Consider the following 56890-nt stretch of genomic DNA (forward strand, 5'->3'; position numbering starts at 1 on the left):
CGAAGACCGACACCAAGCAGACGATGAAGGACTTCAAGACCGACCAGGAGGTCCGCTGGTGCCCCGGCTGCGGGGACTACGCGATCCTGGCGGCCGTCCAGTCCTTCCTGCCCGAGCTCGGGCTGCGCAGGGAGAACATCACCTTCGTCTCCGGCATCGGCTGCTCGTCCCGGTTCCCGTACTACATGAACACCTACGGGTTCCACTCGATCCACGGGCGCGCCCCGGCGATCGCGACCGGGCTCGCGACGTCCCGTCCGGACCTGTCGGTGTGGGTCGTCACCGGTGACGGCGACGCGCTGTCGATCGGCGGCAACCACCTGATCCACGCGCTGCGCCGCAACGTCAACCTGAAGATCCTGCTGTTCAACAACCGGATCTACGGGCTGACCAAGGGCCAGTACTCGCCCACCTCCGAGACCGGGAAGATCACCAAGTCCACCCCGATGGGCTCGCTGGACGCCCCGTTCAACCCGCTCTCGCTGGCGATCGGCGCGGAGGGCACCTTCGTCGCCCGGACGATCGACTCCGACCGCAAGCACCTCCAGTCGGTGCTGCGCGCGGCGGCCCAGCACCGCGGCACGGCCCTGGTCGAGATCTACCAGAACTGCAACATCTTCAACGACGGCGCGTTCGACCCGCTCAAGGACCCGTCCGTGCGGGACGACATCACCATCCGCCTTGAGGACGGGCAGCCGATCGTGTTCGGCGCGGACGGCCAGAAGGCGCTGCGCCGCACGCCGGGCGGCTCGTTCGAGGTCGTGGACACGGCGGACGTCGCCGCGTCCGAGATCGCCGTGCACGACGCGTCCAACCCGGACCCGTCCCAGGCGTTCGCCCTGTCGCGGCTGGACTCGCCGGCGTTCGAGCACACCCCGATCGGTATCTTCCGCAACGTGGACCGCCCGTCCTACGACGAGCTGATGCGGGCCCAGCTGGACGAGGCCGCCGAGCCCCAGGGCAAGGGCGACCTCGCCGGGCTCCTGGCCAGCGGCGACACCTGGCGGGTCGACTAGGCGACACCGCCTCTGCGGGGATCGCGCGCCTCCGGGCGCGCGGTCCCCGCAGCATGTCGTGCGGGTTTCGGGTATTTGTTCGCCCAGGACGAGATCACCCGCATTTTTGTGCGCCCGCGCGTATTTCGGATGCGGTCCGGGACCGGTTTTACTCACATGTTCATGGCCGGTTTCGTGCCTGTCACGACCTTCGCGGCGCCAAGGGGTGCACCGGCGGGCCGCTTCCTGCAAGACTTGGAGATCAACTGCCGGGGAGGTGACGATGCGGGTGGTTCCGCGCCGCAGCAAGGATCGTCAGGACACGTCCGCCGATCCGGACCCCGAGCGCACGCGCAGAGGCCGGCACCGCACGGAGATCCTCGACGTCCCACCCCCGCCGGACGACCAGGACACCCCGCAAGGCCCGCCCGCCCGCGAAACCCCGCAGCCTGCGGCAGACCGCGCTGCCCCGCAGCCGCAGCCTGACCGCGGTGCCGCGCGGCCACCGGCAGGCCGCGATGCCTCGCAGCCGTCGGTTGACCGCACGGCTCCTTTGACGCCGCCCTCGCCGTCCTTGGCGTCCTCGGCGCCTGCCGCGTCCTCTGCGACGCCGCCGAAGTTGGGCCGCCGCGAACGCAAGCGCCTGGAACGCCTCGAAGCCGCGACCGGCACCGGGCCGCGGCCAGGAGTCACGTCCGAAACGGCGAAGCGCTCGGACACCCGGCCAGGATCGACGGAGGCGCCGACCACGAGCTCAACGCCGGCGTCGGAAGGGCCGTCCGGCGGAGGCGGCCGCAAGAAGTCGCGCCGAGCCAAGGCGTCCGGCAAGACCAAGGCGTCCGGCAAGGCCAAGGCGTCCGGCGCGAGCGGGCAGGCTTCGCCCACGGGCGGCCCCGATGGGCCGTCCGCCGCTGGAGGCGGCGGCAACGCCGGGCCGACCGCGCCCGGAGGCGGAGCCGGATCCGCCGTGGACGCGGGCGGGACGGTCGGCTCGACGATCACCGTGCCGGTGGAGGCCGGGGGCGAGCTGGATCCGGAGAGCCCCGAGGCGCGGCGGCGGGCGCGTTCCATGGCGCGGCAGCGTGAAGCCGCGGCCGTGAAGCGGAGCCGCGCGGAGCTGCGCGGCGGGCGCGCCCGGCAGGACGGCCGCGAGCAGGCCGCCCGGGAGCACCGCGCGGCGCTGCTCACGATGGTGCTGACGCTGGGCATCCTGATCGCCTCCGTGGCCGTGACGGGCGGGCTGATCGCGAACTCCATGCGCGACCGCCCGGTGGCCCTGGCCGCCCCGCTCCAGGTCTTCCCGGTCACGCAGACGAGCCCCGGCCAGTGCCCGGCGGGCACGCAGGGCGTCACCGGCCAGACCACGACGGGCCTGGTCTGCTACCAGCTGTCCCAGGGCATCGCGATCCACAAGGTGGCGGACCTGCGCGTGCAGCGCGGCCGCACCGGCAGCGCCTACGACGTGGCCGTCACCCTGCGCGCCTCGGACCGCAAGGCGTTCGCGCAGCTCACCCGCACCACCGTGGGCCGCGACGTCGCCTTCGTGGTCTCCGGCCGCCTGATCACCGCGCCCCGGGTCGAGATGGCCATCACCGACGGCAAGGTCGTCATCACCGGCACCCCCGACCACGCCGCCGCCAACCGCCTGGTCCACGACCTCAAGGGCCGCTGACCACCACCCAGCCTGGTCTCCGGCCGGGGACGCATTCAAGTCGGTCCACAGCCTGTGGATAACTTTCCGGTCTTCTAGCCGGGGAGCGTCTCGCCTTGGACGGCCTGGATTTCCAGCTCGACTTTCAGGCTGTCGCCTACCGCGGCGATGCCCGCCTCAAGAATCTGGTTGAAGCGGATGCCGAAGTCGACGCGCCGCAGTTGGGCGGTGGCGCGGAAGGCGGCACGGACGCCGCCCCAAGGGTCGGCACCGCTGCCCAGGTAGGTCAGGTCCAGGTCGACGGGCTGGGTGTGGCCGTTCAGCGTCAGCTCGCCGTGGACGGTCCAGCGGTCGGTGCCCCGGGCGGTGAGGCCGTGGCCCCGGTACTCGATGACGGCATGCTCGTCCACGTTCAGGAAGTCGGGCGAGCGCAGGTGGTCGTCGCGCAGCTTGGTGCCGGTGTCGATGGACGAGGCGTCGATCCGGGCCACGACCTGCGACTTCTCCACAGGCTCGGCGATCGCGACGCGTCCCTCGAAGGTCGCGAAGCGCCCCCGGATGCTGGACAGTCCGAGGTGCTGCGCGATCGCGGCGACCGACGAGTGCGCCGGGTCGATCGTCCACGGGCCGGGCGGTGGGAGCTCGACGCCGCCCGCGCGGGCGAGCACGATCGTGCCGAGGTCGGCGCGTCCGGACGCGGTCACGATCAGGGTGGACGCGGACGGCGCGAACCCGGCGGCCGTCACGATCGCCGTATAGGTGCCGGGCCGCGGCGCGGGAGCCGCGAGGTCGCCGCTCTCGCCCGCCTGCTCGCGCGCGACCTGCGCGCCCGCGAGATCGGTGATCGTCACGATCGCATGCGGGACCGCCCAGCCGTCCCTCGTGCGCACCGCCGCGCGCAGCTCCCCGCTCTCTTCCATCAAGTCACGCCCGCAATCCGAAGTCGTCGCTGCCCGGGTCGGTCCAGGCCCGGGTCCCGGCGGCGGCGGACGGGTGGGTCCGCCGGCGCCGGGGTCCTTGCAATGCCCCTTGTGGGAGCCGTCTCTGCGCCTGGCCGCCACCCCGGCGGGACGGACGGCCAGGACCCGGGGCCGCCCCGCACGACGGCCCCGGGCGGCCTCACTCGACGGGGTAGCCGAGACGGAGGTCGTGGCCGTCCAGGCTGCCGCCGCCCAGGTTGAGCCCGGTGGCGACCGGCGGGTACCCGGACGCGATCACCGTGTACCGGCCGCCGGTCAGGTCGGTGAAGGCGTACTCGCCGTCCGGACCGGTGGTGCTGACGGCGGCCACGTTGCCCGCCGCGTCCACCAGCGTGACCCGCGCCCTGCCGACCGGGAGGCCCGCCTCGTCGCGGACGACGCCGCGAACGTGCACGCCCGCCGGGAGCCGGACGTCCTGCCGGGTCTGCCCGGTGTCGGCGGCGACGACCTGGAGCGCGGCCGGGCGGTGCCCATCGGCGCTGACCGCGATCGTGTAGGTGCCCGCGACGACGTCCCTGAACTGGTACTCGCCGTTCGCTCCGGTGCGTCCGGTGCCGACGACCTCGCCGCGGACGTCGGTGACGACGACGGTCGCGCCGTCGATCGGGCCGCCGTCCGGGCCGGTCACGGTCCCGGCGAGGCCGCCGTTCCCGGCGAGGACGATGTCGAACTCGACCGGACGGTCCCCGACGGCGAGCGTCGCGGCCTGCGGCTCGTGCCCGCCGGTCGCGGCGATCAGCACGTACGTGCCGGGGCCGGGGGTGGCGAGCGCGTACCCGCCGTCCGGCTGGGTGAGAGCGCGTCCCAGCTGGCGTCCGCCGACGTCGATGAGGGTCAGCGCGGCGGACGCGACGGGCGAGCCGTCCCCGCCGCGCACCACACCACTGACGGTCGCACCCTGCGCCGCCGACACCGTCGCCGGGACAGCCTGCGTCGCGGGGACGGCCTGCGTCGCGGGGACGGCCTGCGCTGCGGGGACGGCCTGCGTCGCGGGGGCGGTCTGCGTCGCGCCCGCAGCGCGTCCGTTAGAAGCGGCTAGCCCGTTCGCATGCATTCCGTTGGAAGCGGCGAGCACTCCGTTGGCGGGAAGGCCGTTCGGAGCCGTTGCGGACGCGAGGCCGTTCGCGGACGTGCCGTTCGTCGCGCCAACGCCGACGAGCTGGCGGTCGTCGCGGGCGTGGCGTCCGGACGTTGGGACCGGGGCGTCTGCCGTAGCGGGGTCGGCAGACGCACCCGGGGTCTGGTCGGCGCGGCCGGCGGCGGTGCGCAGCGGCAGCTCCTTGAGGAACAGCACCACGACGAAGCCGACCGCCGCGACGGGGACGCCCACCAGGAACACCGTCTGCAGCGACTCGGTGAACGCCTCCAGGACGATCCCCTTGAACGGCTGCGGCAGGTGCTGGACGGCCTCGGGCGTGCCGAGCGAGGCGCCGCCGCCCGCGGGCGGGGTGACGTGCGCGGCGGCCAGGCCGTCCGCCAGGTGGTGGGTGAGGCGGTTGTTGAGGATCGCGCCGAACGCGGCGGTGCCGATCGCGCCGCCGAGGTTCCGGAAGAACGAGACGCCGGACGTGGTCGCGGCGAGGTCGGTCATCGCGGCGGCGTTCTGCGCGGCGAGGATCATGATCTGCAGGGTGAGGCCGAGGCCCGCGCCGAGCACCGCGATGTCCGCGCCGATGACCAGCTTGCTGGAGTCGACGTGCAGCCGCGACAGCAGGAACATCGAGCTCGCGACCAGCGCGAGACCGACGACCGGGAACCACTTGTAGCGGCCGAGGCGGGTGACGATCTGGCCGGACCCGGTGGAGGTGACGAACATCGCCGCCACCATCGGCAGCGTCATCAGGCCGGAGTGCGTGGGCGACATGCCCTTGACGATCTGCAGGTACTGCGGCAGGTAGATCATCGCGCCGAACATCGCGACGCCGACGGCGAGCGAGCCGATCGAGCAGAGCACGAAGGTCGGGTTGCGGAACAGCCGCGGCGGCAGGATCGGCTCGCGGGCCGCGCGCTCGGCGAACACCGCGCCGATCAGCAGGACGAACGCGACCGCGCCGAGGATGTAGGTCCACTTGGAGTTCCAGCCGAACTCCTTGCCGCCCATGGTCAGGATCAGCATCACGACGGTCGCGGTGCCGGTGATCGTGAACGCGCCGAAGATGTCGATCCGGGTGTCCCGCTTGATCTTCGGGAGGTTCAGCACCTTCTGCATGACCAGCAGCGAGATGATCGCGAGCGGCACGCAGACGTAGAAGCACCAGCGCCAGCCGAGCCCGTCCGCGTCCACGATGAAGCCGCCGAGCATCGGCCCGGCGACGGTCGCGACGCCGAACACCGCGCCCATGTAGCCGGAGTAGCGTCCGCGCTCGCGCGGCGTGACGACGTCGCCGAGGATGACCTGCGCCAGCGCCGAGACGCCGCCGACGCCGAGGCCCTGGAACGCGCGGGCGGCGATCAGCTGCCCGATGTTCTGCGACAGCCCCGCGCCGACCGACGCCAGGACGAAGATGACCAGCGCCGACTGGAACATCAGCTTGCGGCCGAGGATGTCCGACAGCTTGCCCCACAGCGGGGTCGAGGCCGTCATCGTCAGCAGCGACGCGCTCGCCACCCAGGACAGCTGGTCCTGGCCGCCGAGGTCGCCGACGATCGTCGGCAGCGCGGTGCCGACCACCGACGTCGAGATCATCGTCGTCAGCATGGCCATCATCAGCCCGGAGAGGATCTCCAGGATCTGCCGGTGCGAATAGCGCACCGGCGCCGGCACCTGCCCGGCCGCCGCAGCACCCGGACCCTGCGGTACCACGCCCGCCTGAGCCACTCTGCCCCCTCATCAATTACCTGTGTTTTGCATATATGCTATGTAGACGCTCGTTTACTTGCAACCTCCGGGATACTGGAAGCGACAAGGATCACGTTGGAGCCGGGAGCAATGACCCAACTCACCAGCGACACCTCCGGCGGGCTCCCCGACCGGGACGGCCCGGACCAGGTCGGCGACGACACAGAGCGGCCCGGCGAAGGCGCAGGACAGGTCGGCGAAGGCGCGGGACAGGTCGGCGACGACACAGAGCGGCCCGGCAAAGGCGCGGCGCAGGTCGGCGACAGTGCGGCGCAGGCGGCCGGTGAGGACTGCGCGGGGCAGGGCGTCCGGAAGCGGGACCGGGAGGCGACGCGGCGGCGGCTCCTGGACGCGGCGCGCGACCTGTTCGGGGAGCACGGCTACGACAACGTCACCGTGCGGATGATCGCCGCCGCGGCGGACGCGAACGTGGCGCTGGTCAACCGCTACTTCGGCTCGAAGGCCGCGCTGTTCGGGGAGGTCCTCGCCGGCGAGTCCGCGCTGCGCGAGGTGATCACCGCGACGCCGGACGCGGCGCTGCTGCCCCGGAGGCTGGCCGAGCACGTCGTCCGGCAGATCCACCGCGTCCCGCCGAGCCCGCTCGTCCGGATGCTGGACCGCTCAGTCGGCAACCCCGAGGTCCAGGGCATCCTGCGCGACCACATGGACGCGGTGCTGGTCGCCCCGCTGGTCGCCAAGCTGGACGGCCCCGACCGGCGGGTCCGCGCGGGTCTCGCCGCCATGGTGATCATGGGCGGCGGCCCGGTCCGGCGGATGCTCGACATCGCCGACCTCCGCTCGGCCGACCCCGAGATGCTCACCCACCGCCTGGCGAGCATGTTCGCCTCCGCCCTCGCCTGACCCCGGGCGGACGGAGCCGTCCTCCGACGCGAACGGCCCAGCGCGCGTTCTCCCCGGGAGGTCGCGAACGGGGCTCGGCGCGCCTTTCCCAGGTGGTGGCCAAGTGGCCGGGGCCGCGTCCTGCTTGAGGAGGACGGGGCGGGCGGCGCTACCGCACCGGGCGCACGGACGGTCTGGACCTCTGACGGACCGTCGGAGCTCGGCGGGCACGTAGTCTGCCGGATATGCGGACGGCAGGGGGCTTCGTGCGGCGCTGGACGGCCCTGCGCGGCCCGGGACGGCGCTGGGCGGCCGTCGGCGGGGTCGCGGCACTGGTGGCGGCGGGCGGCCTGGTCTACGGGGTCGCCTCGGACGGGCCGCCGGTCAGGTCGTCCGACCAGTGGATCTCCGTGGTGGACGGTCCGCGCGACGACCAGCACGTCCGGCTGGACACCGCGTTCTACCGTCCGGCCGGGAGCGGGCGCGCGCCCGCGATCCTGCTCGGGCACGGGTTCGGCGGGACCAAGGACGACGTGCGCGCCGAGGCGCGGCGGCTGGCGCGCGACGGCTACGCGGTGCTGACCTGGTCGGCGCGCGGTTTCGGCCGCTCGACCGGGCAGATCGCGCTGGACTCCCCCGACTACGAGGTCAAGGACGTCCGGCAGCTGATCGACTGGCTGGCGCGCCGTCCCGAAGTGCGGCTGGACGGCCCGAACGACCCGCGCGTCGGCATGACCGGCGAGTCCTACGGCGGCGCGATCGCGCTGATGACCGCCGCCTACGACCGGCGCGTGGACGTGATCGCGCCGCGCATCACGTGGAACAGCCTCCCGAACGTGTTCTTCCCCAACGCGAACGGCCAGGGCCCGGAGTCCGGCGTCTTCAAGAAGCTGTGGGCCGGGCTCTTCTTCACCAGCGGCTCCAATGGGACGGCCTGCGGGCGCTTCCTTCCGGCGCTGTGCTCGATGTACCAGCAGGTCGCGGAGTCCGGACGTCCTACGCAGGAGGCGGTGCGGATTCTGGCCGCGTCCAGCCCGGCGTCGGTGGCGGACCGAATCCGGGTGCCGTCACTTCTCATCCAGGGACAATCCGACTCCTTGTTCCCGCTGGATCAGGCGGATGCGAACGCGAGCGCGATCGCACGCAACCATTCGCCCGTCCGAAGCGTGTGGTATCAGGGGGGACATGACGGCGGCGACCCCGAAACCGACCGGCTGGAGGGCTATGTACGCGACTGGTTCAACGCCTATCTGAAAACCGGCAAGTCCGGCGGCGACGCAGGCCGCGCGAACGGCGACGGCTCGGCGGGCGATAGGTCGGCGGGCGACGGCTTCACCGTGACGCGCGCGGGCGGGATCGACTCGTCCAGCCAGAAGGTGGTCGTGCGCGCCGCGTCCACCGGGACGTATCCGGGGTTGTCGGCGAGCCCGCGCACGCTTCCGCTGCGCGGGGCCGCGCAGACGGTCAACAACCCGGCGGGCGGCACCCCGGCGTCGATCTCCGCGCTGCCCGGCCTCGGCGGCCTGGACGCGCTCGGCTCGATGGGCGGCCAGCTCATGGGCGGCGGCGGCCCCGGCGGTGGTGGCGGCGACGGGGGCAGCGGCGGCAGCGGCGGCGGCTTCGCCATGGACGTCCCGGGCCAGTCGGCCACGTTCGACACGCCCGCACTCACGTCGCCGGTCCAGCTGACCGGCGCGGCATCCGTGCGCCTCAAGGTCACGGGCATGCCGCCGGACGGCGCGTCCCTGTTCGCCAAGGTCTACGACGTCTCCCCGGGCGGCGGCGCGACACCGGCCCGCCGCCTCGCCGCGCCCTTCCACGTCCCCGCCCCGAACCACGCAACCGGGCCACAAAACACCGGCGCGCCCACCAACACGGCCGCCCCGAACAGCGCGAACGGACCGAACAGCACGGCCGGCCCGAACAGCGGGAGCGGGCCCAACGGCGCGAACGGGCCCCTCGGCGCGAACGGGCCCCTCGGCGCGAACGGGCCGAACAGCGCGGGGGCGCCGAACGGCGGGAGCGGGCTCAACGGCGGGAGCGGCGGGAGCGAGGCGTCCGCGGCGAACGACGTGACCGTGACGCTGCCCGCGATGGACTACCGGTTCGAGGCGGGACACCGGATCCGCGTCGTGGTCTCGACGACCGACATGGGCTTCGCGACGCCGACCCGGCCCGCGACGTACACGGTCGCGGCCACGTCGGGGATCACCGTGCCGTCCGTTCCGTCCCTGCGCACCCCGGCGGCGCCGCTCCCCGCGTGGGTGTGGGCGCTGCCCCTGGCAGCCGCCGCGATCGCCGCGGGCATCCTCGTCACCGGCCGCAACCGGAAACCGACCCTCGCCCACACGCCAGGCGCGCCGCCGGACGAGTCGTCCCAGGTCAACGGGCACGCGCAAGCCGAAGCGAACGCCACGGCCGTGCCGGCCCAGACCAACGGAGACGGCGAACTCGCACTGGCGCAAGCCCGACCGCTCGCAAACGGCCGCACTCCGGTCGGGCGCGGGAGCGACGATCGCTCGGCGGCTGACGCGTCCGGCGCCGACACGGCAGCGGACGCCTCCGGGACCGGCGCGACAGCGGGCGAGTCCGAGGGCCGCGCGGCGGCGGATGTGCCGTTGGAGATCACTGGGCTGACGAAGGCGTACTCGAACGGGTACCGGGCGGTCTCGGATCTGTCGTTCCGGGTCGAGCGGGGGCAGGTGCTCGGGCTCCTCGGTCCGAATGGCGCGGGCAAGACGACGACGTTGCGCATGCTGATGGGGTTGATCCATCCGGACGCGGGCGAGATCAGGATCTTCGGGCACCGGGTGACGCCGGGCGCGCCGGTGCTGTCGCGGCTCGGTTCGTTCGTCGAGGGGCCGGGCTTCCTGCCGCACCTGTCCGGACGGGACAACCTCGATCTCTACTGGCGCGCGACGGGACGTCCGGCCGGGGCGTCGCACCTGGACGAGGCGCTGGAGATCGCGGATCTCGGCGCGGCGCTGGACCGGGCCGTCCGCACGTACTCGCAGGGCATGCGGCAGCGGCTCGCGATCGCGCAGGCCATGCTCGGCCTGCCCGACCTGCTGGTCCTCGACGAACCGACGAACGGGCTCGACCCGCCGCAGATCAGGGAGATGCGCGAGGTGCTCGTCCGGTACGCCGCGTCCGGCCGGACCGTGATCGTGTCCAGCCACCTGCTCGCGGAGGTCGAGCAGACCTGCACGCACGCGGTGGTGATGGCGGGCGGGCGGCGCGTCGCGGCGGGCCCGGTCAGCGAGATCGCCAGCGGCGGGCGCCGGCTGGAGGACGCGTTCCTGGAGATCATCGGGGAGGGATCATGACCGTGCACCTCAACGGCGACGCCGTCGCGGCCCGCGCGGCGGAGGACACCCCGAATCCGGACGGGTCGTCGGCCGGGTATTCGGTCGGCCGGACGCTGCCGCTGCGGGTCGAGGCGGTCCGGCAGTTCCGGCGCAGGCGGACGCTGCTCGCGTTCGCGATCCTGCTCGTCCTGCCGTGGGTGCTGGTCGCCGCGTTCGAGATCGGCGGCGACCCGTCCCGGCAGGGCGCGCCCGGACTCGTGGACGTCGCGACCGCCGGCGCGCTGAACTTCGCGCTCTTCGCGCTGTTCGTCTCGGCCGGGTTCCTGCTGGTCGTCGCGGTGGCGCTGTTCTGCGGCGACACGGTGGCGAGCGAGGCGGGCTGGTCGTCGCTGCGCTACCTGCTCGCCGCGCCCGTCCCGCGCGCGCGGCTGCTGCGGCAGAAGCTGGTCGTCGCGCTCGGGTACGCGGTCGTCGCCGTCCTCAGCCTGCCGCTGATGTCGCTGGTCGCCGGGACGGTCGCGTTCGGCTGGCACGACGTGCGGCTGCCGACCGGCGGCACCGTGCCGGTCGGCACCGCGCTCGGCCGGATGGCGATCGTCGTCGCGTACGCGCTGGTCAGCGAGCTGGTCGTCGCGGCGCTGGCGTTCCTGCTCTCGGTGCTGACCGACTCCCCGCTCGGCGCGGTGGGCGGCGCGGTCGGGCTGGTGATCGTCAGCAACATCCTGGACGCGGTGACGGCGCTCGGCGGCTGGCGCGACGTCCTCCCGACGCACTGGATGTACGCGTGGACGGACGCGCTGCAACCGCAGATCCAGTGGGCCGGAATGATCAAAGGCGCGGCGGTCTCGGCCTCCTACGCCGCGGTCCTGCTGGCGCTGGCGTTCCGCCGCTTCCGCAACCGCGACATCGTCTCCTGACCGATTCTGACCGGCATCGAATAATGGACGTCCCGAACCACCTGTCCAGGGCGGCAACGGACACGCGAAACGGCCCTCGGAACCCTGACGCTGCGCGACGCCTCCGCCACACAAAGCACGCCCGGCTTCCGCAAAATCGGTCGAACGGGCAGAGGCCGTCGCATAAGCTCATCGAACCTCACGTTCGGCGGACACGTCGAACAAGGTGAGCGCGACATCGGCTCGATCGAACGGGTTAAACCCGGCCCGACGGGGGAGATGATCACCATGGCACGGCAGCAGCTCGTCAAACGCCCGCGACCTCCACGTCAACCGAGCCCGCTCGATCTCAGGACGCCCACGGGACGCCTCCTGCCGTACTGACCCCAAGCCCTCCGCCTCCCGCGGACGCGCAACGCGAAGCGCCGGGCTCCTCTCGACCGGAGGAGCCCGGCGCTTCGCCGTCTCCTGTTCGCTATCCGCGAACACACCACCCCGCACCCGCGGACGTGCACCGGCCAGCGTCCGCCGACCGGCGCGCACCTGCTGGCGTGCACCCGCCACCATGCACCCACCGACGTGCACCCGCCACCATGTACCCACCGACGTGCACCCGCCGACGTGCACCCGCCGACGTGCGCCGGCCAGCGTCCGCTGGTCGGCGCGCACCTGCTGGCGCGCACCCGCCACCGCGCAACCGCCACCGCGCATCCGGAACCGGTCGGCTACGTGGACGTGTCGGCCAGTCGGGACATGAACGTGTCGCGGTTCACGATGGCGCGGCGCACCTTGCCGGTGGCGAGGAGCGTCCCGTCCGGCGCCGTCGCGCGGACGTCGAACAGCGCTCGCCTACCGTCAAGTTCGGTCAGCTCGGCGGCCACGATCACGCGCGCGCCCACCGGACTCGCCGCGAGGTGGTCGATCTCCACGTGCGTCCCCACCGAGGTGTCCGCCGCGACCAGCTGCCCCAGGAGCAGCCGCACGGTCGCCGCCTCGAACAGCGCCACCAGCCGCGGCGTGGCCAGGACGGGCACGTCGCCGCTCCCCACCACCTCGGCCGTGTCCTCAAGAGCCACCACGGCTTCGAGCTCGGTACGCAGACCCGCTTTCGTCATAGCCATAACCTGCCCACTTCGCAGCCGAAAGCTCGCCCCAACCGACAGGTATCTGTGGCGCGGCGGCAACAACGGCAACGTCACGTGCCGGTCACCACGGTGAGAGCTTGGTTGCTCTATGCTCTGCCTCAACTCCGGAGAGTGATAACTCGTCGCTCTCCGACTCATGCTTGTCGAGAGAGCAACTTCCGAGGGAGCCGGCGTGAACAGCACATCTACGTCCCGCTTCGCCGCTGGTTCCGGTTTCGTCGCTGGTTCCGGCTTCGCCGCTGGTTCCGGTTTCGCCGCGGGTTCAGGTGACGACGATCCGCGGCGCGTGTTCCGTCGGAGTTCGCGGTGCGGATGCGAGTCGAACTGCGTCGAGGTCGCCTACTCCGGACCCGGCCTGATCGCCGTCCGGGACACCAAGCGCGGGCCGGACGGTCCCGTCCTCTCGGTACCGGCGCGCCTGATCAGCGCGCTCAAGCAGCGCGGCTGACCGTCACTTCCACACCGTGTCCGCGATGCGGGCGACGCACGCGGCCGACGCGTCCGGATCGAGGGCGTGCGCGTGCAGCTGCTCCCACGACAGCCGGTACAGGTGCGCGACGTCGTCGGTGTGCACGCGGCTGCCCCACACGCTGTCGATGTAGACCGCGTCCGGGAAGGTCACGTCGTAGGCGGGGGCGAACTCCAGGATCGTGAACGCCTCGCCCATGACGGGTCCGTGGAAGCCGTCCAGCGGGAGGACGCGGAGCTCGACGTTCGGCAGCCGCATCAATTCGAGCAGCCGCTGGAGCTGCCGGAACATGACCGAGGCGTCCCCGATCGAGCGCAGCAGCACCGACTCGTCCACGATGCCGCGGAAGTCGATCGGGTCCGGCCTGGTCAGGACGTCCTGCCGGCGCATCCGCATCTCGACGCGGCGGCGGATGGTGCGCGGCGAGTCGGCCGTCACCAGGCCCGCGCTGCGCAGCGTCGCGGCGGCGTACGGCTCGGACTGGACGAGCCCGGGCACCGTGAAGACCGAGTAGCACAGCGCCGCGGACGCCTCGTCCTCCAGCGCGACGAACTCGTCGAACTCCGGCGACGTGGCGAGCCGCCGCCCGGACCACCAGCCCGGCTCGGTCGCGGCGTGCGCGAGGGCGAGCAGCTCGCCGCGGTGGTCCTCGTCCACCCGGTACAGCTCCAGCAGCAGCCGGACGTCCGAGACGCGCGCGCCGATCCGGGCGTTCTCGATGCGGCTGAGCTTGGACGCCGACCAGTCGAGCGCGGACGCGGCCTCCTCGCCGTTCAGCCCGGTCTGCTCGCGCAGCCGCCTCAGCTCGGCCCCGAGCCTGCGGCGGCGGACGGACGGAACAGCGGCCACGTGCGGAACGACCTTCTTCCCGGATGGGAATTGCCGTGCAACTTGCATTTTCCGCCGGGTCGCTCCTGCCGTCCAGACACGCGGGCGAACCGCATCACCGGAATCGCGCACTCAACCCGATGTCCGAATGATATGCGGACGTTGGCTGAAAGGTAAGAAAATACTGCTTCCGCACGGGCATCTGGCCGTGCATCTTGCACGACGGCGAAAGCCCTGTCGATACTACGAATACCTCCTCTGGCCGCGAGGCCAGTGCCACCGCTCCGCGTTCCCGGGTTCCGCACCGGTCCGCCGGGACCCCAGGTCCGCACCGACGCGGCCGCGTTTTCCCTTCCTGTCCGCCGGACAGGTGACGGCCCGTGGGGCCGAGGAGATGGAGGCTCTTCATGGGGAGCATCGACCCGGTGCACAGGAGCATCCTGGCCGTCGACATCGAGCGCTCGACGGTGGATGTCCGCACCAACCCGATCAAGCTCGAACTCCGCGCGCAGGTCTACCGCATGCTGCTCGGCGCGATGGCCCACGCCGGGGTGGACGCCTGCTGGTGCGAGCCGTTCGAGGACCGCGGCGACGGCGTCCTCGTGCTGATCCGGCCCGTGGACGAGCTGCCCAAACCCCGCCTGCTGTCCCAGCTGATCCCCGAGCTCGCCCGCGCGCTCACCGACTACAACCGGGCGCTGCCGCCGTCCGAGCTCGCCCGCCGCGAGCTGCGGCTGCGGGCCGTCCTGCACGCCGGGGAGGTGCATCTGGACGAGAACGGGTACTGCGGCGAGGAGGTGGACGTGGCCTGCCGACTCCTGGACGCGCCGAGCGTGAAGCGCTGCCTGCGCGCGGCCCCCGGACCGCTCGTCCTGGTCGTGTCGCAGGAGATCTACTGGGGGATCGTCCGGCACGAATACGACGGGATCGGTCCGGACACCTACCGTCCGCACGTCTGGGTGAACGTGGGCGGACGGCGCAGACGGGGCTTCGTGCACGTACCGCCGGCCCCGCGCGACGAGGCCGTCCCCGCGTGATCTTTTGCCCGTGTTTGGCGGACCACAAGTACTTTGCTCGGTTCTGAGGTTAGGTAACCCCGTTTCGGACGCATCCTCCCCATGAGGGCCGAAGGAGGCGAGGTCTCATGGGACACCGACGGACCGAGGGCCTGAACTGGCCGCTTCTCGCGGGGATCGCGGCCGCGGCGGCGATGGTGGTCGCCGCGGTCCTCGCGCCCTGGCGCCAGCACAGGCTGGCAGGCCATGGCCCCGCGCAGCACGGCCAGGTGGTCTACCGCAGTCGGCCCGTCCGGCGGTCGCGCGCCGCACGGGTCGCCCGGATGGCGCAGGCCCGCGAAGAACGCGAGGCCAAGGCGGCCCACAGCCGGTTCTCCATCAACTGGCCGCTGGCCCTGGGCATCGCCGCCGCCCTGTTCCTGCTCTGGCTCTGGTGGTGGTCGGCCACGCGGGGCGGCCCGGGTTGATCCCGCGCGCCGGGCAGACCGCCCCGCGTGACCTGGTAGGCCGCCCTACAGACCTTGAAGGCCCTCGTAGGCGGCCATGATCATCTCCATGCCCCGGCCGTCGTCGCCCGGCTCGCGCATCTGGTTCGTCACGTACGCCATGACCAGGCGGTTGTCGGGCTCGACCAGCATCATCGAACCGCCCCACCCGCCCCAGCCATAGGTGGTTCCGAACAGTCCGTATCCCAACCCGTAGCGCACCCGCATCCCGAGCAGGCGGTCTTCGCCGCTGAACTCCTCAACCCAGGCCCGCGCGCATCCCGCGTCCGAAAGCAGCCGAACCCCTCGTGCCGCTCCCCCGCACGCCATCACCGACTGGACGAGCGCCACCGAACGCGCGTTGCCGAACCCGCTCGCCGCCGGGATCTCCGCCCGCCGCCAGCCCACACCGTTCCCGTCCCGCACCCGAATCCCGCCGACAGCAGCCCCGGGCGCGCTCGCGGCATAGTCATCGTCCTTGCCCGATGGCGGCACGGTCACCGCCACGCGCCGATCATGCTCGGCGCCCAACCCGATGTGGAAGTCCGCGCCCAGCGGCCCGGCGATCTCGTCCGCGAAGAACTCCCCGAGCGTCCGCCCGGTGACCCGCCGGACGACCTCACCCACCAGGAACCCCTGCGTGATCGAGTGGTACCCGGCCGCCGTCCCCGGCTCCCACTGCGGAGCCTGCGCGGCGAGCCGCCCCGTCGCGGACGCCCAGTCGAACAACTCCTCGACCGTCCCGTCCCAGTCGGGAAGCCCCGCAGTATGCGAGAGCAGATGCCGGACGAGCACCTTCTCCTTACCGGCCGCAGCGAATTCCGGCCAGTACCGAGCAACCGGCGCATCCAGGTCGAGCAACCCCCGATCGGCCAGGACGAGCGCGCACAGGGCAGTCATCGTCTTGGTCACCGACCACACATTGACGATCGTGTCCCGCTCCCACGGGACGGCCCGCTCCGCGTCCGCGAACCCGCCCCACACATCGACCACGGGCTCCCCGTCCACAAAGACGGCCACCGCTCCCCCGACGTCCCCCGCGTCCAGCAAGGCCCCCAACGCATTGGGAACCGCCACAAAAAGATCATCGTACGAACCTCGAACCTCACCCATACAAAGCATTGAGGCCCCACCCCCGCCCCAACACAACCGATTTTCCACCGCCCCTAAAGATGGGACTGTAGAAATTTCGGTGTAACTCCTGAGGTGTAGGAGACACCTGTGACGAACGTGAGCAAGCCGGTTGATGGCGGTGAGTCCGCTGGTGAGGTGCCTTCGGCTGTGGCTGGGCAGGTTGCTGATCTGGTGGCGCAGTTGCAGGCGCAGGGTCTGCCGGTGTCGGGTGAGGGTGGGTTGCTGCAGCAGCTGACCAAGCTGGTGCTGGAGTCTTCGCTTGAGGGCGAGCTGGACGCTCATCTGGGCTATGCCAAAAACGATGCCGCTGGTCGCGGCAGTGGGAACTCCCGGAACGGGAAGCGGTCCAAGACGGTGCTGACCGAGGCGGGTCCGGTCCAGATCGAGGTGCCGCGGGACCGGGACGCCTCGTTCGAGCCGCAGATCGTGCGGAAGCGGCAGCGGCGGTTGGACGGGATCGACGGCATGGTGTTGTCGCTCAGCGCGAAGGGGCTCACGACGGGTGAGATCTCGGCGCATCTGGCCGAGGTGTATGGCGCGTCGGTGTCGAAGGACACCATCTCGGCGATCACCGACCGGGTGCTGGAGGGCATGGCCGAGTGGCAGTCGCGTCCGCTGGACGAGGTGTATCCGGTGGTGTTCATCGACGCGTTGCGGGTGAAGATCCGGGACGGCCAGGTCGCCAACCGCCCCATCTACCTCGCCCTGGGCGTCACGGTCGACGGGCAGCGCGACTTCCTCGGGCTGTGGGCCGGTGAGCACGGTGACGGTGAGGGCGCCAAGTACTGGCTGCGTGTCCTCACCGAGTTGAAGAACCGCGGTGTCAAGGACGTCCTGATGCTGGTCTGTGATGGGCTGAAGGGGCTGCCTGACTCGGTTGCTGCGGTCTGGCCGCAGACCGTGGTGCAGACCTGCGTGGTTCATCTGCTGCGCAACAGCTTCGCCTATGCCGGCAGGCAGGACTGGTCGAAACTCGCCAAGGATCTCAAGCCCGTCTACACCGCCCCGACCGAGGCCGCGGCGTTCGACCGGTTCGCCGAGTTCTCCGAGAAGTGGGAGCGCAAGTATCCCGCGATCGTCAGGTTGTGGACCAACGCCTGGGCCGAGTTCGTGCCATTCCTGGCCTTCGACGTCGAGATCCGCAAGGTCATCGCCACCACGAACGCGATCGAGTCCATCAACGCCCGGCTCCGCCGGGCCGTGAGCGCCCGCGGCCACTTCCCGACCGAGCAGGCCGCGATGAAATGCCTCTACATGGCGCTCATGGGACTGGACCCCACCGGCAAAGGCCGTGGCGCCTGGGTCCGCCGCTGGAAGCCGGCCCTCAACGCCTTCGACATCCACTTCGACGGCCGCCTGACCAGGAACAACTAACCCATCCAAGATCGACTTACACCGAAAAATTGACAGTCCCCTAAAGATCCTTTTGGAGCTTGTAACTCGAGGTGTGTAAAGATGATCTTGTGGTGGGTCTGGTTGTGTTTACCGGATGCGGCCCGGGTAGGCCTGGGCGAGTTCGTTGAGTGCTTCGGGCCAGCCGTAGGTTTTGGTGCCCTCGACGAGTCGGGCGGGTTGGAAGGGATGCTTGTCGCCGTTGGCTCGTTTGGCGGCGCGTTCGCGGGCGCGTTTGTCCTCGATGTTGACGATGGCCAGCCACAGCAGTTTGACGACTGCGTCGTCGGTCGGGAAGTGGCCGCGGGCCTTGGTGACCTTGCGGAGTTGGTAGTTCAGTGACTCGATGCTGTTGGTGGTGTAGAGCAATCGGCGGACTGCGGGTGTGAAGGCCAGGAACGGGGTGACCTGTTCCCAGGCCGTCTCCCACACTTTCACCGCCTGCGGGTAGCGTTTTCCCAGCTCGCTGGTGGCCAGGGTGGCCAGGGCGTCGAACGCGGCGTCGGCGTCGACGGCGGTGTAGACCTTCTTCAGTTCGGCCGCGACCGCGGCGCGGTCCTTGCGTGGGACCGGCCGCAGTGCGTTGCGGATCAGGTGGACCACGCAGGTCTGGACGGTGGCGTGGGGGAAGGCCGCGGTGATGGCGTCCTCGAACCCGCCCAGCCCGTCGCAGCAGGCGATCAGGATGTCGGTGACTCCACGGTTGCGCAGGTCGGTGACGACACCGCGCCAGAACCCGGCGCCTTCTCCGACCGGGCCGTCGGCGGCCTTGGGCACCCAGATGCCCAGCACGTGCTTGTCGCCGTCGGTGTCGATCCCGACTGCCAGGTACGCCGGCTTGTTGTGCACGACGTGGTTGTCGCGGACTTTCACCACGATCGCGTCCAGGAACACCACGGCATAGACGGGGTCGAGCGGGCGGCGCTGCCAGGACTTGACCTCCTCCATCACCTGCTCGGTGATCCGGGAGACGGTCTCGGGACTGAGCCGGGTCCCATACACCTGGTCGAGGTGGTGGACGATGTCACGGACCGTCATGCCGTGCGCGTACAGGCTGATGACCATGTCGTCCAGGCCGCCGGAGACGCGCCCGGCGCGTTTGGGCACCAGCATCGGCTCGAAGCTGCCGGCCCGGTCCCGCGGCACCGCCACCTGAACCGGCCCGACCCCGGTCTGCACCGTCTTGCGGATCTTCCCGTTCCGGGCGTTGCCCGCCACCGCGCCCGCGCCCTGCACATGCCGGTCATAGCCCAGATGCGCGGTCAGCTCGGCCTCCAACGCCCGCTCCAGGACGGCCTTGACCAGATCACCCAGCATCGAGCCCTCACCGGTCAGCCGCAGCCCGCCGTCCTGGTCCCGGGACCTGGCCAGCAACTCATCCAGCAGCCGATCGTCCATCAGCTCCCGGATCGGACGACGCACCGTTTCCTGCTCGGACTCACCCACCTCCAACACGGTAGCCGGAAGATCACTTACGGTGGTCGAGGTGGTGCCGTCGACACCATCGATCACAGACATCACGTGTGGTTCTCCCCCCGAAGAACGTGGGCGCTTCGCCCACTGATCACTTGCTCCCCAACAAGATCACTTTCCACACCTAGAGAGATACCTCCTCCTTTTGGGGGTACGGGTTACGCGCCGAGGTGTTTGAGCAGGTTGTTTGTGATGGGGTAGGGGCGTTCGTTTGGGAGTAGGCGCGTTGCTGCTTCCAGGTTGTGCTGCTTTACCAGGGCGTGGATCTCTTGGGCTTGGGGGGTCACGTCGGTGATGGAGACGAGCCACTCGTCCGCGTAGCGTTGCGTGGCCTCGCCGGAGAGGCCGAGCTGGAGCGAGCGGTGGGGCAGCGGGCGCAGGTGCAGGTCGCGTTCGGGGTCCCATTGGACGCGGGCCGGTGAGCGCTTGACCTGCCGCTGCCAGGCGGCGCGATCTGCGTGGACGCCGTGGACGTAGTGCGACAGGCACGAGTTGCGGAGGGCCCATTCGAAGCCCTCGCGCGTGATCTCCACGGCGAGGACGGTCTCCTGGCCGGGCTTCTCGCCCCAGCCGCAGCGGTACATCATCCACAGGAAGGACGGCTTGATCCAGGTCATCCGGTCCCGCTTCCACGTCGGGGGGAAACGGCCGTCCCGCGCCGCGTCCGGTCCGATGGCTGGGCCGTACGCCTGGTAGACGGTGATCGTGGACGCCGTGTAGAGAGCTCGGATGCGGCGGAGTGGTTCTTCCATGCCGTTGATGGTGGTGGCTGCTGTCGGCGGGCGGCCAGTCATTATCGGTGCCGCGAGTTTTGCCGCCAGCGCGTGGGAGGCGTGCCGTAGCGGTTCTTGAAAGCGCGGCTGAAGGCGGCCTCGGATTCGTAGCCGACGTTCTTCGCGATGAGCGCGACCGGGAGGATGGTGTCGCGGAGCAGGTCGGTCGCGGCGTCCAGGCGCATGTGGGCGAGGTAGGTCGCGGGCGGTTTGCCTACGCGTTCGGCGAAGCGGGCGGCGAAGGCCGAGCGGGAGAGGTTGCAGGCCCGGGCCAGCTTCTCGACCGTCCAGTCACGGGCGGGATCTCCGTGGATCGCGCTCAGGGCCACGCCGATCTGCGGGTCGAAGGCGCCGGCCAGCCAGTTGGGCTCGGCGTCCGGACGGGCGGCCCAGGCGCGCAGGATCTGGATGAAGATCAGGTCCAGGATGCGCGCGATCATCACCGCCGACCCCTGCGACGGCGACTCCATCTCGATCATGATCATCTTGCGGGCGACCTGGAGCCCTTCGGGGCCGGACGCGCCGCTCATCACGACCACGGCGGGGAGGCTTCCGAGCAGGTGGCTCGCCTGCGGGTCCCCGATCGTGAACGTGCCGGAGAGCCAGCGTGCCGACTCGCCGCCGACCCAGTGCCGGTCGCCTCGCGGCAGCAGCACGAAGTCCCCGCGGCTCAGGTGCCTGACCTGCGTGTCTCCGTCGATTCGAAGGACGATCCCGCCCTCCTCGACGATGTGCAGGCATCCCACATCGGCGAAACCGAGTGAAGAGCCCGGGGAAGCAGCGTGCGCGACGATCCGTTCTCCGCTCAAACGGACGCTGCGGAGCAGTTCCGAGAGCAAATCGTGCGGCTGGTCCAAGCCTTCGAGCGTGGGCGGCTCGGTTAAGCCCTGCACCCCTGGACGATCTGCAAGATTCTCCGGCGGAGCGGTCATGGTCGCCACCCGTCCTCATATCTACGCTTCATCAACAGCGAGCGAGCCACCAACGCGAGGGGCAATGATTTCGCCGCCATACGCCAATCGACAGGTGATTATGGCGGCGGAAATTCGTCCGGGCCGGGGGCCGCTCGACTTCACCGACCGAGACTAGCAAGCGGGAGATCTTCCATGGCGGAAAAGGGAAACCCCACCAAGATCACGTTCGTCTATTCCCACCCGTCCGACCCGGAGGCGTTCGAGGCGGCCTACCCCGACCAGCTCGCGCTGGCCCGCAAGCTTCCCGGCCTGACCAGGCTGCAAGCGTCGAAGGTCTGGCCCAAGGAGGACGGCAGCCCGACCCCGGCCTACCGCCTGCTGGACCTGCACTTCGCCGACTACGCGTCGGCCAGCGCGGCCGCCGCCGAGGCCGGCCCTCTCGTCGGCGCCACTCGCGAACACGCCACCGGCGGCGTCATCATCGCCTTCGCCGAAATCCTCGAAGACGCCTAACCCGAACAACGGAACAGCCTTGGCCGGGAGGGAAACCCCATTCCCTCCCGGCCGACAGTTGTCTCCTACAGTCGTCCTGTGACCGCAGATCCGACCGAGAGCTTCGCCACGCCCCGCGCCGCCGCAGGCGTCCTGTTCTTCGACCAAGAGGGCGACGTGCTGCTGGTCGCCCCTTCCTACAAGGACTACCGCGACATCCCCGGCGGCTATATCGAACGCGGCGAGACGCCGAAACAGGCCGCCGTCCGCGAAGTCCAGGAAGAACTCGGGATCACGCCCACGATCGGACGGCTCCTGATCGCCGACTGGGCGCCCACCGAAACCGAGGGCGACAAGGTGCTGTTCGTCTTCGACGGCGGAACGCTCGCACCGGAGCAACTCAACGAGATCCACCTCGACCCCGCCGAACTCAATGCCTACGAGTTCCACCCCGTGGCCAACATCCACGAGCTGACCATCGCGCGCCTCGCCCGCCGCATCGTCCAAGCCCACGAGGCGCGGGCAGACGGATCAACCCGCTACCTCGAACACGGCCACCCCACCAGCTGAGCCAAAGGGCGGTCGGCCAGGCAAAGGTCAGTCAGTAGTGAGACCGACAGGGCAGGAAAGGCCCGTGCCGCCGATTCCGCAGTAGCCGTTGGGGACCTTTTGCAGGTACTGCTGGTGGTAGGGCTCGGCGTAGTAGAAGGGCGGAGCCTTTTCGATTTCGGTGGTGATCTCGCCGTAGCCGGCTTCGGTGAGCACCTTCTGATAGGCGGTTCGAGAGGCTTCGGCTGCGGCTTGCTGGGCTTCGCCGTGGGTGTAGATGGCGGAGCGGTACTGGGTGCCCACATCGTTGCCCTGGCGCATGCCCTGGGTGGGGTCGTGGGACTCCCAGAAGACCTTGAGGAGGGCGGCGTAGGTGACCCTGGCGGGGTCGTAGACGACGCGGACGGCCTCAGCGTGGCCGGTCTGGCCGGAGCAGACCTCTTCGTAGGTGGGGTTCGGGGTGTAGCCGCCCTGGTAGCCGGTGGCGGTCGTGATCACGCCCTCGGTCTCCCAGAACTTGCGCTCGGCGCCCCAGAAGCAGCCCAGGGCGAAGTCGGCGATCTCGGCGCCTTCGGGGTAGGGCGGGGTGAGCGGGGCGCCCAGGACCTCGTGGCGGGACGGGACGGGCATCGGCTCGTCCCGGCCGGGCAGGGCGTTCTCCGGCGTGACCATCTTCGCGAAGCCGAACATGCTCCTCAGCCTACGTCCGCGTCGCGAGGATCGTCGCGCGGGTGGTCTCCACCTCGTGGACGTAAGGATTCCGTTCGATGTAGGCGTCCGGGGTGAGGCCCGCGTCCTGGAGGGCGGACTCGATCTCGGCGCGCTGGTAGAACTGGAAGTCGAGGTCGACGGGCCGGTCGAACCACTGGTCGAGGTGCCGGACCTCGTCGCCGAGGTGGAACGAGAGCAGCGCGGCGCCGCCCGGGCGCAGGACGCGGCGGAACTCGGCGAACGCGGTGGGCAGCTCGGCCGGGGCCAGGTGGATGATCGAGTAGCAGGCCGCGATGCCGCCCCAGATCTGGTCGGGGACGTGCAGGTCGCGCATGTCCGCGACGTGGAACCCCAGGTCCGGGTGGGCGGCCGAGGCGATCTCGATCATGCGCGGGGACAGGTCCAGGCCGAGGGGGCGGGCGCCCTGGTCGGCCAGGTAGCGGGTGACGTGGCCGGGGCCGCAGCCCAGGTCGGCGATGGGACCCAGGTCGTCCACGCGCTCGACCAGGTGGGTGAGGAGGGCGCGGTCGAGGGGCTTGCCGTCCAGCTCGGTCGTGAAGCGCTCCGCGTACGCCTCCGCCACCTCGTCGTAGCTGTCCCGCGTGCCCATGATCGTCCCCCTTGCGCAGTCATCAGCGTCACCTGGATTGGCTGCTTACGTCCTGGTAGGTTCCTCGTTGTGGTCAACCGTCGCGGAATGGTATTCGGTGTCGCCGCCTACGTTCTCTGGGGCCTGTTCCCGCTCTACTGGCCGCTGCTGAAGCCCGCCAACGCGGTGGAGATCCTCGCGCACCGGATCATGTGGTCGCTGGTCGCGGTCGCCGCCATCCTCGCGGCGGGACGGAACTGGGCCTGGATCCGCACGCTGGACCGGCGGAGGCTCGGGCTGCTCGCCCTGGCGTCGGTGCTCATCTCGGCCAACTGGGGCACCTACATCTTCGCGGTCAACACGGGCAAGACCATCGAGGCGTCGCTCGGCTACTTCATCAACCCGCTGATCAGCATCCTGTTCGGCGTGGTGATCTTCCGCGAGCGGCTGCGGCCCTGGCAGTGGGCCGCGGTCGGGTTCGGGACGGCGGCGGTCGCCGTCCTTACGGTCGATTACGGACGCCTCCCTTACATCGCCCTCATTCTCGCCACGTCGTTCGGCGTCTACGGGCTGCTGAAGAAGTTCGCGGACATGCCGTCCGCGGAGAGCCTGGCCGTCGAGACGACCGTCATGTTCGTCCCGGCGCTCGCGGCGTCGGTCGTGATGCAGGTGAACGGGTCGGCCGCGTTCGGGCACCACGGCCCCGGGAACGTGGCGCTGCTCGCCGCCGCGGGCATCGTGACGGCCGTCCCGCTGCTGCTGTTCAACGCCTCGGCGGTCCGGGTGCCGATGAGCACGCTCGGGCTGCTCCAGTACCTCGCGCCCGTCCTGCAGTTCCTGATCGGCCTGCTGGTGCAGCACGAGGCCATGCCCGCGAGCCGCTGGGCCGGGTTCTTCCTCGTCTGGACGGCGCTGCTCATCCTCACCGCGGACGGCCTGCTCACCGGACGCCGCACGCGCCGCATCGCCCGCCAGGCGGCCGGAACCCCCGACCCGGTGGCCGAGCCCGCCGCCTGACTCCCGAGCCCTCCCGCCTGACTCGCGAGTCCTCCGCCTGACTCCCGAGCCCTCGGCCGGCTCTTCGGCAAGAGCTACGAAGAAGGCTGAAAGTTTCCTGAGAGATATGACAACCTTTGGCTGACTAAACCTGTCTATAGAGTGAGTTGCCCCGCACCCGCTAGAGTGCGGGAGATCACACCACCTGCCGTCCACCCCACATCACCCGAGGAGCCCCGGTTGCGTCTGCTCAGCACGGCCGTCGTCGGAGCGGCCATTGTCGGAGCCGGTCTGCTCGCCCCCGTTTCGGGCGAGGCCACCGCCGCATCGCGCGACGTCACCTTCAGCCCCTCCGTCGCCCGCCCGGGCCAGCACGTCCAGCTGGACGTGCTCAAGTGCGCGGTCGGCAAGAAGAAGCACTGGGCGTCCTCGAAGGCCTTCACCAAGCATGTCGTGATCTACGGCAAGGGCGCGGACGGGCAGGGGAAGGCGACCGTGAAGCGCGGCCTCAAGTCCGGCACCTACAAGGTGACCGTGCACTGCGAGACCCGCACGCTGGTCGCCAAGATCCGCGTCTCGAACAAGCCGTGGCCGGCCGTGATCCCCTCGCCGCTCACCCCCGGCGTCCGCTGAGCTAGCCGCACGAACGGAAAAGGCCCTCCGCAGAGGGCCTTTCTCATGTCGCCGTGCACCGCCCCGCCGCGCGCCGTGCCGTCCTGCGCGCCTGGACGGACGGCTGATCAGCCGGTGCGGGAGACCACGTAGTCGCAGAGGCCGATGAAGGCCGCGCGGGCCGGGATGTCCGGCAGCGTGAGCAGGTCGGCGCGGGCGTCCTCGGCCCAGGAGCGCATGTCGGCGCGCGCCCGGTCCATGGCCGGGTGGGCGCGCAGCAGCGCGAGCGCCTCGGCGTGCAGGACGTCGTCGGTGAGGTCGGTGACCAGCAGCTCGCGCAGCCGCTCGTCGTCCGGGCCGGAGCCGACGCCCTCCAGCACCAGGTGCATCGGCAGCGTCCGGATGCCCTCGCGCAGGTCGGTGCCGGGCGTCTTGCCGGACTCCTCGGTCTCGGACGCGATGTCCAGGATGTCGTCGCAGAGCTGGAACGCGATGCCGATCTTCTCGCACGCGGAGGTGATGGTCTCCACGACCTCCGGGGACGCGCCGGCGAGCAGCGCGCCGAACTGGCCGGACACCGCGATCAGCGACCCCGTCTTGTCAGACATGACCGACAGGTAGTGCTTCAGCGGGTCGACGCCCTCGGCCGGGCCCACGGTCTCCTGGATCTGGCCGCGGACGAGCCGGGCGAACGCCCGCGCCTGGATCCGGACGGCCTCGGGGCCGAGGTCGGCCAGCAGGTCCGACGCGCGGGCGAACAGGTAGTCGCCGGTGAGGATCGCGACGGTGTTGTTCCACCGCGAGTTCGCCGACTCCTGGCCGCGCCGGACGGTCGCCTCGTCCATCACGTCGTCGTGGTAGAGCGTCGCCAGGTGGGTCAGCTCGACCACGACGGCCGCCGGGACGACGCCCGGCGCGTCCGGGTTGCCGAAGTGGGAGGCGAGCAGCACGAGCATGGCCCGGAACCGCTTGCCTCCCGCATCGACGAGGTGCTTGGAGGCTTCGGAGAGCAGCGGGTCGTCGCCCCTGGCGGAGGCGAGCAGAAGCTCCTCCACCGCGGCGAGCCGCTCCCGCACATCTGAGGCCAGCCCTTCGGGCAGACCGAACGGAACGGCGCTACTCACCCAAACCCCCTACGGAGCCACTACCGGACGAACATCTGTGTCGCGGCGTGTCCCGCCAGGTCCAGCATCGGCTGGGGCAGGACGCCGAGTACCACAGTAGCCGTGACGCCGAGCGCCACGGCAGCCGCGGTGGCGGGTCCCGCGACCACGGTCGGGCCGTCCGCCTCGGGCTCGCTGAAGAACATCACCACGATGACCCGGACGTAGAAGAAGGCCGCGACCGCCGAGGACAGGACGCCGACGACGACCAGCGGGGTCGCGTGTCCCTCGACCGCCGCCTTGAAGACCGCGAACTTCCCGGTAAACCCGGACGTCAACGGAATTCCGGCGAAGGCTAGCAGGAAGAACGCGAAAACGCCCGCGACGACCGGGGACCGCTTGCCCAGGCCCGCCCACCGCGACAGGTGCGCCGCCTCGCCGCCCGCGTCCCGCACCATGGTGATCACCGCGAACGCGCCGACCGTGGTGAAGCCGTAGGCGACCAGGTAGAACAGCGTGCCCGCAAGGCCGTCCCGGGTCACCGCGATCATGCCGGTGAGCAGGAAGCCGGCGTGCGCGACCGACGAGTAGGCCAGCAGCCGCTTCAGGTCGGTCTGGGTGATCGCGATGACCGCGCCCGCGACCATCGTGAGAATCGCCACACCCCACATGAAGGGCCGCCAGTCCCACTTCAGCGTCTCGAACCCGACGTAGTAGACGCGCATCAGCGCGCCGAACGCCGCGACGAGCGTGCAGGACGCCATCAGCGCGGTGATCGGGGTCGGGGCGCCCTGGTAGACGTCCGGCTTCCACATGTGGAACGGCACCGCGCCGATCTTGAACAGCAGGCCGACCGACAGCAGCGCCAGCCCGGCGAGCATCAGCGTCTCGCTGCCCGCGTCCTTGCTGAGCTGGTCGGCGATGTCCGACAGCCGCACCGAGCCGGCGTAGCCGTACAGCAGCGCCGTCCCGTACAGGAAGAACGCCGAGGAGAACGCGCCGAGCAGGAAGTACTTGACCGCGGCCTCCTGCGACAGCAGGCGGCGGCGCCGGGCCAGGCCGCACAGCAGGTACAGCGGCAGCGACATGATCTCCAGCGCGACGAACATCGTCAGCAGGTCGTTGGACGCCGGGAACATCAGCATCCCGCCGACCGCGAACATCATCAGCGGGAACACCTCGGTCTGGGTGATCCCCGCCGCGGTGGCCAGCTGCTCGGCCTCCTGCTCGGCCTCGGTGCCCGGGAGCGCCGCGGCCTGCGCGGTGAAGTGGCCCTGCTGCCGCTCGGCGATGAGCAGCAGCGAGACCAGGGCGAGCACGAGGATCGTGCCCTGGACGAACAGGGTCGGGCCGTCCACGCCGATCGCGCCCATGGCGGCGGCGTGGAACGGCTTGTCCCGGGCGGCGAGCGCGATCGTCCAGGCGAACCCGGCGACCAGCCCGACCGCGGCGAGCGGCACCTGCACGTAGTACCGGGTGCGGCGGCCGACGAACGCCTCCACCAGCACCCCGGCGACGGCCGCGCCGAACACGATGAGCATCGGGGCGAGCTGCCCGTACTCGATGTGCGGCGCGGGCAGCTTCTCCCCGCCGGACGGGGCGGCCGCGAGTGACGCGGCTACCAACGACATGCTCACGGCCGGGCTCCGTTCTCGGCGACGTTACCGTTGATCTTCGGTGCCGGGTCGCGGACGTCCACCCGGGCCAGGCCCTGCTGGACCGACGGGTTGATGGCCTTGAGCACCGGCTGGGGGAACAGGCCCATCGCCACGATGATCGCGATGATCGGGGCGACCGCGAGCTTCTCCCGGACCGTCAGGTCGGGCATGCCCTTGACCTCGTCCCGAGCGGGGCCGCCCATGGTCCGCTGGTAGGTCCACAGGATGTAGATCGCGGCGAGCACGATCCCGGACGCGGCGAGCACCGCGGGCACCCGGTGCCGGCTGAACGTGCCGATCAGCACCATCAGCTCGGACACGAAGGTGGACAGGCCGGGCAGCGAGAGCCCGGACAGGCCCGCGACCAGGAACGTCCCGGCGAGCACCGGGGCGACCTTCTGGACGCCGCCGAACGCGTCGATCCGCGCGGACCTGCGCCGCGCGATCATGAATCCGACGAGCAGGAAGAGCGCGCCGGTGGAGAACCCGTGGTTCACCATGTACAGCGTCGCGCCGGACTGGCCCTGCGTCGTCATCGCGAAGATGCCGAGCACGATGAACCCGAAGTGCGACACCGAGGTGTAGGCCACCAGTCGCTTGAGGTCCACCTGCCCGATCGCCAGGACCGCGCCGTAGACGATGCTGATCACCGCCAGGGCCAGGACGACCGGGGTCGCCCACTTCGCCGCGCCGGGGAACAGCTCCAGGCAGAACCGGAGCATGCCGTAGGTGCCGACCTTGTCGAGCACGCCGACGACGAGCACCAGCGCGCCCGCCGGGGACTGCGCCGCGGCGTCCGGCAGCCAGGTGTGGACGGGCACCATCGGCGCCTTGATCGCGAACGCGACGAAGAAGCCGAGGAACAGCCACTTGGCCGTCATGCCGTCCACGTGCATGGTGCGCAGCTCGTCGAACATGAACGTGCCGTGGCCGAGCTTGTCCTGCGACAGCGGGTACAGCCAGACGACGGCGACGAGCATCAGCAGCCCGCCGAGCAGCGAGTACAGCAGGAACTTCACGGCCGCGTAGGACCGCTGCGGACCGCCGTAGGACCCGATGAGGAAGTACACCGGGATCAGCATCGCCTCGAAGAAGACGTAGAACAGGAAGACGTCGGTCGCCGCGAAGACGCCGACCATCATCGCCTCCAGCGCCAGCAGCAGCGCGAAGTACGTCTTCACCGACCGCTTCGGCGGGGTGTCGGTGCCGCCGGAGCGGCCCGCCTCGTCCCAGGACGCGATGACCACGAGCGGGACGAGGATCACCGACAGCAGGACGAGCACGAGCGCGACGCCGTCGACGCCGACCGCCCAGTGCACCCCGAACGACTTGATCCACCAGTACTTCTCGGTGAACTGGAACCGGTCGCCGCCGACCTTGAACGCGGTCGTCATCACGATCGCGAGGACGGCCTCGACCACCGAGATCGCGAGCGCGGCCTGCTTGGCCAGCGCCTCGTTCTCGCGCGGCAGCACCCCCACCAGCAGCGCGCCGACGGCGGGCAGCGCGATGAGGACGGTCAGCCAGGGGAAGTCGGTCATGACGCGTTCACCACCAGGAGGGCGGCGACCACGATGGCCGCGCCGAGGTACATCGAGAGGGCGTAGGACCGGGCGAACCCGGTCTGGATCCGCCGGATCCGGCCGGAGGTCCCGCCGACGCCGGCCGCGATGCCGTTGACCGCGCCGTCCACGCCCCGGTTGTCGAACCAGACCGCGAGCCGGGTCAGCCACTGGCCGGGCCGCATCAGCAGCGACTCGTTGATGGCGTCCCCGTACAGGTCGCGGCGGGCCGCGCGGGTGAGGACGGACCCGGCCGGGGCCTCGACCGGCACCGGACGCGCCGCGTACTGCCGCCAGGCGATCGCGACGCCGATCACCATCAGGACGAGGGTGGCCGCGCCGGGCGCGGTCAGCCACTTGAAGGTGTGCTCCTCCGGCTCGCCGACCACCGGGGCCAGGAAGTCGGAGAACCCGCCGAGGACGAGGAAGCCGCCCGCGAACACCGACCCGAGGGCCAGCAGGATCAGCGGGACGGTCATCACCTTCGGCGACTCGTGCGGGTGCACGCCCTCCTGCCAGCGCTTCTCACCGAAGAAGGTCATGAACATCACGCGCGACATGTAGTACGCGGTGATGCCCGCGCCGATCAGCGCGCAGGCGCCGAGGATGTTCCCCGACGTGCCGCCCTTCTCGAACGCGGCCTCGATGATGCCGTCCTTGGTGAAGAACCCGGAGAACGGCGGGCACCCGATGATCGCGAGGAACCCGAGCCCGAACGTCGCGTAGGTCACGTACATGACCTTGCGCAATGCGCCGTAGTGCCGCATGTTCACGTCGTCGTTCATCGCGTGCATGACCGACCCGGCGCCGAGGAACAGGCCCGCCTTGAAGAAGCCGTGCGCGATCAGGTGCGCGATGGCGAAGGCGTAGCCGGGCTTGCCGAGCCCGGCGGCGAGGTGCATGTAGCCGATCTGCGACATCGTCGAGCCGGCGAGCGCCTTCTTGATGTCGTCCTTGCCGGTACCGATGATCGCACCGGCGAGCAGCGTGGCCGCGCCGACGATCGTCACGACCAGCTGCGCGTCCGGCGACATCTCGAAGATCGGCGCGGACCGGACGATCAGGTAGACCCCCGCGGTGACCATGGTCGCCGCGTGGATCAGCGCCGACACCGGGGTCGGGCCCTCCATCGCGTCCAGTAGCCAGGACTGGAGCGGGAGCTGCGCGGACTTGCCGCACGCGCCGAGCAGGAGCAGCAGCCCCAGCGCGGTCGCGGTGCCCGAGGTGAGCTTGCCGGCCAGGCCGACGTGCTCGGCGCCGGTACCGAGGACGGTCGTGAAGTCGACCGAGTTGAAGGTGGCGAACATCAGCATGATCGCCGAGACCATGCCGAGGTCGCCGACCCGGTTCACCACGAACGCCTTCTTCGCGGCGACCGCGGCGGTCGGCTTGAACTGCCAGAACCCGATCAGCAGGTAGGACGCGAGGCCCACGCCCTCCCAGCCGAGGAACAGCACGACGTAGTTCGCGCCGAGCACCAGCAGGAGCATCGCCGCGACGAACAGGTTGAGGTAGGCGAAGAACCGCCGCCGGTCCTCGTCGTGGGCCATGTAGCCCATCGAGTAGATGTGGATCAGCGAGCCGACGCCCGTGATCAGCAGCACGAAGCTGATCGACAGCGGGTCGACCAGCAGGTCCATCCCGACGTGCAGCGAGCCGACGTCGAAGAAGTTCCACAGGTGCAGCGTGCGGCGGCGCTCGGCGTCGTCGTAGCCGAGCATCTGGACGAACATCCCGAGCCCGACGGCGAACGACGCGAGCGACATCGCGACGCCGAGGTAGTGCCCCCACCGGTCGGTGCGGCGTCCTCCGAGCAGGAGGACCGCCGCCCCGAGCAGCGGGAACGCGATGAGCAACCAGGCCGCGGCCTGGATCCCTTCCGCTTTCACTGGCCGCGGCCCCCTAGTACTTCAGCAGGTTCGCGTCGTCGACCGACGAGGACCTGCGGGTCCGGAAGATGGTCATGATGATGGCGAGGCCGACCACGACCTCGGCCGCCGCCACGACCATCACGAAGAACGCGATGATCTGGCCGTCGAGGTTGCCGTGCATGCGGGAGAACGACACGAACGCCAGGTTGCAGGCGTTCAGCATGAGCTCCACGCACATGAACACCACGATCGCGTTGCGGCGCACGAGCACGCCGACACCGCCGATGGTGAACAGGATCGCCGACAGCGCCAGGTAGTGTCCGGGGCTCACTTCTCGTCCTCCTCGGTCGCGGCACCGGTCTCCGGCTCGGCGGTCCCGGTGGCCGTGCGGACCGCCCGGACGTCCCGGTCGAGCGCCTGCCGCTCGGTCTGGCCGTCCAGGTCGGTGTGCCGGTGCGCGGTGTCGGTGCGGGCCGCGATGACCGGGTTGACCGACAGCTCGGACGGGGTGCCGTCCGGCAGCAGCGCGGGCATGTCGACCGCGTTGTGCCGGGCGTAGGTGCCGGGCCCGGGCAGCGGTCCGGGGTGCGCGCCGGTCTGCGCGGCGCGCCGGAACCGCTCCACCGACAGCGTCCGCTGGGTGGCCTTGGGCGAGGTGCGCTCGCGGTGCGCGAGCACCATCGCGCCGAGCGCCGCGGTGATCAGCAGGGCGCTGGTCGCCTCGAACGCGAACACGTACTTGCCGAACAGCATCGCGGCCAGGCCGCGGATGTTGCCGCCGTGCTCGGTGTTGGCGGCCTTCATGCCGGCCGAGTCGCCGAGCGCGGCGTTGCCGAAGCCGACGCCGAGCAGCACCACGAACCCGATGCCGCCGATGGCCGCCCAGAGCCGCTGCCCGCGCAGCGTCTCCACCAGCGAGTCGGTGGACGAGACGCCCACCAGCATCAGCACGAACAGGAACAGCATCAGCACCGCGCCGGTGTAGACGATGACCTGGACGAACGCCAGGAACGGCGCGTCCTGGATCGCGTACAGCGCGGCCAGCGACAGCATCACGGTCGCCAGCAGCAGCGCCGAGTGCACCGCCTTCCGCATGAAGATCATGCCGAGCGCGGCGGCGACCGACACGATCGCCAGGAACCAGAAGAAGAACGGCTCGCCGGACTGCTTGTCGGCGACGTGGCCCGCGACCACGTGCGCGGTCGCCAGGTGGCCGGCGGTCATCTCCTCTCACCGCCTTCCCCGTCCTGGGTGGCCTGCTGGAGACCGAGGCGGTAGTAGTCCTCCTCGGTCTCGCCGAGGCGCATGGCGTGCGGCGGGGTCTCCATGCCCTCGCGCAGCGGCGCGAGCAGCATGTCCTTGGTGTAGATCAGCGACTCGCGGCTGTCGTCGGCCAGCTCGTACTCGTTGGTCATCGTGAGCGCCCGGGTCGGGCACGCCTCGATGCACAGCCCGCACAGGATGCAGCGCAGGTAGTTGATCTGGTAGACGCGGCCGTACCGCTCGCCCGGCGAGAAGCGCTCCTCCTCGGTGTTGTCGGCGCCCTCCACGTAGATGGCGTCGGCGGGACACGCCCAGGCGCACAGCTCGCAGCCGACGCACTTCTCCAGGCCGTCCGGCCAGCGGTTCAGCTGGTGCCGGCCGTGGAAGCGCGGGGCCGTCGGCTTCTTCACCTCGGGGTACTGGACGGTCTCGCTCTTCATGAACATCTGGTGGAACGAGACCCCGAACCCCTTCACCGGGTTCAGGAAGTCAGTGAGTCCCACTGCTGACCTCCTCACGAGAGGATTCGGTGATGCGCGGCCGGGGCACGTCGCGGCGGCCGTGGTAGTGCGGTGCGTCCATCGGCGGGACGGGGAAGCCGCCCGCCGCCGGGTCCGGTGGAGCGGTCGCGGCGTCCGGCCGGTCGGGCCTGCGGCCGCGGGCGAACTCCCAGACGAAGCTGCCGGCGATCACGATGATCGCCAGGACGGCGACCACCACCATCAGCGACCCGACGTTGTGGCCCTCGTTCTTCAGCGCGCGGATGACCGCGACCAGCAGGATCCAGCCGAGCGAGAAGGGCATCAGCACCTTCCAGCCGAGCTTCATCAGCTGGTCGTAGCGGACGCGCGGCAGCGAGCCGCGCAGCCAGATGAAGAAGAAGATGAACGCCCAGAGCTTGACCATGAACCACAGCACCGGCCACCAGCCGGAGTTCGCGCCCGACCACACGGTGGAGATCGGGGCGGGGGCCCGCCAGCCGCCGAGGAACAGGGTGGTGCACAGGGCCGACAGCGTCGCCAGGTTGATGTACTCGGCGAGGAAGAACATCGCGAACTTCAGCGACGAGTACTCGGTGTGGAAGCCGCCGACCAGCTCGCCCTCGCCCTCGGGCAGGTCGAACGGGATGCGGTTCGACTCGCCCATCATCGTGATCACGTAGACCACGAAGGACGGGAACAGCAGCACCGCGTACCAGGTGTCGGCCTGCGCGTTGACGATCTCGGTGGTGGACATCGACCCGGCGAACAGGAACACCGCCACGAACGACAGCCCCATCGCGATCTCGTAGGAGATCACCTGCGCGGACGAGCGGAGCCCGCCGAGCAGCGAGTACGGCGACATCGACGACCAGCCCGCGAGCACGATGCCGTAGACGCCCATCGAGGACATCGCCAGCACCAGCAGCACCGCGACCGGAAGGTCGGTGCCCTGCAGCGCGGTGTGGTGGCCGAAGACCGACACGGTCGGGCCGAACGGGATGATGCTGAACGAGATGAACGCCGGCACCGCCGACATCACCGGCGCGAGGACGAAGACGACCTTGTCCACGTTCCGCGGGATGATGTCCTCTTTCAGCGCCAGCTTCACGCCGTCCGCGAGGCCCTGGAGCAGGCCGAACGGGCCGCACCGGTTCGGGCCGACGCGCAGCTGCATGCGGCCGATCACGCGGCGCTCGACCCACATCGACATGAGCACGGTGAGGACCAGGAAGACGAAGATCACCAGGACCTTGCCGCCGATCAGCCACCACGGGTCCTTGCCGAAGGTCGACAGGGTCGGGTCCGACGGGGCCGGGCCGGCCAGCACGGCCTGGCCGGCCAGGGTGAGACGACTCATCGGGAGCCTCCGATCGAGACGATGTCCCCCGCCTGCGCGCCCAGGTCGGCGTACAGCGCGACCCCGGCGGAGTTGGTCGGCAGCCAGACCACGCGGTCGGGCATGCCGGGTGTGATCTCCAGCGGGAGCGTGACCTCGCCGCGCGGACCGCGCACCGTGATCTTCGCAGTGCCTTCCGAGGGGGGACGCCCCCCCGCGCCCCCCGGCCCGGCTTCGCCGGCTGGGAGAGCGCCCGCTTCCTCGGCGGTCGCGGCGGAGACGCGGGCGACGGCGGCCTTGGCGGTTCCGGCGAGGTAGGGCTCGCCGTCCTGCATGCGGCCCTTGTCGAGCAGCAGGCGCCAGCTCGCGAGCAGCGCCTCGCCGCGGTCCGGCTGCGGCGAGGCGCCGAGCGCGACCGACGGCGCGGGCGGGCGCTCGCCGCGGAACGCGCCGAGCTCGGTCAGCTCGCGGCGCGCCGCGTCCGGCCCCGGCAGCCCGAGGTGCACGTCCATCTCGTTCGCGAGCGCGTCCAGGACCCGCAGGTCGGACATCTTCGCGGCGTTCTTCAGGACGGTGTCGAACGGGCGGCCGCGGCCCTCCCAGTCGACGAACGTGCCGGACTTCTCGGCGACGGCCGCGACCGGCAGCACCACGTCCGCGCGGTCGGTGACCGCGCTGACCCGCTGCTCCAGGCTGACCACGAACGGGGTGGCGTCCAGGGCCGCGAGCGCGGCCTCCGGGTCGGGCAGGTCGTACGGGTCGAACCCGCCGACCAGCAGCGCCCCGCGCTCCCCGACCGCCGCCGAGGACAGGATCCCGGCGGTGTCGCGGCCGGGCATCGCGGGCAGTTCCGCGACACCCCAGACGCGGGCGGTCTCGGTGCGCGCGTCCGGGTCGAACACCGGACGGCCGATCGGCAGCAGCCCCGGCAGGGCCCCGGCCTCGATCGCGCCGCGCTCGCCCGCGCGGCGCGGCACCCAGGCCAGGGACGCGCCGGTGACGTGCGCCAGCCGGACGGCCGCCGACAGCGCGCCCGGGCTGGACGCGAGCCGCTCGCCGACCATGATGACCGCGCCCGGCTTCTCCAGCAGCTCGCGGATCGCGGCGTTGTCACCGGCGACCAGGCCGCCGAGCACCTCGGCCTCGGCGCCCGGCGCGGACGCCAGCAGCGTCCCGCCGGTCTTCTCCAGCCCGCGGGTGGCGAACGGCGCGACCGAGACGACCTTCAGCCTGTTCTTGCGGAACGCCTTGCGCAGCCGCAGGAAGACGATCGGTGACTCCTCCTCGGGCTCGAACCCGGCCAGGAGCACCACCGGGGCGGCCTCCAGGTCGGAGTACGACACCTCGATCGGACGGCCCGCCACCGCGAAGGCCAGGAACTCGGCCTCCTCGGCGCTGTGCGGGCGGGCCCGGAAGTCGATGTCGTTCGTGCCGAGGGCGATGCGCGCGAACTTGCTGTACGCGTAGGCGTCCTCAAGCGTGAGGCGTCCACCGGTGAGGACTCCGGCCTTGCCTCGTGCGCGCGCGAGGCCACGAGCGGCCACCGTCAGCGCCTCGGGCCAGGACGCGACCTCCAGCTCGCCGTTCTCGTTCCGGACGAGCGGGTGGGTGAGCCGGTCGGGCTGCGTGGCGTAGGTGAACGCCCAGCGGCCCTTGTCGCAGTTCCACTCCTCGTTCACCTGCGGGTCGTCCCCGGCGAGCCGGCGGGTGATCTTGCCGCGCCGGTGGTCGGTCCGCAGCGCGCAGCCGGACGCGCAGTGCTCGCACGCCGACGGCGTGGACACCAGGTCGAACGGCCGCGACCGGAACCGGTACGCCGCGCCGGTCAGCGCGCCGACCGGGCAGATCTGCACGGTGTTGCCGGAGAAGTAGGACTGGAACGGCTTGTCGGTCGCCGCGCCCACCTGCTCCTTCGCGCCGCGCTCGAACAGGTCGATGAACGCGTCCCCGGCGATCTGGTCGGAGAACCGGGTGCAGCGCGCGCACTGGATGCAGCGCTCGCGGTCGAGCAGCACCTCGGTGGACAGCGGGATCGGCTTGGGGAAGGTCCGCTTGGCCTCGGTGAACCGGGTCTCGCCGCGCCCGTTGGACATCGCCTGGTTCTGCAGCGGGCACTCGCCGCCCTTGTCGCAGATCGGGCAGTCCAGCGGGTGGTTGATCAGCAGCAGCTCCATCACGCCGTGCTGCGCCTTGTCGGCGACCGGCGAGGTGAGCTGCGTCTTGACCACCATGCCCGGCATCACCGTGGTGGTGCAGGACGCCTGCGGCTTCGGCATGCCGCGCCCGTTGCCCGCGTCCGGGATCTCCACCAGGCACTGCCGGCAGGCCCCGACGGGGTCCAGCAGCGGGTGGTCGCAGAACCGCGGGATCTGGATGCCGAGCAGCTCCGCCGCCCGGATGATCAGCGTGCCCTTGGGGACGCTGATCTCGAAACCGTCGATGGTGCAGGTCACCATCTCGACCTGCGGCGCGACGGAGGTCTTCTTCTCGTCGGCGACGGTCATACCGCTGCACCTCCCCACAGGGTGGACTTGGCCGGATCGAACGGGCAGCCGCCCTGCTCGAAGTGCCGGATGTACTCGTCCCGGAACAGCTTGATCGACGAGACGACCGGGCTGGTCGCGCCGTCGCCGAGCGCGCAGAACGAGCGGCCGAGGATGTTGTCGGACAGGTCCAGCAGGGTGTCGAGGTCCTCCTCGGAGCCCTGCCCGGCCTCCAGCCGCTTGAGCAGCTGCTTGTACCAGTACGTCCCCTCGCGGCACGGCGTGCACTTGCCGCACGACTCGTGCGCGTAGAACTCCGACCACCGCAGGACGGCCCGGACGACGCAGACCGTGTCGTCGAAGATCTGCAGCGCCCGGGTGCCGAGCATGGACCCGGCCGCGCCGACCGACTCGAAGTCGAGCGGGACGTCCAGGTGCTCCTCGGTGAACAGCGGCGTGGACGAGCCGCCCGGCGTCCAGAACTTCAGCTTCCGGCCGCCGCGGACGCCGCCCGCCATGTCGAGCAGCTCGCGCAGCGTGATGCCGAGCGGGGCCTCGTACTGGCCCGGCTTGGTCACGTGCCCGGACAGCGAGAAGATGCCGAACCCGGCGGACTTCTCGGTGCCCATCGAGGTGAACCAGTCGGCGCCGTTGGCGACGATCGAGGGAACCGACGCGATGGACTCGACGTTGTTGATGACGGTGGGACCGCCGTAGAGTCCCGCGACCGCCGGGAAGGGGGGCTTCAGCCTGGGCTGGCCGCGGTACCCCTCCAGGGAGTCGAGCAGCGCGGTCTCCTCGCCGCAGATGTACGCGCCGGCACCGGTGTGCACGACCAGCTCCAGGTCGTACCCGGAGCCGAGGATGTCCTTGCCGAGGTAGCCCGCCGCATAGGCGTCCCGCACGGCCTGCTGCAGCCGGCGGATGACGTGCAGCACCTCGCCGCGCACGTAGATGAACGCGTGGTTCGACTTGATCGCGAACGAGCTGATGATGACGCCCTCCACGAGGACGTGCGGGTTGGCCATCATCAGCGGGATGTCCTTGCACGTTCCCGGCTCGGACTCGTCCGCGTTCACGACCAGGTAGCGCGGGTTCGGGCTGTCGGGGGGCAGGAAGCCCCACTTCATCCCGGTGGGGAAGCCCGCGCCGCCGCGGCCGCGGAGGCCGGAGTCCTTCACCGTCTGCACGATGGCGTCCGGCTCCATGGCCAGGGCCTTGCGCAGCGCGGTGTAGCCGCCCTCGCGCTCGTACCCGGCGAGCGTGAACGAGTCGGGCTGGTCCCAGTTCCGCGTGAGGACGGGAGTCAGCGTGGTCACTGGTTGCGTCCTTCCTGGCTGCCGGGCTTGACGTCGCCGCCGATGGGCTTGCCCGGCTCGTTCGGCGGCGGGTCGGTGATCTCCTCCGGCTTCACCGGCTCGTCCGGCGCGGCGCGGCCCGTGTCGGCGGCCGGGGCCGTCCAGCCGCGCTCGCGGGCGAGGTCGAGACCGCGCAGCGACTCCGTCCCCGCCTGGACGCCCTCGTGCGCGAGGCCGTCGTCGAAACCGGCCAGCACGCGGCTGGCCTGCTTCCACGTGCAGAGCGTGTTCGGACCCCGGGAAGGAAGCACTTGCTTACCCGCACGGAGGTCGTCGACCAGGCGCTTGGCCTTCTCCGGCGTCATGTTGTCGAAGAACTCCCAGTTCACCGTCATGACGGGCGCGAAGTCGCAGGCCGCGTTGCACTCGATGCGCTCCAGCGAGACCGTGCCGTCCTCGGTCGACTCGTCATGCCCGACGCCGAGGTGCTCGCTCAGCTCGTTCCAGATCTGGTCGCCGCCCATCACCGCGCACAGCGTGTTGATGCAGACGCCGACGTGGTAGTCGCCGACCGGCTCCCGCTTGTACTGGGTGTAGAACGTCGCGACCCCGGTGACCTGCGCGGGCGTGATGCCGAGCGTCTCGGCGCAGAAGTCGATCCCGCGCCCGGTGACGTAGCCGTCCTCCGCCTGCACCAGGTGCAGCATCGGCAGCAGCGCCGACCTCGGCTGCGGGTACCGCGCCAGGATGTCCTTGGCATCCCGGTCCAGCCGCTCCCGCGTCTCCGGGTCGTACGGCTCGGTGCTGCGGAACGGCGGCTCCAGCTTGAGCAGCTGCTCGCTCAACGGTCCACACCTCCCATCACGGGGTCGATCGAGGCGACCGCGGCGATCACGTCGGCGACCATGCCGCCCTCGGCCATCGCGGGCGTCGCCTGCAGGTTGGTGAAGGACGGGTCGCGGAAGTGCGCCCGGTACGGACGCGTCCCGCCGTCGCTGACCAGGTGCGCGCCCAGCTCGCCGCGCGGCGACTCGACCGCCGCGTACACCTGCCCGGCCGGCACCCGGAAGCCCTCGGTCACCAGCTTGAAGTGGTGGATCAGCGCCTCCATGGAGGTGCCCATGATGTGTGCGATGTGCCGGGGCGAGTTGCCCATGCCGTCCGCGCCGATCGCGAGCTGCGCCGGCCAGCCGATCTTCTTGTCCTCGACCATGACCGGGCCCTTGACCGACTGGAGCCGCTCGACGCACTGCTCCACGATCTTCAGCGACTCCTCCATCTCCGCCATCCGGACCAGGTAGCGGCCGTAGACGTCGCAGGTGGTCTGGGTGTGGACCTGGAAGTCGTAGGTCTCGTAACCGCAGTACGGCTGGGACTTGCGCAGGTCCCACGGGATGCCGGTGGCGCGCAGCACCGGGCCGGTGATGCCGAGCGCGGTGCAGCCGGTCAGGTCCAGGTACCCGACGTCCTTGGTGCGGGCCTTGTAGACCGGGTTGTCGTCCATCAGCTTGCGCATCGCCTTCAGCCGCTTCGGCATCCGGTCGAGGTAGTCGCGCAGCTTGCTCATCGCGCCGCTCGGCAGGTCCTGCGCGACACCGCCCGGGCGGACGTAGGCCATGTTCATCCGCAGGCCGGTGATCTCCTCGAACAGGTCGAGGGTGTACTCGCGCTCGATGAAGCCGTTCAGCATCACCGTCGTCGCGCCGAGCTCCAGGCCGAACGTCGCGATCGCGACCAGGTGCGAGGAGATCCGGTTGAGCTCCATCATCATCACGCGGATGATCTGCGCCCGCTCCGGCACCTGCTCGGTGATCCCGAGCAGCTTCTCCACACCGAGCGCGTACGCGGTCTCGTTGAAGATCGGCGCCAGGTAGTCCATCCGGGTGCAGAACGTGGAGCCCTGCGTCCAGGTGCGGTACTCCATGTTCTTCTCGATGCCGGTGTGCAGGTAGCCGATGCCCAGCCGGCACTCGTCGACCGTCTCGCCGTCGAGCGTCAGGATCAGCCGGAGCACGCCGTGCGTGGACGGGTGCTGCGGGCCCATGTTCACGACCAGGCGCTCGTCCCCGGCGTCCCGGGCGTCGGCGACCATCTGGTCCCAGTCCTGCCCGTTGACGTCGAAGACGCGTCCCTCGGCGGCCTCCTCGGCCGCGGCCGCGTACGCGTCGTACTCGGTGTACTTGGTGGAGGGGCTCACGTGTACGACCTCCGCTGGTCGGGCGGCGGAACCTCGGCGCCGCGGTACTCGACGGGGATGCCGCCGAGCGGGTAGTCCTTGCGCTGCGGGTGCCCGACCCAGTCGTCCGGCATCATGATCCGGGTCAGCGCCGGGTGGCCGTCGAACACGATCCCGAAGAAGTCGTAGGTCTCGCGCTCGTGCCAGTCGTTGGTCGGGTAGATGTCCACGATCGACGGGACGTGCGGGTCGCTGTCGGGGCACGACACGTCGAGCCGGACGCGCCGGTTGTGCGTGATCGACAGCAGCGGGTAGACCGCGTGCAGCTCCGCGCCCTCGTCGGACGGGTAGTGCACGCCGCTCACGCCCATGCACATCTCGAACCGCAGCTCCGGCGCGTCCCGGAGGGTGCGGGCGACCTCGGCGAGGTGCTCGCGCTTCACGTGGAGGGTCAGCTCGCCGCGGTGCACGACCACGCGCTCGACCGCCTCGCCGTAGGTCGGCAGCAGCCGCGCGAGCTGGTCGGCGATCTCGTCGAACTCACCGGCCTCGGCGGCGCCGTCCGGGCCGCCGAACGGGCGCGGCGACGACACCTTCGGGGCCTGCCGGACGACGAGCCGCCCGTACCCGGACGTGTCGCCCGTCCCCTGGATGCCGAACATGCCCGTCCGGGCGACCGGCTGCTCGGCGCGCTCGTCCTCGCGGTGCGCGGGGAGGCGGTCGGCGGCCTGCTCGGCCTGCTGCTCGGGGTTCTGCGAGCTCATCTCAGACCACCCCCTGCCCGAGGAGCGGCAGCTGCCGCCGCTTGGTCTCCTCCAGCTCGGCGATCTGCTTCGCCCGCTGCGGACCGAGCTTGGTGTTCTGGATCTTGTCGTGCAGCTTCAGGATCGCGTCCAGCAGCATCTCCGGCCGCGGCGGGCAGCCGGGCAGGTAGATGTCCACCGGGACGATGTGGTCCACGCCCTGCACGATCGCGTAGTTGTTGAACATGCCGCCGGACGAGGCGCACACGCCCATCGCGATGACCCACTTGGGCTCGGTCATCTGGTCGTAGATCTGCCGGAGCACCGGCGCCATCTTCTGGCTCACCCGGCCCGCGACGATCATCAGGTCGGCCTGCCGGGGTGTCGCCGAGGCACGCTCCATTCCCCATCGGGAGAAGTCGTGCCGGGGGTCGCCGGTCGCCATCATCTCGATCGCGCAGCACGCGAGACCGAAGGTGGCGGGCCAGACCGAGCTCTTGCGCGCCCACCCGGCGACCTGCTCGACGGTCGTCAGCAGGAAGCCGCTGGGGAGCTTCTCTTCAAGACCCATTTAGTCCCACTCCAGACCACCGCGCCGCCAGATGTAGGCGTACGCCACCAGCACGGTGAGGATGAAAAGGACCATCTCCACAAGACCGAAAATCCCCAGGCTGTCGAAGGCGACGGCCCAGGGATAGAGGAAGATGATCTCGATGTCGAAGACGATGAACAGCATCGCCGTCAGGTAGTACTTGACGGGGAAGCGCCCGCCGCCCACCGGCTGCGGGGTCGGCTCGATCCCGCACTCGTAGGCGTCCAGGCGCGCCCGGTTCCAGCGCTTCGGCCCCGTCATCGAGGCCATCACCACCGATCCGGCGGCGAACGCGAACGCCAGAACCCCCAACACGATGATCGGGATATAGAGGTCCACGGAGTCCTACTTCCTCTCCTCGGGGCGTACGACGCTGTACGGGCGCCGTCTCCGCGCGTGCGGGGACCGCGCCTCGGCGACGTCCGCCGCGTGACCGCGGTCACGCGGGCGGGTCGTCACCCTAGCCAAGGTGATCAATAGCACTCCCCTCCGGGGGTAAGGGACTAGGCGGCGGGTGCCACCCTCTGCATCGCATTGATGATCCGGTCGAACGCGTCGCCGCCCTTGGGGTCGGTGAGGTTCGCCAGAAGCTTGAGGGTGAAACGCATCAGCGTCGGATGCGGCAGGCCGTGCGTGGTGAGGAACTTCATCACCCGTGGGTCGCCGATGGCCTGCACGAACACCCGCGCCAGCGTGAAGTAGCCGCCGTGCTCGTCCTTGAGGATGCGCGGGTACTCGTACAGCGTCCGCTCGCGCTGCGCCGGGGTGCGGCGGGCCAGCGCCTGCACCATGATCTCGGCGGCCAGCCGGCCGGACTCCAGCGCATAGTCGATGCCCTCGCCGTTGAACGGGTTGATCATCCCGCCGGCGTCGCCGACCAGCAGCATGCCGCGCGCGTAGTGCGGCTGCCGGTTGAAGCCCATGGGGAGCGCCGCGCCGCGGGCCGGGCCGGACGCGTGCTCCTCGTCGAACTGCCACTCGGGCGGCATCTGGGCCGTCCAGCCCTTGAGCATGCCGCGGTAGTCCACGTTCTGGAACGACTTGGAGGTGTTGAGGAGGCCGAGGCCGACGTTGCAGGTGCCGTCCGCGAGGGGGAAGACCCAGCCGTAGCCGGGGAGCAGGCGCGTGCCGTCCCACAGCTCCAGCCATGCCTCCATGTAGTCGTCGGTGGCGCGCGGCGACTCGTAGTAGCGGCGGACGGCCACGCCCATCGGACGGTCCGTGCGGCGCTCCAGCCCCATCGCGACGCTGAGCCGGGTCGAGTTGCCGTCCGCGGCCACCACCAGCGGCGCGTGGAAGGTGATCTCCTCGCCCTTGTGCCTGGCGGTCACGCCGCTGATCCGGTCGGTGCGCTCGTCGATGATCGGGCCGGTCACGTTGCAGCCCTCGATCAGCTCGGCGCCGGCCGCCGCGGCGTGCCGGGCGAGCAGCTCGTCCAGGTCCATCCGGGACCGGACGAGGCCGAAGTCGGGGAAGCTGGCGAGCTCGGGCCAGGGCAGCTCGATCCGGGTGCCGCCGCCGTAGATCCGCAGGCCCTTGTTGCGGCTCCAGCCGGGCGCGTCGATGTCCACGCCCATGGAGATCAGCGCCCGGACGGCGCGCGGGGTGAGCCCGTCGCCGCAGATCTTGTCGCGCGGGAACGTCGCCTTCTCCAACAGGAGCACGCTGAGGCCGGCGCGGGCCAGCCAGTAGGCGGTGGACGACCCGGCGGGTCCGGCCCCGACGACGATGACGTCCGCGTGTCGGGTGGAGTCGGTCACAGCGTTCCTCTTACTTCGTTCGCTTGTGAAGTACTTCACAAGAATCCGATGGGGAGTCTATTCCTTTGGAGCCGCTCGTGGGTACCTCTGCGCCCGCCCGGTTTTGGACCGGTGCAAAACACCCCGAACGGGGTCAGCCAGGGTTGACGGCGTGGTGCATCGCCGCAACCCCGAAGGTCAGGTTCTTCCAGCGCACCTTCGACCACCCCGCGTCCTGCACCAGGGAGGCCAGCGCAGCCTGGTCCGGCCAAGCCAGCGTGGAGTCGGCGAGGTAGGTGTAGCTGTCCGGGTTCGAGGACACCCGGGCGAGCAGCGGCAGCCCGATCTTCAGGTGCGCCTTGTGCCCCGCGGCCAGCAGCGGGTTCGGAGGGTGACTGACCTCACACACCAGCAGCCGCCCGCCGGGCCGGGTGACCCGCCGCATCTCGCGCAGCCCGCCCACCGTGTCGGCCACGTTCCGCAGCCCGAACGAGATCGTGACGGCGTCGAACGCGCCGTCTTCGAACGGCAGCCGCAGCGCGTCACCCGCGACGAAGGCCAGGTTGTCGACCCCGACCTGCCGCTCCCGCCCGACCCGCAGCATGCCCAGCGAGAAGTCGCACGCCACGGTCCGCGCCCCGGCGTCCGCGAACGGCACCGACGACGTCCCCGTCCCGGCGGCCAGGTCGAGCACCCGCTCCCCCGGCCGGGCGTCCACGGCGCGCACGACCTCCCGCCGCCACCACCGTTCCATCCCACCGGTCATGAGCGTGTTGAGCAGGTCGTACCGTTCGGCCGTCCGGTCGAACATCGCCGCCACGTCGGCGGGCTTCTTGTCGAGATTGGCGCGGGTCATACCCCCACCCTAGGAGGCTGTGCTTGTTTAAGCAGTCACGGCCCACTCCGCTCGCCTAGCGGCGCGTTTACGCAGTCACGGCCACTGCGCTCGCCTAGCGGCTCGCTACGTGACCGTGCCTGGGCGAACGCGGCATCGCTTCGCGATCAACCCGGCTTCGCTCGCCTTCGGCTTCGCTCCGCCGGGTTGGTCACGCGTTCGCGCGCGTGGCCGGGCCGCTTCAAACGAGAGCCCGCCAGCACAAGCACGTCCGCGCGGACGGCGCCGTGCGGTCGCCGCGTCGGCGCGAACCTGCACCCGGGCTCGGCCGCGCGAGCGCGAACGAGGCGGGACGCTGGCAGCGATGCGGCCGGAGCCGGGGCGGGGCCAGGCGCATCGGCGCGGGCGGCGGGCGCCGCCGCGTCGGCGCGAGTCTCGGGGGCGGAGCCGGGCGCGTCTGCGCGGACAATACGGATGCGGCGGGACAGCGGCCATGTCAACGCGAACGATCCGGGCGGAGCCGCGGCGGGACCAGGCGCATCGGCGCCGACGGCGCCGGGCGGGCGTCGCGGCGGCGCGAGCCTGCAGGCGGGCTCGGGCTCGGGCGCGTGAGCGCGGACGAGGCGGGACGCCGGTAGCGGCGCGGCCGGGGCGGGGCCAGGCGCATCGGCGCGGTGACCGCCCGGACGCCCGGGTCGCCGGTGTCCAGCGAGGCCAGGCCCTTGATGTCGGACGTTACGGCGGAGGCGGGTCCAGGTGGGGCGGCGGCAGCGTTGGCGCGGGTTGTGCGGGCGGAGCCGAGAGGGCTGGGCGCCTTGGAGGGGCTGGGGTCAGTCTTCCTTGCCGCGGGACTCTTCGAGCTTGGCCTTCTTGTCGCGGACGGTGCTGACGATCGAGGCCGACATCGCGTCCCGCTGGGTCGAGAGCAGCACGTAGCTGATGACGCCGCTGATGACGAGGGCGCCGAGCAGCAGGAACACGGGCGCTTTCCGCATGGGTGTGAGCCAGAGGACGGCCGTCGTGGCGACGAAGATCCCCAGGCGCGCGGAGGTGTAGAAGAGAACGGAACGCATGGCGGTTCCAGGCTACTCCCGGTCGGTCGATGACCTGGTTCAGCCCTGCCGCAGGACGTCGAGGAAGAGCGCCGGGTCCACGTTCCCGCCGCTCAGGACGGCCGCGGTCGTCCGGGCGGGCGGAAGCTCGGCGCGGCGGTACAGGAAGGCGGCGGTCGCGACGGCGCCGCCGGGCTCGGCGATGAGGCGGGCCTCGCGCGCGATGCGGCGCATGGTGAGGCGGATCTCGTCCTCGGAGACGGTCACGATGTCGTCCACCAGCTCGCGGACGTGCGCGAAGGTGAGGTCGCTGAGCCGCTGCACGCGGAGCGCGTCGGCCATGGTGCGCCCGGTGTCCTCGGCGGCCCACTGGACGGGGCGGCCGGCGCGCAGCGAGTCGCGGGCGTCGGCGGCCAGCTCGGGCTCGACGCCGATGACCTTGGCGCGCGGGTTGAGCGCCTTGACCGCGACCGCGACACCGGAGACCAGGCCGCCGCCGGAGACGGGCACGAGGACGAGGTCCAGGTGCGGCTCGTCCTGCACGATCTCCAGGCCGACCGTGCCCTGACCTGCGATGACGCGCGGGTCGTCGAACGGCGGGACGAGCGTGAAGCCGTGCGCGGCGGCGAGCTTGTCGGCCGTCTCGACGCGGGATTCCAGCGTCGGCTCGACGTAGACGATCTCCGCGCCGAGCGCCATGCACGCCTCGACCTTCACGCCGGGCGTGGTGTGCGGAATGACCAGCACGCAGCGGACGCCGAGGGCGCGGGCCGTCCACGCGACGGCCTGGGCATGGTTGCCACTGGAATGGGCGACGACTCCCTTGGCACGTTCCTCCGCGGGAAGTCCCGCGATGGTCGCATAGGCGCCGCGCAGTTTGAACGCGCCGACGGGCTGGAGCGATTCGGCTTTCAGCAGGAGCCGTTCTTCGGTGGACGTGGGGAACGGGACGAGCGGCGTCCGGACGGCGGTGCCGGCGAGCAGACCGGCCGCGCGCTCCACGTCCGCGAGGGTCACGAGGGCGGGCATGGGAGTGAGGTTATTCGCTCACGATCAGCGCGCGATAACGGACGGTCCGGCGGACGCACCGGTGGAACGCCAGGTACGCGGGGTGGGCGTGGTGTCCGTAGTGTCCAAAACCATGTTGACGGTCGGTAATAGAGGCAGCTCGCCGAACTACGCAGCGTGATGTTTTGCGAAAACAAGGGAGAAATCGGTCTTGCTCCGCCACACTAGGAAACAGTCCACCCGCGCCGAGAGCGGGACAAAGGGGGAGAGAGAACGTGGAGAGCACGAGCGAGCGCCTGCTGACCCCCGGAGAGGTCGCCGCCCTCTTCAGGGTCGATCCGAAGACGGTCACCCGATGGGCGGCGGCGGGGCGCATCAGCAGCATCCGGACCCCCGGCGGCCACCGCCGCTTCCGCGAGTCCGAAGTGCACGCGCTGCTGCGCGGAGACGAACCGGTCGTAGAGCACTCGGCCGTCCGCTGACGGGACCCGCCCGCGCTCACTCGGCGCGGACGGTCCCGCCGCCGCCTTTCCGGCCCGCCTCCCCGGCCTTGCCCGCCGGTAGCAGGCGGTCTTCTGTTTTTCGCGCCCGTGTCCCGGGCGCCGCACGACCCCGTCGAGCACGCGCGGGCGACCCGCCGCGCCCGCGCGTCCTCGCCACCCACCCGGACCGCGGGCTGCGGTTGTAAGGGCGTTGTTGCAGGTCAGAGGGTTTTGCACCGTTCCGACGGCGGTGGTCAGGTGTCGTTCTCGGCTTTCCAGGCTTCGAAGGCGGCCTGGAGGTCGGCGTCGCCTTCGCGCCATGCCCTGCGGCGCTCCTCCAGCTCCTCCTCGGTGAGCGACTGGGCCAGGAGGCGCTCGTAGTCGGGGTCGTCCGGGCCGATCTCCACGTACGCGTCGGCGATGACCCGTCCCTCGTCACCGCCGTCGAGCAGGACGCCGTGCGGCACCCGGAGCGTGCCGTCGGGGAGCCGGATCACGTACATCGGGAATCACCTTCGATGGCTGGTCTTCCGTTGGCGGACGGTTGGACTCCGTGGGCCGGAGCTCGGTTTCGCACTCCCCGGAAGCGGGGGTTCGAAGCGCGCTCCGTGAACCTTGGTCCTGGGGGAGCTCCGTGGGGTGGAGCTCGCTGGGTTATCGGTCGGGTGCGGAGTTCGGTACGGATGCCGTTGGCGGACGGTCGGACTCCGGGAGCGGGCGCCGGGTTCGGATTCCGTTGGCGGAGGGTCGGGTCAGATTCCGTATCTGCGGTTGAAGAACAGCATGACCTCAAGGGCGGCGCGGATGTTGCCGGAGAGCATATCCACCAATGCCGGTCGCTGCCGGGCCGAAATGGCGGCGAACGCGTCCGCGAAGAACTCCCTGCGGCCGAGCGCGTCCGGCTGCTGGTGGAAGTCGCTCATCAGGTACGGACGGCACATCTCGTACAGCTGCCGGAAACCCGCGCTGTCGGACTGCCACCCGCCGGACTCGCCGTCGATGTCGTCCAGCGCGTGCCCGACCTCGTGCATCATCACGTCCGGCGTCGGGGACGGGCGGTCGCCGACGACGATCTTCCGGTCGCCGTACGCGCCCGCGCAGATGTCCCACGTGGCCCGGCCGGACGGCAGGGGACGGCCGCGCAGGTGCCCCATGTCGTCCAGGTGCGGGACGCCGCCGGGCCCGACGTAGATTCCGGACAGGCCGTCGGCGAGTTTGCGCTTCAGCTCGTCCGGCAGCGACGCCAGGCTCTCCACGGCCCGGACGACCTCGGGCGACGGCGGCCCCTGGCGCGCGTCCCACTGCCGGTGCAGGACGTTCTCCAGGACGCCGCAGTGCCGCAGGCCGTCCAGCATCCGCGGACTGTCCGGCGGGCGCGGCGCCGCGCGCAGCGGGGCCGGCTCGTCGTCCAGCTCGAAGTCGCTCCACGAGTAGAGCTTCGCCGGCTGGTCGCCGCGCATCCGGTGCCGTCCGCCGGCGGCCGCCGGGTCCGGACCGGGGACGTCGCCCTCGGGCCGGGCGGCGTACGCGTCGTCCCGCCCGCCCTTGCGGAACTTGCCGAACCTGTCCCGCGGCTGGGCGCCCCGCGGCCGGATCTGCGCCGGCTCCGGGGTCTGCCAGGCACCCGAGTCCCGCGACCGCCCGGGGTCGGGCGGCGAGGGCGAGTACCGGGCGTCGCCGGCGCGCGACCCGCCTCCGGGGGACCGGCGATGGATGCCTTTGAACCGCATCGGGCTCCTCGCGTTCTCGGAACCCCGTGCGGGGCCTCCGGGCAGCGTAAGCCGTATCCCGACACGCCGTCATCCCCCTGGGTCGAGGACTACCGTTGTCCCATGGCCTATGCGCTGATCGCTGTCGTCCTCGTCGCGGGCTGGCTGTTCTGCCTGCTGGACATCCTCACCAGCGACGAACGCGAGGTTCGCCTCCTCCCGAAGTCGGTCTGGCTGCTCATCACCCTCCTCGGCTTCCTCCCCGGCGGCCTCCTCTGGCTGCTGGCCGGCCGCCCGCGCGGCCGGTCGATGGAATCGGTCCTGTGGCCTCCCGGTTCCCAGACCGTCCCGCACCCCGAGGCCCCCAAAGGCCCCGACGACGACCCGGCCTTCCTCAACGCCCTCAACCGCCGCATCCACGGCGACGACTGACCCCCGCCCCGCGCCTCCTCCCGCACCGGACAACAAAGCCGAACGCCACCGCCGAGGCCCCACGTCCGCACAGGGCGCCCTTGCGAACGCGAAAGATGCCAGGAGGGGGCCGCGCCCTCCCACGGCAAGCGGAGCAAGAGCCACACTCAGCCCGGCCGATGCGGCCAAGGCAGGACGCTAGGTGGGCCCGTGGTGGGTCTTGAGGTGGTCGCGGAGGTCCTGGTCCAGGCGTTCGACCGTGTTCGCCATCGGTCTGAGGGCGGCGAGGATCTCGTTGCGCAGGCCGTCGAACTTCGCGCTCATCTCGGCGCGGAGGCCGTCGATGCGGGCGTTGGTGCCGTCCATCTTGGCGTCGAGCTCGCCGCGGGCACCGTCGATCTTCGTGTCGAGCCGGGTGGCGACGCCGTCGATGCGGGTGGTGAGTTCGGAGCGGATGAGGCCCATCTGGCGGAAGATGACGCCGACGATCGCCACGGCGGCGGCGATGAGGGGCCAGATCTGAGCGAGATGCATGACTGTGATCCTTTCGTCACGGACTGTGCTCAAGCGATCATCCGGGACGGCGCGTGCTGATCACAAGTCGATGCGGAGCCTGTGGATAACTTCGCTCAGGCGGTGGGCAGCGGGTGTTCGCCAGGCGCGCGAAAGGGCGCCCTCCGGAAGCGGAGAGCGCCCTTTCGGTGGTGGGTCAGGCGTAGGAGTGGAGTCCCGAGAACATGTAGTTGACGCCGAAGAAGTTGAAGATGAGGCAGGCGAAGGCGACCAGGGAGAGCAGGGCGGCCTTGCGGCCCTTCCAGCCGGCGGTGGCGCGGGCGTGGAGGTAGGCGGCGTAGGCGATCCAGGTGACGAAGGACCAGGTCTCCTTGGGGTCCCAGCCCCAGTAGCGGCCCCACGCCTGGTCGGCCCAGATGGCGCCCATGACGATGGCGGCCGTCCAGATCGGGAAGGCGAAGGTGGTGACGCGCAGGGAGAGGCGGTCGAGGGCGTCGATGGCCGGGACGCGGGACCAGAAGGAGTCCTCGGCGACGGGGCCGGCGGCCTCGCGGCGGGACTTCAGCAGGTAGAGGATCGTGGCCGCGCCCGCGACCGTGAAGGAGCCCGTCGCGATGATCGCGGCGGTGACGTGGATGGCGATCCAGTAGGAGTTCAGCGCCGGGGTGACCGGGCCGACCGCGTCGTAGAGCCAGATGTTCGCGACGCCCAGGGCGATGACGGCGGCGAACATGACGAAGGCGCCGAGGAAGCGGGCCTTGTACCGGGCCAGGACGACCAGGTAGGCGGTCACGGCGGCGAACGCGATGGCGGTGAGGAACTCGTACATGTTGCCCCACGGCCAGCGGTGCGCCGCGGTGCCTCGGGTCAGGATGACGCCGAGGTGGGACGCCCAGCCGAGCAGGTTCAGCACGACGGCGAGGCGGGCCCAGTCGATGTGCCGGCGGCCGTCGTCCTCGGGCTCGGCCGGAGCGGCGACCTCGGTGACCGTCTCCTCCGGGCCGTTCGCGCCGACCAGGACCTTCGCCTCGGCGCGGGCGGTCGCGGCGGCGGGACGTCGCTTCCGGCCGAAGCCGAGGTCGGCCGCGTAGGCGACCAGCGCGACGATGTACAGCACGACGGTGCTGACCATCAGCTTGTCGCTCAGGTTGGCGAGGTCGGCGGTATTCACCCTCGTCACTCCTTGTCAGAAGGGTCGTCGGTCGCCGACGTGGACGTCGCGGCCCCGGACTGTTCGGATGGTTCGCCGCCGGACGCGGCGTCCGGCGTGTGCTCCGGTTCGTCGGACGCGCCGTCCGACTCGTGCTCCGGTCCGCTGGACGCGGCGTCCGGCGTGTGCTCCGGTTCGCCGGAGGCCTCGGGCGGCGTGCCGCGCAGGGCGGTGACCACGTCGTCGAACTCCGGGGTCGGGTTCCCGAGCGTGAGCCCGCCGACATGCACCACGGTACGCCCGTCCTCCGCGGCGCTCGCACGGACCCACACCCTGCGCCGCCGGACGGTGAACGAGGTGATCACGCCGAGGATGGCGAGGACGGCCGCGACCAGCGCGGGCATCCGGCCCGGGTCGTGGTTGACCGACAGGCTCGTCCACTCCTTGACGCCGTCGAAGGTGACCGAGCCGGAGCCGTCGGGGAGCTTGAAGGTCTCCCCCGGCTCCATCAGCTTCTCGCCGCCCTTGACCGGGTTCAGCGTCTTGCCGATGCCCTCCAGCTGGTACACCGACTGGGCGCCGCCGTTGTCGAGGCCGAGGTCGCCCTTGAAGCCGACGATCGAGATGACCGGGCGCAGCGCGGCGGGGAACTCCGAGACGATCTGCTTGCCGTCCGGGGTGGCGGTCGCGGTCGGCCAGAAGATCGCGTAGAAGGCGAGCTGGGTGGGCTGCGCGTCCGGGGCCTTGATCACGCCCTCGGACTGCAGGGTGCGCGGGTTCTGCGGCAGGAACGGGACGGCGCCGCGGAACGCGATCTGGCCCTTGCCGTCCCGGACGGTGAACTGCGGCGCGTAGCCGTGGCCGAGCAGGTAGACCTTCGCGCCGCCGACCTCCAGCGGGTGGTTGACGCGCAGGTTGTAGCGCTTGGCCGGGCCGGTCGGCTTGTCGCGGTAGGTGATCGCGGCGTGGAAGTCGGTGGCCTGGCCGCGCTTCTCGCCCTTGAGCTCGTACTTGGCCTGGAAGTCGTCCAGGGTGATCGAGAAGGGCGACAGCTCGTTGGTGTCGAACATGCGGCCGGGCTTGAACTGGTCGTACTGGGCGAGCGTGTTCCCGAAGGACGAGCCCTCGCGGAGCAGGACGTCCCCGCGGTAGCCGAACAGGTTGCCGACGCCGAGCGAGAACAGCAGTCCGAGCAGCGCCAGGTGGAACAGCAGGTTGCCCAGCTCGCCCGCGTAGCCCTTCTCGGACGCGACGGAGCCCGTGCCGTCCGCGACCCGGAACCGGCGCTTCCTCAGCAGGGCCTTCGCCTCGGCGAGCACCTCGTCCGGCGTCCGGGACGTCTCGAACGTCGCGGTCTGCGGCAGCCGGGTAAGGTTGCGCGGCGCCGCGGGCGGCTGCGCGCGCATCGCCTGGAAGTGCTTGACCAGCCGCGGCAGGACGCACCCCGCGAGCGACACGAACAGCAGGATGTAGATCGCCGCGAACCAGGGCGCGGAGAACACGTTGAACAGGGAGAACTTGTCGAGCCACGGCGCGAGCGCCTTGTGCTGCTGGAAGTAGCGGTCGACCTTCTCCGGCGCCTGCCCGCGCTGCGGCAGGAACGAGCTCGGGATCGCGCCGAGCGCCACCAGGAACAGCAGGACGAGGGCGGTGCGCATGGTGGTGAGCTGCCGCCACGCCCAGCGCAGCCAGCCGAGCGGTCCGATCCCCTTCGGGCGCGGCCCGTCGGCGGCGGGCGTCCGTGCGGCCGGGGCGGCGGTCGCCGCCTCCTCGACCTCGTCGGCCCGACCGGCCTCGGCCGTCGTGTCGACCTCGGCCGTCGTGTCGACCTCGGCCGTCGTGTCGACCTCGGTCGGCTTGTCGGCTTCGGTCGGCTTGTCGGCTTCGCCCTGGTCGGACGCCTTGTCGCGCTCAGTGTCAGTGTCGGCCATGGCTCATCAAATCGGGGTCTCGAAGCCGCCGATGAACGACTTCATCTGGATGGTCATCTCGTTCCAGAGCCCGGTCACCAGCGCGATTCCGATCAGCACCAGCATCCCGCCGCCGACCCGCATGACCAGCGCGTAGTGCCGCTTGACGGCGGCGAACGCGCCTAGCGCCCGGCGGTAGGCGAGCGCGGTGAGCAGGAACGGCAGGCCCAACCCGACACAGTAGGCCACCGACAGCAGCGCCCCGCGGGACGAGCTGGCCTCGGTGATCGCCAGGGACTGGACGGCGGCGAGCGTCGGGCCGATGCACGGCGTCCAGCCGAGGCCGAAGATCACGCCGAGCAGCGGCGCGCCGGCGAGGCCCGCGGCGGGCACCCGGCCCGACTTCAGGGTCCGCTGGAGGCCGGGGATGAAGCCCATGAACGCCAGCCCGAACACGATCGTCATGACGCCGAGGACGCGCTGGATCGTGGTCTGGTACTCCAGCATCCAGCGGCCGAAGCCGCCCGCGACCGCGCCCATGCTGACGAACACGAAGGTGAACCCGCCGACGAACAGCGCGACGCCGCCGAGCAGCCGGCCGCGCCGCTGCTCGGCGAGGTCGGCGCCGGTCATCCCGGTCACGTAGGACAGGTAGCCGGGGACGAGCGGCAGCACGCACGGCGACACGAACGACACCAGCCCGGCGAGCGCGGCCAGCGGCGCCGCCGCCAGCAGCGAGCCGCTGGTGACGGTCGTCTCGGTGTTCACCGCCGCGAGCATCACTTCTCCGCGAGCACCTTGGTCACGACGGGGTTCAGCGTGGAGAACGTCGTGGCGCCGAGCATCCGCGCCGCGACCCGGCCCTGCCGGTCGAGGACCAGCGTGGTCGGGATCGCGTTCGGCGGGACGTCCTTGAAGGCGAGGCCGACGCGGCCGTCCCCGTCGAACAGGCTCGGGAAGGACACCTTGAACCGGCGCTCGAAGGCGAGCGCGTTGTCCTTGTCGTCCTTGAAGTTGACGCCGAGGAACTCGACGCCGCTGTTCTTGTTCTGCTGGTAGACCTGCTCCAGCGACGGGGCCTCGCCCCGGCAGGGCGCGCACCAGGACGCCCAGAAGTTCACCACGACGACCTTGCCGCGCAGGTCGGACAGCTTGACCTGCCTGCCTTCGAGGGTGCTCCCCTCGGCGGACGGCGCGGCATGGCGCCCGGTGGACGCCACCTCCTGGACCTTGCCGTTGCCCGCGATGAACCGGTTGTCGCCGCCGCTCGGGCCGCCGGTGCCGCCGCCCGCGCAACCGGCGAGCAGCACCACCGAGGACGCCGCGACGGCGCAGACGAGGGAGATCCGGGGGCTCAACGCACCCTCCTACTACAAGACGTAGTACTCAATGTACCGACCGGGTCAGGCGCCCGCGACACCGGTCCCCCGGCCGATGCCCGCGGCGGGCTCGGCATAGGACGTCCCGACCAGCCGGGAGCCCTCGAACTCCAGGCTGGTGACGCTGGCGAGGTTGCACTCGCGCCTGCCGGGGTGGTGCCACAGCCTGCGGTGCTCGGCGTGCAGGCGCAGGATCCAGATGGGCAGCTGGTGGCTCACCAGGACGGCCTCGTGCCCGGACGCGGCGTCCCGCGCGGCGATCACCGCAGATCGCATGCGGCGGGCGATCTCGGTGTAAGGCTCACCCCAGGACGGCCGGAACGGGTTCCACAGGTAGCGCCAGTGCTCCGGCCGCCGCAGGCTGCCCGCGCCGGCGCCGAACGTCAGGCCCTCGAAGTGGTTGTCCGCCTCGATCAGCCGATCGTCCACGGTGACCGGCAGCTCGAACGCGTCCACCAGCGGGGCCGCCGTCTCCAGCGCGCGCTGCATGGGCGAGGAGTACAGCGCGGTCACGTCGCGCCCCTCGAACCACTTGGCCGAGGCGCGCGCCATCTCGTTCCCGTCCTCGCTCAGGCGGAAACCGGGCAGCCGGCCGTACAGGACCCCGTCAGGATTGTGCACCTCACCGTGCCGCAGCAGGTGAACGATCGTCTTTTCACTCATCGCGTCGCCAGGCTACCCGCCCGGCGGCGGCCCCCCGCCCCGCCCCCTCGTCCCCAGGCGCGCCGCCCTCTCCCCCGGCCGGCCGCCCTTCGCCAGGGCTGTCAACCGGCGGCGCCCCTCGCGCGTCAAGATCGCGTCACTCCGACCGAAAGGCCCGCCATGCCGCGTCCCCTGCCCCTGGCAGCCGCCCTGACCGCCACCGCCCTCGCGGCTGTCACGGCCTCCCCCGCGTCCGCCGCCACGTCCCACTGGAAACTCACCTACGACATCAACGCCTCCCGCACCCTCGGGAACGTGAGCAACGGCCTGGCGTCCGTCGCGGCGCTGGGCCCGCGCGACGTCTGGCTCGCCGGTAGCTGGGACAACGTCGCGAGGGACTTCTCGGCGATCCAGCACTTCGACGGGCGCCGCTGGAGGAACACGCCGCTGCCCGCCGCGCTGACCTCGAAGCGGAACACCGAGAGCGGGGTCGACGAGGTGTCCGCGTCGTCCTCGGGCAATGTCTGGGCGTTCGCGTCGACCGCGACCAACGCCGACGGGCGCATGGTGCACGCGCTGCGCTGGAACGGCCGGGCCTGGACGGTCCAGCACACCTGGAAGCGCGAGACGAGCCTGTTCACCGGCGTCACCTTCGGCGCGAAGGACACCTGGGCGTTCGGCGACGGCGGGCTGGGCGCCTGGCACTTCAACGGCTCGACCTGGCGGAAGGTGCCGACGCCCGGCACGATCGAGCAGGTCAGCGGGGTCTCGTCCAAGAACATCTGGGCCACGACCGGGAGGTCCGTGCTGCACTACGACGGCCGGACGTGGCGGGCCGTCAAGATCGGTTCGGGCGCGCTCGACATCCGCGCGGTGAGCGCGCGGACGGCGAGCGACGTGTGGGCGGTCGGCGGCGTCCGGTCCGGGACGACCGAGACGCCGGTGGCGTTCCACTGGAACGGACGGTCCTGGACGAAGTACGCGGGTCCGCGCGGGAAGTCCGCCAAGGCCCCGCTCGTGGCCGCCGTGGCGGACGGACGCGGCGGAGCCTGGCTCTCGCGGAGCTCCACGGTCGGCGGCACCGACCTGTTCCATCTGGTCAAGGGCAAGTGGGTGGCGCAGTCGCCGCCCAAGCACCGGCTGGGCCGCCCGTACTTCCGCACGCTCGCGGCGATCCCCCACTCTCCGGCGCTCTGGGCGATCGGCGTGATCGAGTACGGGCCCGCGCCGTTCTACGACACGGTCGTCTACAGCGGGACGCGCTGAACCTCGGCTAGAGGCGCTGAACCTCGGCTAGAGGGAGAGTTCGAACCAGGTGTGGAGGCTTCCGGACGGGTCGGCGGTGTAGCCGAAGCGGTCGGCCATGGCCTCGATGAGGACGATGCCGTAGCCGTTGTCGCGGGGTTCGTCGCCTTCGCGCCTGGTGGGGAGGGTGGCGGCGCCGTCGTCCACGATCTCGCAATGCAGGACGCCGTGCCTGTCATGCAGGGCGAGGGTGAAGCTGCCGCCGTCGCGCGAGCGGGAGTGCCGGACGCTGTTGGTGCACGCCTCGGAGACGAGGAGCTCGGCGGTGTCGCAGCGCGGATCGTCCGCCAGCTCGTGCCGGACGAACTCCCGCGCGAGCGCCACGCTGGACGCCACGGCGTTCAGCTCGACCGCACCGATGAGCTCTCCGACCTCGGTTCCCGACATGGCGCACCCCCGCCCCCGCTGACGCTTCGTACCCACACTGAACAGCGCCGACTCCAACCCCACTGTCACACAAGATAGGACGAATCGGGCATCACCCCCGCCGCCGGGGCCCCTCCAAGGGACCCCGGCGGCCGCCCGAAGCCCGCACCCCCCCCCGGCCAGGACGGGACGTCGAGAAGATCATCCCGGCGCCCCGTCCCCACGGCCACGAAGAAAGGCCGCAATGCACCGTTCCTTGACGCTCGCCGCCACCGGAGCGCTCCTGGGCGCCGTCCTGGCGCCCGTCGCCGCCGATGCCGCCGCGCCCTCCTGGAAGCTCGCCCGCTACGACGCCAGGGCGGCCTTCCACGGGATCGCGGCGATCAACAGCAAGAACGTCTGGGTGGTCGGCAACGCCTCCGGGCACGCCCATACCTGGCGCTTCGACGGGCGCCGCTGGACCGAGCCCACCCTGCCCGCCGCGTACCGGAAGATCTCGCTCACGGCGGTCGCCGGCTCGGCGCCGAATGACGTCTGGGCGTTCGGAAGCGCCGGCTACAGCGTTCAGGTGGCGCTGCACTGGGACGGCCGCAGCTGGAAGGCCGTCCGCACCTGGAAGATCACGTCGCCGATCGAGGGCGCGGTCGTGAACGGCCCGAAGGACGTCTGGGTCTACGGCAGCGACGACCTCATCACCTTCAGCACGTACCACTTCGACGGCCGGGCCTGGACGCA

At 70.9% G+C, this 56890-nt stretch carries 55 protein-coding genes (2 of these 55 cut by a window edge); 17 read left to right on the plus strand and 38 right to left on the minus strand.

From position 1 onward, the window contains the following. Nucleotides 1-1016: the 3' portion of a 2-oxoacid:ferredoxin oxidoreductase subunit beta gene (locus tag FHU30_RS43340; protein ID WP_253883642.1), read on the plus strand. Its footprint begins 49 nt before the window's first position; the window shows 1016 of its 1065 coding nt (coding positions 50-1065); its start codon lies off the left edge, out of view; the stop codon is at nt 1014-1016. Between the two features lie 262 nt (nt 1017-1278). After that, the gene (locus FHU30_RS43345) at nt 1279-2667 is read left to right on the plus strand and encodes a SecDF P1 head subdomain-containing protein (RefSeq protein ID WP_253883554.1); all 1389 of its coding nucleotides are present in this window, start codon (nt 1279-1281) and stop codon (nt 2665-2667) included. A gap of 74 nt (nt 2668-2741) precedes the next feature. Here FHU30_RS43345 and FHU30_RS43350 read toward each other — a convergent pair whose 3' ends face one another. Together FHU30_RS43350 and FHU30_RS47520 are read right to left on the minus strand one after the other, a co-directional pair. Then, a complete protein-coding gene (locus FHU30_RS43350; protein WP_253883555.1) occupies nt 2742-3566 on the minus strand; it encodes a YceI family protein in 825 nt (274 codons plus the stop codon). Between the two features lie 199 nt (nt 3567-3765). Then, a complete protein-coding gene (locus FHU30_RS47520; RefSeq protein ID WP_308211501.1) occupies nt 3766-6444 on the minus strand; it encodes an MFS transporter in 2679 nt (892 codons plus the stop codon). A 111-nt stretch (nt 6445-6555) separates the two neighbouring features. On the opposite strand from FHU30_RS47520, the gene FHU30_RS43365 reads away from it, so the two are divergent. The 3 genes from FHU30_RS43365 (at nt 6556) to FHU30_RS43375 (ending at nt 11530) form a co-directional block, all read left to right on the plus strand. Then, on the plus strand, nt 6556-7326 hold the full coding sequence (locus FHU30_RS43365; protein ID WP_253883556.1) for a TetR/AcrR family transcriptional regulator: 771 nt from the start codon (nt 6556-6558) through the stop codon (nt 7324-7326). A gap of 224 nt (nt 7327-7550) precedes the next feature. Beyond that, nucleotides 7551-10631 carry an alpha/beta fold hydrolase gene (locus FHU30_RS43370; protein WP_253883557.1) on the plus strand — a complete coding sequence of 1027 codons (3081 nt, stop codon included), beginning with the start codon at nt 7551-7553 and terminating at the stop codon, nt 10629-10631. Next, complete coding sequence (locus FHU30_RS43375) at nt 10628-11530, plus strand: ABC transporter permease (protein WP_253883558.1); 903 nt, start codon at nt 10628-10630, stop codon at nt 11528-11530. Before FHU30_RS43370 ends, FHU30_RS43375 begins: the two co-directional genes overlap by 4 nt. Before the next feature lie 704 nt (nt 11531-12234). On the opposite strand, the gene FHU30_RS43380 is transcribed toward FHU30_RS43375, so the two are convergent. Further along, on the minus strand, nt 12235-12624 hold the full coding sequence (locus FHU30_RS43380; RefSeq protein ID WP_253883559.1) for a thioesterase family protein: 390 nt from the start codon (nt 12622-12624) through the stop codon (nt 12235-12237). 202 nt (nt 12625-12826) lie between these two features. Here FHU30_RS43380 and FHU30_RS43385 point away from each other — a divergent pair, with 202 nt between their 5' ends. After that, nucleotides 12827-13102: a DUF397 domain-containing protein gene (locus FHU30_RS43385; protein ID WP_253883560.1), complete on the plus strand. Its 276-nt coding sequence runs from the start codon at nt 12827-12829 to the stop codon at nt 13100-13102. 3 nt (nt 13103-13105) lie between these two features. Here the strand turns inward: FHU30_RS43385 and FHU30_RS43390 are convergent, their stop codons facing one another. Continuing rightward, nucleotides 13106-13972 carry a helix-turn-helix domain-containing protein gene (locus tag FHU30_RS43390; protein WP_253883561.1) on the minus strand — a complete coding sequence of 289 codons (867 nt, stop codon included), beginning with the start codon at nt 13970-13972 and terminating at the stop codon, nt 13106-13108. A gap of 386 nt (nt 13973-14358) precedes the next feature. Between FHU30_RS43390 and FHU30_RS43395 the strand changes: the two genes are divergently transcribed. Next, nucleotides 14359-14988: a hypothetical protein gene (locus tag FHU30_RS43395; protein ID WP_253883562.1), complete on the plus strand. Its 630-nt coding sequence runs from the start codon at nt 14359-14361 to the stop codon at nt 14986-14988. A 107-nt stretch (nt 14989-15095) separates the two neighbouring features. After that, the gene (locus FHU30_RS43400) at nt 15096-15434 is read left to right on the plus strand and encodes a hypothetical protein (RefSeq protein WP_253883563.1); all 339 of its coding nucleotides are present in this window, start codon (nt 15096-15098) and stop codon (nt 15432-15434) included. Nucleotides 15435-15479: 45 nt separating this feature from the next. Here the strand turns inward: FHU30_RS43400 and FHU30_RS43405 are convergent, their stop codons facing one another. Continuing rightward, on the minus strand, nt 15480-16529 hold the full coding sequence (locus tag FHU30_RS43405) for a serine hydrolase domain-containing protein (protein WP_253883564.1): 1050 nt from the start codon (nt 16527-16529) through the stop codon (nt 15480-15482). Nucleotides 16530-16721: 192 nt separating this feature from the next. Between FHU30_RS43405 and FHU30_RS43410 the strand changes: the two genes are divergently transcribed. Continuing rightward, nucleotides 16722-17960, plus strand: coding sequence for an IS256 family transposase (locus FHU30_RS43410; RefSeq protein WP_372503872.1), 1239 nt, complete (start codon nt 16722-16724; stop codon nt 17958-17960). A gap of 108 nt (nt 17961-18068) precedes the next feature. On the opposite strand, the gene FHU30_RS43415 is transcribed toward FHU30_RS43410, so the two are convergent. The 3 genes from FHU30_RS43415 to FHU30_RS43425 form a co-directional block, all read right to left on the minus strand. After that, nucleotides 18069-19376: an IS256 family transposase gene (locus FHU30_RS43415; protein ID WP_372503903.1), complete on the minus strand. Its 1308-nt coding sequence runs from the start codon at nt 19374-19376 to the stop codon at nt 18069-18071. Between the two features lie 233 nt (nt 19377-19609). Continuing rightward, complete coding sequence (locus tag FHU30_RS43420; RefSeq protein ID WP_253883565.1) at nt 19610-20203, minus strand: DUF4291 domain-containing protein; 594 nt, start codon at nt 20201-20203, stop codon at nt 19610-19612. Between the two features lie 41 nt (nt 20204-20244). After that, complete coding sequence (locus FHU30_RS43425; RefSeq protein WP_253883566.1) at nt 20245-21156, minus strand: AraC family transcriptional regulator; 912 nt, start codon at nt 21154-21156, stop codon at nt 20245-20247. Between the two features lie 174 nt (nt 21157-21330). On the opposite strand from FHU30_RS43425, the gene FHU30_RS43430 reads away from it, so the two are divergent. Next, complete coding sequence (locus tag FHU30_RS43430) at nt 21331-21651, plus strand: EthD family reductase (RefSeq protein ID WP_253883567.1); 321 nt, start codon at nt 21331-21333, stop codon at nt 21649-21651. Between the two features lie 78 nt (nt 21652-21729). Beyond that, on the plus strand, nt 21730-22200 hold the full coding sequence (locus FHU30_RS43435; RefSeq protein WP_253883568.1) for an NUDIX domain-containing protein: 471 nt from the start codon (nt 21730-21732) through the stop codon (nt 22198-22200). Between the two features lie 27 nt (nt 22201-22227). On the opposite strand, the gene msrA is transcribed toward FHU30_RS43435, so the two are convergent. Next, entirely contained in the window at nt 22228-22869 is a 642-nt protein-coding gene (msrA, locus tag FHU30_RS43440) for a peptide-methionine (S)-S-oxide reductase MsrA (protein WP_253883569.1), read from the minus strand. Between the two features lie 10 nt (nt 22870-22879). Then, nucleotides 22880-23500: a class I SAM-dependent DNA methyltransferase gene (locus FHU30_RS43445; protein WP_253883570.1), complete on the minus strand. Its 621-nt coding sequence runs from the start codon at nt 23498-23500 to the stop codon at nt 22880-22882. Nucleotides 23501-23587: 87 nt separating this feature from the next. Between FHU30_RS43445 and rarD the strand changes: the two genes are divergently transcribed. Together rarD and FHU30_RS43455 are read left to right on the plus strand one after the other, a co-directional pair. Beyond that, nucleotides 23588-24496, plus strand: a complete 909-nt coding sequence (gene rarD / locus FHU30_RS43450) for an EamA family transporter RarD (protein WP_253883571.1) — start codon at nt 23588-23590, stop codon at nt 24494-24496. A gap of 219 nt (nt 24497-24715) precedes the next feature. Further along, complete coding sequence (locus FHU30_RS43455; RefSeq protein ID WP_253883572.1) at nt 24716-25108, plus strand: hypothetical protein; 393 nt, start codon at nt 24716-24718, stop codon at nt 25106-25108. A gap of 107 nt (nt 25109-25215) precedes the next feature. Here the strand turns inward: FHU30_RS43455 and FHU30_RS43460 are convergent, their stop codons facing one another. The 19 genes from FHU30_RS43460 to FHU30_RS43550 all read right to left on the minus strand — a co-directional run bounded on the left by FHU30_RS43460 (nt 25216) and on the right by FHU30_RS43550 (nt 46309). After that, nucleotides 25216-26211 carry a polyprenyl synthetase family protein gene (locus FHU30_RS43460; protein ID WP_253883573.1) on the minus strand — a complete coding sequence of 332 codons (996 nt, stop codon included), beginning with the start codon at nt 26209-26211 and terminating at the stop codon, nt 25216-25218. 20 nt (nt 26212-26231) lie between these two features. Continuing rightward, nucleotides 26232-27821 (minus strand): NADH-quinone oxidoreductase subunit NuoN, encoded by a 1590-nt coding sequence (nuoN, locus tag FHU30_RS43465; protein WP_253883644.1) that lies wholly within the window; start codon nt 27819-27821, stop codon nt 26232-26234. Between the two features lie 2 nt (nt 27822-27823). Further along, on the minus strand, nt 27824-29389 hold the full coding sequence (locus FHU30_RS43470; protein ID WP_253883574.1) for an NADH-quinone oxidoreductase subunit M: 1566 nt from the start codon (nt 29387-29389) through the stop codon (nt 27824-27826). Further along, the gene (gene nuoL, locus FHU30_RS43475) at nt 29386-31299 is read right to left on the minus strand and encodes an NADH-quinone oxidoreductase subunit L (protein ID WP_253883575.1); all 1914 of its coding nucleotides are present in this window, start codon (nt 31297-31299) and stop codon (nt 29386-29388) included. The genes FHU30_RS43470 and nuoL overlap by 4 nt, the downstream gene beginning before the upstream one ends. 13 nt (nt 31300-31312) lie before the next feature. Then, entirely contained in the window at nt 31313-31612 is a 300-nt protein-coding gene (gene nuoK, locus FHU30_RS43480) for an NADH-quinone oxidoreductase subunit NuoK (protein ID WP_253883576.1), read from the minus strand. Beyond that, entirely contained in the window at nt 31609-32505 is an 897-nt protein-coding gene (locus FHU30_RS43485) for an NADH-quinone oxidoreductase subunit J (RefSeq protein ID WP_253883577.1), read from the minus strand. Before FHU30_RS43485 ends, nuoK begins: the two co-directional genes overlap by 4 nt. After that, nucleotides 32502-33047: an NADH-quinone oxidoreductase subunit NuoI gene (gene nuoI / locus FHU30_RS43490; protein ID WP_253883578.1), complete on the minus strand. Its 546-nt coding sequence runs from the start codon at nt 33045-33047 to the stop codon at nt 32502-32504. Before nuoI ends, FHU30_RS43485 begins: the two co-directional genes overlap by 4 nt. Next, nucleotides 33034-34383, minus strand: coding sequence for an NADH-quinone oxidoreductase subunit NuoH (gene nuoH / locus FHU30_RS43495; protein ID WP_253883579.1), 1350 nt, complete (start codon nt 34381-34383; stop codon nt 33034-33036). Before nuoH ends, nuoI begins: the two co-directional genes overlap by 14 nt. Next, nucleotides 34380-36866: an NADH-quinone oxidoreductase subunit G gene (locus tag FHU30_RS43500; protein ID WP_253883580.1), complete on the minus strand. Its 2487-nt coding sequence runs from the start codon at nt 36864-36866 to the stop codon at nt 34380-34382. The genes nuoH and FHU30_RS43500 overlap by 4 nt, the downstream gene beginning before the upstream one ends. Then, complete coding sequence (gene nuoF, locus FHU30_RS43505) at nt 36863-38164, minus strand: NADH-quinone oxidoreductase subunit NuoF (RefSeq protein WP_253883581.1); 1302 nt, start codon at nt 38162-38164, stop codon at nt 36863-36865. Before nuoF ends, FHU30_RS43500 begins: the two co-directional genes overlap by 4 nt. Beyond that, entirely contained in the window at nt 38161-38988 is an 828-nt protein-coding gene (nuoE, locus tag FHU30_RS43510; protein ID WP_253883582.1) for an NADH-quinone oxidoreductase subunit NuoE, read from the minus strand. Before nuoE ends, nuoF begins: the two co-directional genes overlap by 4 nt. Then, on the minus strand, nt 38985-40235 hold the full coding sequence (locus FHU30_RS43515; RefSeq protein ID WP_253883645.1) for an NADH-quinone oxidoreductase subunit D: 1251 nt from the start codon (nt 40233-40235) through the stop codon (nt 38985-38987). The genes nuoE and FHU30_RS43515 overlap by 4 nt, the downstream gene beginning before the upstream one ends. Before the next feature lie 101 nt (nt 40236-40336). Further along, entirely contained in the window at nt 40337-41083 is a 747-nt protein-coding gene (locus FHU30_RS43520) for an NADH-quinone oxidoreductase subunit C (RefSeq protein WP_253883583.1), read from the minus strand. 1 nt (nt 41084) lies between these two features. Next, a complete protein-coding gene (locus FHU30_RS43525; RefSeq protein ID WP_253883584.1) occupies nt 41085-41633 on the minus strand; it encodes a NuoB/complex I 20 kDa subunit family protein in 549 nt (182 codons plus the stop codon). After that, nucleotides 41634-41993, minus strand: coding sequence for an NADH-quinone oxidoreductase subunit A (locus FHU30_RS43530; RefSeq protein ID WP_253883585.1), 360 nt, complete (start codon nt 41991-41993; stop codon nt 41634-41636). 164 nt (nt 41994-42157) lie between these two features. Then, nucleotides 42158-43414 carry a geranylgeranyl reductase family protein gene (locus FHU30_RS43535; RefSeq protein WP_253883586.1) on the minus strand — a complete coding sequence of 419 codons (1257 nt, stop codon included), beginning with the start codon at nt 43412-43414 and terminating at the stop codon, nt 42158-42160. 133 nt (nt 43415-43547) lie between these two features. Then, complete coding sequence (locus FHU30_RS43540; protein WP_253883587.1) at nt 43548-44249, minus strand: demethylmenaquinone methyltransferase; 702 nt, start codon at nt 44247-44249, stop codon at nt 43548-43550. Between the two features lie 809 nt (nt 44250-45058). After that, entirely contained in the window at nt 45059-45301 is a 243-nt protein-coding gene (locus FHU30_RS43545; RefSeq protein WP_253883588.1) for a DUF4229 domain-containing protein, read from the minus strand. A gap of 39 nt (nt 45302-45340) precedes the next feature. Continuing rightward, nucleotides 45341-46309: a threonine ammonia-lyase gene (locus FHU30_RS43550; protein WP_253883589.1), complete on the minus strand. Its 969-nt coding sequence runs from the start codon at nt 46307-46309 to the stop codon at nt 45341-45343. A gap of 254 nt (nt 46310-46563) precedes the next feature. On the opposite strand from FHU30_RS43550, the gene FHU30_RS43555 reads away from it, so the two are divergent. Next, nucleotides 46564-46770: a BldC family transcriptional regulator gene (locus FHU30_RS43555; protein ID WP_117361811.1), complete on the plus strand. Its 207-nt coding sequence runs from the start codon at nt 46564-46566 to the stop codon at nt 46768-46770. A gap of 254 nt (nt 46771-47024) precedes the next feature. Here the strand turns inward: FHU30_RS43555 and FHU30_RS43560 are convergent, their stop codons facing one another. Continuing rightward, nucleotides 47025-47273 (minus strand): hypothetical protein, encoded by a 249-nt coding sequence (locus FHU30_RS43560; RefSeq protein WP_253883590.1) that lies wholly within the window; start codon nt 47271-47273, stop codon nt 47025-47027. A gap of 249 nt (nt 47274-47522) precedes the next feature. Further along, nucleotides 47523-48500, minus strand: coding sequence for a hypothetical protein (locus FHU30_RS43565; RefSeq protein ID WP_253883591.1), 978 nt, complete (start codon nt 48498-48500; stop codon nt 47523-47525). 102 nt (nt 48501-48602) lie between these two features. Between FHU30_RS43565 and FHU30_RS43570 the strand changes: the two genes are divergently transcribed. Beyond that, nucleotides 48603-48911, plus strand: coding sequence for a PLDc N-terminal domain-containing protein (locus FHU30_RS43570; RefSeq protein WP_253883592.1), 309 nt, complete (start codon nt 48603-48605; stop codon nt 48909-48911). Nucleotides 48912-49088: 177 nt separating this feature from the next. Here FHU30_RS43570 and FHU30_RS43575 read toward each other — a convergent pair whose 3' ends face one another. The 6 genes from FHU30_RS43575 to FHU30_RS43600 form a co-directional block, all read right to left on the minus strand. Further along, on the minus strand, nt 49089-49424 hold the full coding sequence (locus FHU30_RS43575) for a kinetochore Spc7 family protein (protein ID WP_253883593.1): 336 nt from the start codon (nt 49422-49424) through the stop codon (nt 49089-49091). Between the two features lie 175 nt (nt 49425-49599). Continuing rightward, nucleotides 49600-50574 carry a c-type cytochrome biogenesis protein CcsB gene (gene ccsB / locus FHU30_RS43580; RefSeq protein WP_253883594.1) on the minus strand — a complete coding sequence of 325 codons (975 nt, stop codon included), beginning with the start codon at nt 50572-50574 and terminating at the stop codon, nt 49600-49602. 5 nt (nt 50575-50579) lie between these two features. Then, the gene (resB, locus tag FHU30_RS43585; protein ID WP_253883595.1) at nt 50580-52484 is read right to left on the minus strand and encodes a cytochrome c biogenesis protein ResB; all 1905 of its coding nucleotides are present in this window, start codon (nt 52482-52484) and stop codon (nt 50580-50582) included. Nucleotides 52485-52490: 6 nt separating this feature from the next. Further along, a complete protein-coding gene (locus FHU30_RS43590) occupies nt 52491-53243 on the minus strand; it encodes a cytochrome c biogenesis CcdA family protein (protein WP_253883596.1) in 753 nt (250 codons plus the stop codon). Beyond that, nucleotides 53243-53821: a TlpA family protein disulfide reductase gene (locus FHU30_RS43595; RefSeq protein WP_253883597.1), complete on the minus strand. Its 579-nt coding sequence runs from the start codon at nt 53819-53821 to the stop codon at nt 53243-53245. Before FHU30_RS43595 ends, FHU30_RS43590 begins: the two co-directional genes overlap by 1 nt. A gap of 45 nt (nt 53822-53866) precedes the next feature. Beyond that, complete coding sequence (locus FHU30_RS43600) at nt 53867-54505, minus strand: histidine phosphatase family protein (protein WP_253883598.1); 639 nt, start codon at nt 54503-54505, stop codon at nt 53867-53869. Nucleotides 54506-54664: 159 nt separating this feature from the next. Here FHU30_RS43600 and FHU30_RS43605 point away from each other — a divergent pair, with 159 nt between their 5' ends. Beyond that, entirely contained in the window at nt 54665-55750 is a 1086-nt protein-coding gene (locus FHU30_RS43605) for a beta propeller repeat protein (RefSeq protein ID WP_253883599.1), read from the plus strand. Nucleotides 55751-55777: 27 nt separating this feature from the next. Here FHU30_RS43605 and FHU30_RS43610 read toward each other — a convergent pair whose 3' ends face one another. Continuing rightward, nucleotides 55778-56176, minus strand: a complete 399-nt coding sequence (locus tag FHU30_RS43610) for an ATP-binding protein (protein WP_253883600.1) — start codon at nt 56174-56176, stop codon at nt 55778-55780. A 223-nt stretch (nt 56177-56399) separates the two neighbouring features. Here FHU30_RS43610 and FHU30_RS43615 point away from each other — a divergent pair, with 223 nt between their 5' ends. Continuing rightward, a protein-coding gene (locus FHU30_RS43615; protein ID WP_253883601.1) for a hypothetical protein crosses the window boundary here: on the plus strand, nt 56400-56890 show its 5' end (the start). The gene runs 559 nt beyond the window's last position; the window shows 491 of its 1050 coding nt (coding positions 1-491); the start codon lies at nt 56400-56402; its stop codon lies off the right edge, out of view.

The organism is Actinomadura rupiterrae (genome assembly GCF_024172125.1).
GTDB classification, from domain to species: Bacteria; Actinomycetota; Actinomycetes; order Streptosporangiales; family Streptosporangiaceae; genus Spirillospora; species Spirillospora rupiterrae.

Coding starts and splice junctions, on each gene's coding strand:
- FHU30_RS43345 (WP_253883554.1), top strand. CDS start 1,279: ATGCGGGTGGTTCCGCGCCGCAGCAAGGATCGTCAGGACACGTCCGCC.
- FHU30_RS43350 (WP_253883555.1), bottom strand. CDS start 3,566: ATGGAAGAGAGCGGGGAGCTGCGCGCGGCGGTGCGCACGAGGGACGGC.
- FHU30_RS43365 (WP_253883556.1), top strand. CDS start 6,556: ATGACCCAACTCACCAGCGACACCTCCGGCGGGCTCCCCGACCGGGAC.
- FHU30_RS43370 (WP_253883557.1), top strand. CDS start 7,551: ATGCGGACGGCAGGGGGCTTCGTGCGGCGCTGGACGGCCCTGCGCGGC.
- FHU30_RS43375 (WP_253883558.1), top strand. CDS start 10,628: ATGACCGTGCACCTCAACGGCGACGCCGTCGCGGCCCGCGCGGCGGAG.
- FHU30_RS43380 (WP_253883559.1), bottom strand. CDS start 12,624: ATGACGAAAGCGGGTCTGCGTACCGAGCTCGAAGCCGTGGTGGCTCTT.
- FHU30_RS43395 (WP_253883562.1), top strand. CDS start 14,359: ATGGGGAGCATCGACCCGGTGCACAGGAGCATCCTGGCCGTCGACATC.
- FHU30_RS43400 (WP_253883563.1), top strand. CDS start 15,096: ATGGGACACCGACGGACCGAGGGCCTGAACTGGCCGCTTCTCGCGGGG.
- FHU30_RS43415 (WP_372503903.1), bottom strand. CDS start 19,376: ATGGACGATCGGCTGCTGGATGAGTTGCTGGCCAGGTCCCGGGACCAG.
- FHU30_RS43420 (WP_253883565.1), bottom strand. CDS start 20,203: ATGGAAGAACCACTCCGCCGCATCCGAGCTCTCTACACGGCGTCCACG.
- FHU30_RS43425 (WP_253883566.1), bottom strand. CDS start 21,156: ATGACCGCTCCGCCGGAGAATCTTGCAGATCGTCCAGGGGTGCAGGGC.
- FHU30_RS43430 (WP_253883567.1), top strand. CDS start 21,331: ATGGCGGAAAAGGGAAACCCCACCAAGATCACGTTCGTCTATTCCCAC.
- msrA (WP_253883569.1), bottom strand. CDS start 22,869: ATGTTCGGCTTCGCGAAGATGGTCACGCCGGAGAACGCCCTGCCCGGC.
- FHU30_RS43445 (WP_253883570.1), bottom strand. CDS start 23,500: ATGGGCACGCGGGACAGCTACGACGAGGTGGCGGAGGCGTACGCGGAG.
- rarD (WP_253883571.1), top strand. CDS start 23,588: ATGGTATTCGGTGTCGCCGCCTACGTTCTCTGGGGCCTGTTCCCGCTC.
- nuoN (WP_253883644.1), bottom strand. CDS start 27,821: ATGTCGTTGGTAGCCGCGTCACTCGCGGCCGCCCCGTCCGGCGGGGAG.
- FHU30_RS43470 (WP_253883574.1), bottom strand. CDS start 29,389: ATGACCGACTTCCCCTGGCTGACCGTCCTCATCGCGCTGCCCGCCGTC.
- FHU30_RS43485 (WP_253883577.1), bottom strand. CDS start 32,505: ATGACCGCCGGCCACCTGGCGACCGCGCACGTGGTCGCGGGCCACGTC.
- nuoH (WP_253883579.1), bottom strand. CDS start 34,383: ATGAGTCGTCTCACCCTGGCCGGCCAGGCCGTGCTGGCCGGCCCGGCC.
- FHU30_RS43500 (WP_253883580.1), bottom strand. CDS start 36,866: ATGACCGTCGCCGACGAGAAGAAGACCTCCGTCGCGCCGCAGGTCGAG.
- FHU30_RS43515 (WP_253883645.1), bottom strand. CDS start 40,235: ATGGTCGCCGACGCCCGGGACGCCGGGGACGAGCGCCTGGTCGTGAAC.
- FHU30_RS43520 (WP_253883583.1), bottom strand. CDS start 41,083: ATGAGCTCGCAGAACCCCGAGCAGCAGGCCGAGCAGGCCGCCGACCGC.
- FHU30_RS43525 (WP_253883584.1), bottom strand. CDS start 41,633: ATGGGTCTTGAAGAGAAGCTCCCCAGCGGCTTCCTGCTGACGACCGTC.
- FHU30_RS43540 (WP_253883587.1), bottom strand. CDS start 44,249: ATGACCCGCGCCAATCTCGACAAGAAGCCCGCCGACGTGGCGGCGATG.
- FHU30_RS43545 (WP_253883588.1), bottom strand. CDS start 45,301: ATGCGTTCCGTTCTCTTCTACACCTCCGCGCGCCTGGGGATCTTCGTC.
- FHU30_RS43550 (WP_253883589.1), bottom strand. CDS start 46,309: ATGCCCGCCCTCGTGACCCTCGCGGACGTGGAGCGCGCGGCCGGTCTG.
- FHU30_RS43560 (WP_253883590.1), bottom strand. CDS start 47,273: ATGTACGTGATCCGGCTCCCCGACGGCACGCTCCGGGTGCCGCACGGC.
- FHU30_RS43565 (WP_253883591.1), bottom strand. CDS start 48,500: ATGCGGTTCAAAGGCATCCATCGCCGGTCCCCCGGAGGCGGGTCGCGC.
- FHU30_RS43570 (WP_253883592.1), top strand. CDS start 48,603: ATGGCCTATGCGCTGATCGCTGTCGTCCTCGTCGCGGGCTGGCTGTTC.
- FHU30_RS43575 (WP_253883593.1), bottom strand. CDS start 49,424: ATGCATCTCGCTCAGATCTGGCCCCTCATCGCCGCCGCCGTGGCGATC.
- resB (WP_253883595.1), bottom strand. CDS start 52,484: ATGGCCGACACTGACACTGAGCGCGACAAGGCGTCCGACCAGGGCGAA.
- FHU30_RS43590 (WP_253883596.1), bottom strand. CDS start 53,243: ATGCTCGCGGCGGTGAACACCGAGACGACCGTCACCAGCGGCTCGCTG.
- FHU30_RS43600 (WP_253883598.1), bottom strand. CDS start 54,505: ATGAGTGAAAAGACGATCGTTCACCTGCTGCGGCACGGTGAGGTGCAC.
- FHU30_RS43605 (WP_253883599.1), top strand. CDS start 54,665: ATGCCGCGTCCCCTGCCCCTGGCAGCCGCCCTGACCGCCACCGCCCTC.
- FHU30_RS43610 (WP_253883600.1), bottom strand. CDS start 56,176: ATGTCGGGAACCGAGGTCGGAGAGCTCATCGGTGCGGTCGAGCTGAAC.